Source organism: Micromonospora sp. BL4 (genome assembly GCF_003667505.1).
In the GTDB taxonomy this organism is placed as follows: Bacteria; Actinomycetota; Actinomycetes; order Mycobacteriales; family Micromonosporaceae; genus Micromonospora.
This window is the reverse complement of record NZ_RCVJ01000109.1, coordinates 1-54,857: the sequence shown is the minus strand read 5'-3', so window position 1 is coordinate 54,857 and position 54,857 is coordinate 1. Positions and strand designations below refer to the sequence as shown.

The 54,857-nt window shown below is 71.9% G+C and carries 46 protein-coding genes and 3 pseudogenes; 19 read left to right on the top strand and 30 right to left on the bottom strand.

Annotated features, from left to right (window positions below; all coding sequences use genetic code 11):
- The 6 genes from EAD89_RS11225 to tmk all read right to left on the bottom strand — a co-directional run.
- Positions 1-862, bottom strand: an 862-nt coding sequence (locus tag EAD89_RS11225) for a regulatory iron-sulfur-containing complex subunit RicT (protein WP_121675642.1), incomplete at its 3' end; no start/stop codon positions are given.
- 298 nt (positions 863-1,160) lie between these two features.
- Complete coding sequence (locus EAD89_RS11220) at positions 1,161-1,841, bottom strand: hypothetical protein (RefSeq protein WP_121675641.1); 681 nt, start codon at positions 1,839-1,841, stop codon at positions 1,161-1,163.
- Complete coding sequence (locus EAD89_RS11215; protein WP_121675640.1) at positions 1,841-2,146, bottom strand: hypothetical protein; 306 nt, start codon at positions 2,144-2,146, stop codon at positions 1,841-1,843. The genes EAD89_RS11220 and EAD89_RS11215 overlap by 1 nt, the downstream gene beginning before the upstream one ends.
- Position 2,147: 1 nt before the next feature.
- A complete protein-coding gene (locus EAD89_RS11210; protein WP_053659404.1) occupies positions 2,148-2,477 on the bottom strand; it encodes a YbaB/EbfC family nucleoid-associated protein in 330 nt (109 codons plus the stop codon).
- A gap of 144 nt (positions 2,478-2,621) precedes the next feature.
- Positions 2,622-3,875, bottom strand: a complete 1,254-nt coding sequence (locus tag EAD89_RS11205) for a DNA polymerase III subunit delta' (RefSeq protein ID WP_121675639.1) — start codon at positions 3,873-3,875, stop codon at positions 2,622-2,624.
- Complete coding sequence (gene tmk / locus EAD89_RS11200; RefSeq protein WP_255421264.1) at positions 3,875-5,962, bottom strand: dTMP kinase; 2,088 nt, start codon at positions 5,960-5,962, stop codon at positions 3,875-3,877. The genes EAD89_RS11205 and tmk overlap by 1 nt, the downstream gene beginning before the upstream one ends.
- Positions 5,963-6,279: 317 nt before the next feature.
- Between tmk and EAD89_RS11195 the strand changes: the two genes are divergently transcribed.
- Entirely contained in the window at positions 6,280-7,488 is a 1,209-nt protein-coding gene (locus tag EAD89_RS11195; RefSeq protein ID WP_121656853.1) for an amino acid deaminase/aldolase, read from the top strand.
- 57 nt (positions 7,489-7,545) lie between these two features.
- Here the strand turns inward: EAD89_RS11195 and EAD89_RS11190 are convergent, their stop codons facing one another.
- Positions 7,546-8,151, bottom strand: coding sequence for a TetR/AcrR family transcriptional regulator (locus EAD89_RS11190; RefSeq protein ID WP_121656854.1), 606 nt, complete (start codon positions 8,149-8,151; stop codon positions 7,546-7,548).
- 226 nt (positions 8,152-8,377) lie between these two features.
- On the opposite strand from EAD89_RS11190, the gene EAD89_RS11185 reads away from it, so the two are divergent.
- Positions 8,378-9,694, top strand: a complete 1,317-nt coding sequence (locus tag EAD89_RS11185; protein WP_121675638.1) for a D-arabinono-1,4-lactone oxidase — start codon at positions 8,378-8,380, stop codon at positions 9,692-9,694.
- A gap of 10 nt (positions 9,695-9,704) precedes the next feature.
- On the opposite strand, the gene EAD89_RS11180 is transcribed toward EAD89_RS11185, so the two are convergent.
- The 5 genes and pseudogenes from EAD89_RS11180 to EAD89_RS11160 all read right to left on the bottom strand — a co-directional run.
- Complete coding sequence (locus EAD89_RS11180; protein ID WP_121675637.1) at positions 9,705-10,805, bottom strand: GDSL-type esterase/lipase family protein; 1,101 nt, start codon at positions 10,803-10,805, stop codon at positions 9,705-9,707.
- Positions 10,806-10,821: 16 nt separating this feature from the next.
- On the bottom strand, positions 10,822-11,802 hold the full coding sequence (locus EAD89_RS11175) for an NADPH:quinone reductase (protein ID WP_121675636.1): 981 nt from the start codon (positions 11,800-11,802) through the stop codon (positions 10,822-10,824).
- A complete protein-coding gene (locus tag EAD89_RS11170) occupies positions 11,802-12,101 on the bottom strand; it encodes a hypothetical protein (RefSeq protein WP_121656858.1) in 300 nt (99 codons plus the stop codon). Before EAD89_RS11170 ends, EAD89_RS11175 begins: the two co-directional genes overlap by 1 nt.
- Entirely contained in the window at positions 12,098-12,685 is a 588-nt protein-coding gene (locus EAD89_RS11165) for a TetR/AcrR family transcriptional regulator (RefSeq protein ID WP_199733477.1), read from the bottom strand. The genes EAD89_RS11170 and EAD89_RS11165 overlap by 4 nt, the downstream gene beginning before the upstream one ends.
- 396 nt (positions 12,686-13,081) lie before the next feature.
- Positions 13,082-13,603, bottom strand: a pseudogene (locus tag EAD89_RS11160) (topoisomerase C-terminal repeat-containing protein); the annotation flags it as partial.
- On the opposite strand from EAD89_RS11160, the pseudogene EAD89_RS11155 reads away from it, so the two are divergent.
- Positions 13,581-13,766: pseudogene (locus EAD89_RS11155) on the top strand (D-arabinono-1,4-lactone oxidase); the annotation flags it as partial. The pseudogenes EAD89_RS11160 and EAD89_RS11155 overlap by 23 nt on opposite strands.
- A 16-nt stretch (positions 13,767-13,782) precedes the next feature.
- Here EAD89_RS11155 and EAD89_RS11150 read toward each other — a convergent pair.
- From EAD89_RS11150 to EAD89_RS11120, 7 genes are all read right to left on the bottom strand, one after another.
- A complete protein-coding gene (locus EAD89_RS11150) occupies positions 13,783-15,009 on the bottom strand; it encodes a CapA family protein (RefSeq protein WP_233578497.1) in 1,227 nt (408 codons plus the stop codon).
- 80 nt (positions 15,010-15,089) lie between these two features.
- Positions 15,090-17,906 (bottom strand): type I DNA topoisomerase, encoded by a 2,817-nt coding sequence (gene topA / locus EAD89_RS11145; RefSeq protein ID WP_121675634.1) that lies wholly within the window; start codon positions 17,904-17,906, stop codon positions 15,090-15,092.
- A 375-nt stretch (positions 17,907-18,281) separates the two neighbouring features.
- The gene (locus EAD89_RS11140) at positions 18,282-18,854 is read right to left on the bottom strand and encodes a hypothetical protein (RefSeq protein WP_121656867.1); all 573 of its coding nucleotides are present in this window, start codon (positions 18,852-18,854) and stop codon (positions 18,282-18,284) included.
- Positions 18,855-19,021: 167 nt separating this feature from the next.
- On the bottom strand, positions 19,022-19,564 hold the full coding sequence (locus EAD89_RS11135) for a hypothetical protein (RefSeq protein ID WP_121656861.1): 543 nt from the start codon (positions 19,562-19,564) through the stop codon (positions 19,022-19,024).
- A 116-nt stretch (positions 19,565-19,680) separates the two neighbouring features.
- On the bottom strand, positions 19,681-22,029 hold the full coding sequence (locus EAD89_RS11130; RefSeq protein WP_121656862.1) for a sodium-translocating pyrophosphatase: 2,349 nt from the start codon (positions 22,027-22,029) through the stop codon (positions 19,681-19,683).
- Between the two features lie 321 nt (positions 22,030-22,350).
- Positions 22,351-22,788 (bottom strand): ATP-binding protein, encoded by a 438-nt coding sequence (locus EAD89_RS11125; protein WP_089018050.1) that lies wholly within the window; start codon positions 22,786-22,788, stop codon positions 22,351-22,353.
- Positions 22,785-23,141: an STAS domain-containing protein gene (locus EAD89_RS11120; protein ID WP_074316127.1), complete on the bottom strand. Its 357-nt coding sequence runs from the start codon at positions 23,139-23,141 to the stop codon at positions 22,785-22,787. The genes EAD89_RS11125 and EAD89_RS11120 overlap by 4 nt, the downstream gene beginning before the upstream one ends.
- A 140-nt stretch (positions 23,142-23,281) precedes the next feature.
- On the opposite strand from EAD89_RS11120, the gene EAD89_RS11115 reads away from it, so the two are divergent.
- The 3 genes from EAD89_RS11115 (at position 23,282) to EAD89_RS11105 (ending at position 26,658) form a co-directional block, all read left to right on the top strand.
- A complete protein-coding gene (locus EAD89_RS11115; protein ID WP_121675633.1) occupies positions 23,282-25,660 on the top strand; it encodes a DEAD/DEAH box helicase in 2,379 nt (792 codons plus the stop codon).
- Between the two features lie 97 nt (positions 25,661-25,757).
- Positions 25,758-25,961 (top strand): hypothetical protein, encoded by a 204-nt coding sequence (locus EAD89_RS11110; RefSeq protein ID WP_089018052.1) that lies wholly within the window; start codon positions 25,758-25,760, stop codon positions 25,959-25,961.
- Positions 25,962-26,079: 118 nt separating this feature from the next.
- Positions 26,080-26,658, top strand: coding sequence for a hypothetical protein (locus EAD89_RS11105; RefSeq protein ID WP_121656863.1), 579 nt, complete (start codon positions 26,080-26,082; stop codon positions 26,656-26,658).
- Positions 26,659-27,022: 364 nt separating this feature from the next.
- On the opposite strand, the pseudogene EAD89_RS11095 reads toward EAD89_RS11105, so the two are convergent.
- The 8 genes and pseudogenes from EAD89_RS11095 to EAD89_RS11060 form a co-directional block, all read right to left on the bottom strand.
- Positions 27,023-27,361: pseudogene (locus EAD89_RS11095) on the bottom strand (Rv3654c family TadE-like protein); the annotation flags it as partial.
- 269 nt (positions 27,362-27,630) lie between these two features.
- The gene (locus EAD89_RS11090; protein WP_121675631.1) at positions 27,631-27,999 is read right to left on the bottom strand and encodes a TadE family type IV pilus minor pilin; all 369 of its coding nucleotides are present in this window, start codon (positions 27,997-27,999) and stop codon (positions 27,631-27,633) included.
- A complete protein-coding gene (locus EAD89_RS11085) occupies positions 27,996-28,163 on the bottom strand; it encodes a DUF4244 domain-containing protein (protein WP_121655323.1) in 168 nt (55 codons plus the stop codon). The genes EAD89_RS11090 and EAD89_RS11085 overlap by 4 nt, the downstream gene beginning before the upstream one ends.
- A 21-nt stretch (positions 28,164-28,184) precedes the next feature.
- Complete coding sequence (locus tag EAD89_RS11080) at positions 28,185-28,865, bottom strand: type II secretion system F family protein (RefSeq protein ID WP_233578495.1); 681 nt, start codon at positions 28,863-28,865, stop codon at positions 28,185-28,187.
- Positions 28,865-30,070: a type II secretion system F family protein gene (locus tag EAD89_RS11075; RefSeq protein ID WP_121675646.1), complete on the bottom strand. Its 1,206-nt coding sequence runs from the start codon at positions 30,068-30,070 to the stop codon at positions 28,865-28,867. Before EAD89_RS11075 ends, EAD89_RS11080 begins: the two co-directional genes overlap by 1 nt.
- Complete coding sequence (locus EAD89_RS11070; protein ID WP_121675630.1) at positions 30,067-31,278, bottom strand: TadA family conjugal transfer-associated ATPase; 1,212 nt, start codon at positions 31,276-31,278, stop codon at positions 30,067-30,069. Before EAD89_RS11070 ends, EAD89_RS11075 begins: the two co-directional genes overlap by 4 nt.
- On the bottom strand, positions 31,275-32,378 hold the full coding sequence (gene ssd, locus EAD89_RS11065) for a septum site-determining protein Ssd (RefSeq protein ID WP_121675629.1): 1,104 nt from the start codon (positions 32,376-32,378) through the stop codon (positions 31,275-31,277). The genes EAD89_RS11070 and ssd overlap by 4 nt, the downstream gene beginning before the upstream one ends.
- Before the next feature lie 435 nt (positions 32,379-32,813).
- Positions 32,814-33,455 carry a 2'-5' RNA ligase family protein gene (locus EAD89_RS11060; protein WP_147458790.1) on the bottom strand — a complete coding sequence of 214 codons (642 nt, stop codon included), beginning with the start codon at positions 33,453-33,455 and terminating at the stop codon, positions 32,814-32,816.
- A 520-nt stretch (positions 33,456-33,975) separates the two neighbouring features.
- On the opposite strand from EAD89_RS11060, the gene EAD89_RS30245 reads away from it, so the two are divergent.
- The 6 genes from EAD89_RS30245 to EAD89_RS11030 all read left to right on the top strand — a co-directional run bounded on the left by EAD89_RS30245 (position 33,976) and on the right by EAD89_RS11030 (position 39,916).
- Positions 33,976-34,245: a hypothetical protein gene (locus EAD89_RS30245; RefSeq protein WP_147458789.1), complete on the top strand. Its 270-nt coding sequence runs from the start codon at positions 33,976-33,978 to the stop codon at positions 34,243-34,245.
- 190 nt (positions 34,246-34,435) lie between these two features.
- Positions 34,436-35,614, top strand: a complete 1,179-nt coding sequence (locus EAD89_RS11055; protein WP_158610728.1) for a low temperature requirement protein A — start codon at positions 34,436-34,438, stop codon at positions 35,612-35,614.
- Positions 35,615-36,144: 530 nt separating this feature from the next.
- A complete protein-coding gene (locus EAD89_RS11045; protein ID WP_121655345.1) occupies positions 36,145-36,948 on the top strand; it encodes an HAD family phosphatase in 804 nt (267 codons plus the stop codon).
- Between the two features lie 183 nt (positions 36,949-37,131).
- A complete protein-coding gene (locus EAD89_RS11040) occupies positions 37,132-38,028 on the top strand; it encodes a hypothetical protein (RefSeq protein ID WP_121675626.1) in 897 nt (298 codons plus the stop codon).
- A complete protein-coding gene (locus tag EAD89_RS11035) occupies positions 38,025-39,389 on the top strand; it encodes a methyltransferase (protein ID WP_121675625.1) in 1,365 nt (454 codons plus the stop codon). The genes EAD89_RS11040 and EAD89_RS11035 overlap by 4 nt, the downstream gene beginning before the upstream one ends.
- Entirely contained in the window at positions 39,284-39,916 is a 633-nt protein-coding gene (locus EAD89_RS11030) for a TetR/AcrR family transcriptional regulator (RefSeq protein WP_121675624.1), read from the top strand. Before EAD89_RS11035 ends, EAD89_RS11030 begins: the two co-directional genes overlap by 106 nt.
- Before the next feature lie 7 nt (positions 39,917-39,923).
- On the opposite strand, the gene EAD89_RS11025 is transcribed toward EAD89_RS11030, so the two are convergent.
- Positions 39,924-40,670 (bottom strand): oxidoreductase, encoded by a 747-nt coding sequence (locus EAD89_RS11025; RefSeq protein ID WP_121655348.1) that lies wholly within the window; start codon positions 40,668-40,670, stop codon positions 39,924-39,926.
- A 364-nt stretch (positions 40,671-41,034) separates the two neighbouring features.
- Between EAD89_RS11025 and acs the strand changes: the two genes are divergently transcribed.
- From acs to EAD89_RS10990, 7 genes are all read left to right on the top strand, one after another.
- Entirely contained in the window at positions 41,035-42,999 is a 1,965-nt protein-coding gene (acs, locus tag EAD89_RS11020; RefSeq protein WP_121675623.1) for an acetate--CoA ligase, read from the top strand.
- Positions 43,000-43,267: 268 nt separating this feature from the next.
- Positions 43,268-46,063 carry an immune inhibitor A domain-containing protein gene (locus EAD89_RS11015; RefSeq protein WP_121675622.1) on the top strand — a complete coding sequence of 932 codons (2,796 nt, stop codon included), beginning with the start codon at positions 43,268-43,270 and terminating at the stop codon, positions 46,061-46,063.
- A gap of 355 nt (positions 46,064-46,418) precedes the next feature.
- On the top strand, positions 46,419-48,845 hold the full coding sequence (locus EAD89_RS11010) for an immune inhibitor A domain-containing protein (protein ID WP_121655351.1): 2,427 nt from the start codon (positions 46,419-46,421) through the stop codon (positions 48,843-48,845).
- A gap of 98 nt (positions 48,846-48,943) precedes the next feature.
- On the top strand, positions 48,944-49,468 hold the full coding sequence (locus tag EAD89_RS31010) for a hypothetical protein (protein WP_233578493.1): 525 nt from the start codon (positions 48,944-48,946) through the stop codon (positions 49,466-49,468).
- Positions 49,469-49,777: 309 nt separating this feature from the next.
- Positions 49,778-50,512: a helix-turn-helix domain-containing protein gene (locus EAD89_RS11000; protein WP_147458788.1), complete on the top strand. Its 735-nt coding sequence runs from the start codon at positions 49,778-49,780 to the stop codon at positions 50,510-50,512.
- A 115-nt stretch (positions 50,513-50,627) separates the two neighbouring features.
- Positions 50,628-51,968: a vanadium-dependent haloperoxidase gene (locus EAD89_RS10995; protein WP_199733475.1), complete on the top strand. Its 1,341-nt coding sequence runs from the start codon at positions 50,628-50,630 to the stop codon at positions 51,966-51,968.
- A 139-nt stretch (positions 51,969-52,107) separates the two neighbouring features.
- Entirely contained in the window at positions 52,108-53,040 is a 933-nt protein-coding gene (locus EAD89_RS10990; RefSeq protein WP_121675620.1) for an alpha/beta fold hydrolase, read from the top strand.
- 4 nt (positions 53,041-53,044) lie between these two features.
- Here EAD89_RS10990 and EAD89_RS10985 read toward each other — a convergent pair whose 3' ends face one another.
- Both EAD89_RS10985 and EAD89_RS10980 read right to left on the bottom strand, forming a co-directional pair.
- Positions 53,045-53,410, bottom strand: coding sequence for a hypothetical protein (locus EAD89_RS10985; RefSeq protein ID WP_121655354.1), 366 nt, complete (start codon positions 53,408-53,410; stop codon positions 53,045-53,047).
- Positions 53,407-54,857: SseB family protein (locus EAD89_RS10980; RefSeq protein WP_199733474.1), on the bottom strand; the 1,451-nt coding region annotated here is incomplete at its 5' end. The genes EAD89_RS10985 and EAD89_RS10980, both read right to left, overlap by 4 nt.

The following is a 54,857-nucleotide window of genomic DNA, read 5'->3' as shown; positions in this document are numbered from 1 at the left end:
GGGTTGGGGTTGGGCCCTCGGGGCCGGACTGGTCACGGCTTTCGTAGGCGCGGCGGGAGCCGCAGACGTCGGCGCGGGAGCACATGGAGCGCGAGCCGTCGGCGTCCAGGCGCACGGTCACCGCGTCTCTCGGGACGCTGTGGCCGATCACGCGGCCCTCCCCCTCCGGCGTGGTGACACGGGCGCCGACCGCCGGGGCGGTCTCCTGAAATCTCGCGTACAGGGGATGCTCGTACTTCAAACAGCACATCAACCGGCCACACGCGCCGGAGATGCGCAGCGGATTGAGCGGCAGGTCCTGGTCCTTGGCCATCCGGATGGTCACCGGCTCGAAGTCGGTGAGGAACGTGGCGCAGCACAGGTCCCGTCCGCATGAGCCGATGCCGCCCTGCACCCGCGCCGAGTCCCGTGCGGAGAGCTGCCGCAGTTCGACGCGACAGTGCAGGGTGGCGCCCAGGTCACGGACCAGCGAGCGGAAGTCCACGCGGTGCGGCGCGGTGAAGTAGACGGTGCTGCGTTCGCCGCCGCCCTCGGCGGAGCCGAGCACGTGGTCGACGGCCACCACCTTCATGGGCAGGCCGTGCGCACGGATGAGCCGCTTCGCGGCGACCTTGGCCTCGGCCTTGCGCCGGCGCAGCGCCTCATCCCGGCGCAGATCGTCGTCGCCGGCCAGCCCCACGAGCCGGGGAAAACCTTCGGTCTCCTCGGTCACCCACTGCGCGGCCCAGACGCACTCGGCCACCTCGGGCCCGTCGTCGGTCGGCACCAGCACCTTGTCGCCGACCTGCGGGCGCAACTCGCCGGGGTCGAGGTAGTAGAGGCGCCCGTACCGGTTGAAGCTGACCGCGCAGAGCATGCCCATGCACCCCACCCTACGACGGTTCACCGCCGAAGGGCGCGCCGGCCGTCGCCGGACGACTACCCCTCGCTGCCATCCATGACCGTCGACTTGACCGATTGCGGGCCCACCCCGTCGTGCCGTTACTCCTCGCCCGGACGGTTGAATCCGGGCCGCGGTAGGGGACAAACGCGTCCGGGCGGCGTTGAGTGGAGGCAGACCTGCGGGGGGTGCAGGGGGAAGACCACGGCGTCGCCGCCGACGCCGGCTCAGGCCGGCGCCCGCGGGCGACGCCGTGGCCTGTCCGGGGCGCGGTGTCCGGCTACCAGCCGACCCGGGTGGTCTGGTCGTACCGGGGTCGACCGTCCACCGGGGGCCGCCACGTGGACTCGACCAGACTCGGCGCCCACTGGCGCAGCAGCGTCTCCGCGCCGTCGTACGCGACGCAGAGCGCCGCCAGCACCCGCGCGGCGATCTCGGCCGCATCGGCCACGCCGGGCCCCACCGGGCCGGGCCGGAGCGGCGTCCCCGTGGCCGTGGCGGCGACCACGGCGACCGCCTCGGCCGAGCGGAGGATGTCGGCCAGAGTGCGGGCCAGGGCGAGGCGGGTGCCCTCCACCCAGTCGGCGAGGGCGTCGGCGTAACCGGCGGTGGACTCCAGGCGCCCGACCAGGCTCTCCGGCCCCTCGTCGAGGTGGCGCAGCAACGCCGCCCGCTCCTGCCCGTACGCCGAGGCTGCCGGCCCGGACCAGAGCACGGGGTCGGTGAGCGCGGTCGAGACGTCGTCGTACCCCCGGATCAGCCGGCGCACCGCGTGCCCGGCGCCGGCGAGCGGCGCCGGATGCAGGTCGAGGAAGCCGCGGACCGCGTCGCCCGGGAGCACCTGCATCCGACGCAGCAGCGGCCAGACCCGGTGCCCCTCGGGGACGCCGGCGGCGAGCAGGGCGTCCACCCGGCGCAGCAGGTCCAGGCCGGGCTCGGCGAGCCGGTCCAGCGGATCCATCAGGGCTCCCCGGTGATGCGGCGGCGGGCGGCGCGGTCGACCTCGCCGTAGCGGTCGGCTGCCTCGCGCACGGCGGAGGCGGCGGCGGCCAGCCGGCCGGCGGCGGCGCGCGCCTCGCGGGCCCGGTCGTCGGTGGCGGCGGTCCACTGCCGGTGCAGCGCGCGGCCGATCTCGCCGGGGCGCCCCGGAGCGTCCGTGCCGAAGGCGGCCTGGGCGGGATCGCTGGCGGTGACCGTGCGGGACAGGGCGGTGAGCGTGGCGCTCGCCTCGTCCAGCCGGGCGGAGAGCGCGCGCAGTGTGTCCATCTCAGGCCCCCGCGAGCGGTCGGTAGGCGGCGAACGTCTCGTTGTGCAGCTTCTCCCGGGCCCACTCGGCGGCGTCGGCCGCTGCGGTGACCGCGGCCTGCACGGAACCGGCCACGTCCCGCGGACTGCGGCTGTGCAGCGGCCCGAGGAACCGGACGTCGGTGATCCGCCCACCGGCGGTGACCACCACCTCGACCAGCCCGTCCGGCGACCGGACGGTGACCTCGACGGTCGACACCGCCTGGTCGAACTCGGCCTGGAGCGACTCGATCCGGCGGTAGCGCCGCACCGCCTCCTCGATCCAGGCTTCGTCGATCTCCCCCCGCGGCATCGGCCGACTCCTCCCGGATGACCCCTCACTGAGCGTGCTGTCACCGTCACAACAGCACACCGGACCGTACCGCACAGCAATCGTGCGTGTCGATGCCTGTGGATGACGGGTCCGCCGGCCGGGACCACGCCACGAAAGCGGCGCTCAGCCCTTCCAGAGGGCGAGCATCATCGCCTCGACGGCGATCCGTGGCTTGACGTTCGCCTCGATCGCCGCCCGGCAGGCGAGCACGGCTTCCAGCCGGCGCAGCGACCCCTCGGCGACCCACTTCTGCGCCCCGGCGCCGGCCAGCACGGCGGTGTCGGTGTGCACCGGTGCGACCGGAGCGCGCAGCGCCATGGTGATCGCGTCCCGGTAGAAACCGGCCAGGTCGACCAGCGCCCGGTCCAGCGCGTCCCGCTGGGCCCGGGTCGCCCGCGACTTCTGCCGCTTCTCCAGTTCCTTGAGCTGCCCGGCGGCGCCCCGGATCGCGCCGGCCGCGCCCCGGCCGGTGCCGCCGGCGCCGAGCGCGGTCTCCAGCGCCGTCCGCTCGGCCGTGTCGGCCTCGGTGACCGCCGCCTCGGCCTCGGCCTCTGCCGCCTCGATCAGCGCTGACGCCGCGTCGAACGCCGCGCCGACGCCGGTCAGCCGGCGCGGCACGGCGAGCACCGCCTCGCGCCGCTTGCGGGCCTCCGGGTCGCGGGCCAGCCGGCGGGCCCGACCCACGTGCCCCTGCGCCGCCGCCGCCGCCCACTGCGCCACGTCGGGCGCGATGCCGTCCCGACGGACCAGCACCTCGGCCACCGCCGCGGCCGACGGCTGCCGCAGGGGTACGACCCGACAGCGGGACCGGATGGTCACCGAGATGTCGTCCGGGTGGGTGGACGGGGCGCAGAGCAGGAACACGGTACGCGGCGGGGGCTCCTCGATCGCCTTGAGCAGCGCGTTGCCAGCGGCCTCGGTGAGCCGGTCGGCGTCCTCGATGACCACCACCTGCCAGCGCCCGCCGGACGGGGTGCTCGCCGCGCGGAGCACCAGCGCGCGCATCTCGCCGACGCCGATGGAGAGCCCCTCCGGCACCACCATCCGGACATCGGCGTGGGTGCCGCCCATCGTGGTGTGGCAGCCGGGGCACTCGCCGCAGCCGGTGCCGTGCACGCACTGCAGGGCGGCGGCGAAGGCCCGCGCGGCGACCGAGCGGCCGGAGCCGGGCGGCCCGGTGAAGATCCAGGCGTGGGTCATCCCGGCGCTCGGGTCGACTCCGGCCCCGCCGTCCGTGTCGGTCGGGCCGGCGGCGATCAGCGCGGGCGTACGGTCGGCGGCGCCCACGCGCAGCACGGACGCCGCCGCGACGGCCGCCCGGCGCAGCTCGGTCACCGCCTCGTCCTGACCGACCAGGTCGGCGAAGACGTCCGGCATCAGGTTCGATGCTCCATCGTCACCAGCTCCGCGTCGGATAACTCGGGCTGCACCGAGGTGTCCGGGCCCTGCGCCGGCCGGGGGTGCACGATGCCGCCCGGACTTCCGAGCATCTCCTCGACACGCCGGATCACCTGCCCGGTGATCTCCTCGGCCGGCCGGGACGCGTCGAGCACCAGGTAGCGCTTCGGGTCGGCGGCGGCCAGGTCGAGGAAGGCGTACCGGACGCGCTCGTGGAACGCGATCGACTCGGCCTCCAGCCGGTCGACGCCCTCGCTGCGCGACTCCACCCGCGACAGGCCGGTCTGCGGCTCGACGTCCAGCAGCACCACCAGGTCGGGCTTGAGCCCACCGGTAGCCCAGGAGGAGAGCCAGGAGACCTCGTCGACCGGGAGGGTCCGCCCGGCGCCCTGGTACGCCAGAGACGAGTCGACGTACCGGTCGCTGATCACCACGCCGCCGCGGATCAGCGCGGGCCGCACCACGGCGGCCACATGGTGCGCCCGGTCGGCGGCGTAGAGCAGCGCCTCGGCGCGCGGCGAGGGCGCCTCGGCGCCGGAGGTGTCCAGCACCAGCGACCGGATCCGTTGACCGACGGTGGTCGCCCCGGGCTCGCGGGTGACCACGACGTCGCGCCCCTGGCCGCGCAGTCGCTCGGCGAGCGCGGCGAGCTGGGTGGACTTGCCGGCGCCCTCACCGCCCTCGAAGACCACGAAGAGCCCGGCGGAGACGAACGGCTCGGCCGGCATCAGCGGCCGACCCCGGATGGAGCCCCAGAGGTCGGCGAGGACCGGGACGCCCTTCTTGTCATCCATCTGGCCGAACGCGCTGATCCCGGCGAAGATGCCGGCGACCCCCGCGGCGAGCAGCAGCAACCGCGTCGAGGAGACGGACACGCCCAGGTCGGCGATCACCAACTTGCGGGAGCCGCCCACACCGACCAGTAGGCTGCTCAGCCCGATGGCCAGGATCAGCACCAGCCGGGTGCCGATCTGCACCACCGCGAAGACCCGCCCGCGTACCTCGTCGGCCACCTCGCCGCCGAGCAGGGTGGTGCCCGCCAGGAAGGCCATTCCCGCGCCGACACCAACCAGGACCGCGCCGACGATCGCCATGGACAGGTGGATGGCGAAGGCGAGGGTCATCACGGCGGCGCTGGCCAGCACGATGCTCATGCCGAACCAACGGCGGCGGGACATCTCCTTGACGACCATCGGGCCGAGGCCGAGGCCGAGGGCCAGGCCGACGAAGATGGCACCGAAGAGCAGGAAGAAGGCAGCGTCGCCGGCGCCGAGCGAGGCGGCGAAGAACTTCGCGGTGCCGATCACGATGCCGCCGCCGGCGAACGCGCCGAAGATGCCGAGCACCAGACCGCGGACGAGCCGGGTCTGGCCGATGTACTTCCAGCCCTCGGCGAACTGGCGCCCCATGCTCTGCTCGGTGCGCTGCCGTTCGCCGGTCTGCGCCTGGCTGATCTCCTTGATCCCGAACGCCACCACGAGGGCGGTGGCGAGCCGCGAGAAGGAGTTGACCCAGAGCGCGAGCTGGGCCGGCTCTGCCCAGCCGAGGTCGCCGCCGGCGACGGCCCGGACGCTGCGGTCGAGCGCCGCAGCCACCAGCGCCGCGAGGATCGGGGTGAGGCCGTACGTGGTGATCAGCGTGAGCTGGTTGGCCGCCTCCAGCCGGGCGCGCGGGATCAGGTTGGGGACCGCGGCCTCCTTGGCCGGAATCCAGATCAGCGTGATCGACTCGATCAGGAAGGTGGCGACGGTCGCCCAGAGGACCACCATCGCGCCGCTCGCGCCGGCCAGCGCCACCATCGGGATGGAGGCGAACAGGACGAAGCGGAGCAGGTCGCAGATGACCATCGTCCAGCGCCGGTCGAACCGGTCGGCGAGCACACCGGCGACCGGCCCGAGCACCAGCGCGGGCAGCAGCCGGATCGCGATGACACCACCGAAGGCCGCCCCCTTCGCGGTGCTGCCCTGCACCTGGGAGGCGGCGAAGACCGAGGTGGCCAGCAGGCCGAACCAGTCACCGAAGGAGGCTGCGCCGAGCACGATCCACAGCCGCCGGAACGGCCGGATCCGCAGAACTGAGCGGATGGCGGCGTAACCGGACGGATCCACCTGGCTCCCGCCAGACTGGTTGGCGGCGTTGCCGGACTGATCGCCGGAGCGCGACACGCCGCGCGACTCGCCGCTGTTCTGGCTTTCGATGGCCGTACCTCCACGTGCCGGCCCATCGCTGGGCACCCCCGGTGGAACACTCTAGACCCGGTGGGGAGCCACCCCACTCGCGACATTCTCCTGCTCGCTGAGCCTAGGCCGCCGAAGGCATCAACCGCAGCCCGGCCGTACGCGAGGGTATTTCGCATTCATCGTCCGACAGTTAGCGTGCACACGTGGCCATCGAAAGCGACAAACTGCGCGAGCGCCTGGATCGGGCGACCGCCCACCTCGACCCGCCGTACGCGGTGGTGGATCTCACCGCCTTCGACGCCAACTCGGCCGCCCTGGCCGACCGCGCCGCCGGCAAACCGGTCCGACTGGCGAGCAAGTCGGTCCGCAGCCGGGAGCTGATCAGCCGGGCGCTCGCCCGGCCCGGCTGGCGGGGCGTCATGGCGTTCACCCTGCCCGAGGCGATCTGGCTGGTCCGGGCCGGGGTGAGCGACGACGTGCTGGTCGCGTACCCGAGCGCGGACCGCTCGGCGCTCGCCGAGCTGGCCGCCGACCCGACACTGGCCGCCGCGATCACCCTGATGATCGACGGCACCGGGCAGCTCGACCTCATCGACTCCGTGCGGGCCCCCGGGCAGCGCGCCGAGCTGCGGCTCTGCCTGGACCTGGACGCCTCCTGGCGACCGCTGCGCGGACGGGTGCACGTCGGCGTACGCCGCTCACCGGTGCACAGCGCCCGAGCGGCCGGCGCGCTCGCCGCGACCGTCACCGGCCGGGCCGGTTTCCGGCTGGTCGGCCTCATGTCGTACGAGGCGCAGATCGCCGGCCTGGGCGACGCGCCGCCGGGGCAGACGCTGCTGGCCGGCGCGATCCGGCTGGCCCAGCGCGGGTCGTACCGCGAGTTGCTGGCTCGCCGGAGCGCGGCGGTGGCCGCGGTCCGTGAGCACGCCGACCTGGAGTTCGTCAACGGTGGCGGCACCGGCAGCGTGGCCGCGACCAGCGCCGATCCCGCGGTCACCGAGGTCACCGCGGGATCGGGCCTGTACGGGCCGACGCTGTTCGACGCCTACCGCGCCTGGCGTCCCACCCCGGCGGCGTTCTTCGCCTGCGCGGTGGTCCGTCGGCCGACGCCGGAGCTGGCGACCGTGCTCGGCGGCGGTTGGATCGCCTCCGGCCCGGCCGCCGACAGCCGACTGCCCCGACCGTGGCTGCCGGCCGGCCTGAAGCTGGTCGGCACCGAGGGGGCCGGCGAGGTGCAGACCCCGCTGGCCGGCGCGGCGGCGGCCGCCCTGCGTATCGGCGACCGGGTGTGGTTCCGGCACGCCAAGGCCGGCGAGCTGTGCGAGCGGGTCAACGAGTTGCACCTCGTCGACGGGGACGCGATCGTGGCGACCGCGTCCACGTACCGGGGTGAGGGTCAGGCGTTCCTCTGAGGTGCCACCCCGCCGCGCGGCCCCGCCCCGCCGCGCGGCCCCGCAGGGCGGGCCGGGTCAGGCGGGCTGGGCGGCCGCGGCCTGCTGCTCGGTGCCCGACCGGTCGCTCTCCGGGCCGTCGACCTGGCGGTGCAGGTACTCCCGGATCAGCGCCTTCGCCTCGAGCAGCACCCGCTCGTCGCCGTCGGACCGACGCCGGAACGCGAGCTTGATCAGCGCGTCGGCCGCCTCCACCGCGATCTCCAGGACGAAGCGGAGCTTGGGGACGTCGGTCAGCCCGAAGCGCTCGGTGAGCACCCGCGCCAGCTGGTCGGCGATCACGCCGTTGTTGTCCCGCTGCTCGTCGAGCAGGTGCAGGTCGACCACGTCGCCGAAGTGCAGGGTCCGGAAGCCGGGAACGGTGCGGTGCATCGTGATGTACTCATCGATCCCCGCGTCGACGCCGTCCCACCAGTGGGTCATCTCGTCGGAGGCGAACCGCTCGTCGAGCCGCTGGAGGTAGGACTCCATCGTGCGCAGGGTCAACGCCTGCACGATCGCCCGCTTGTCCGGGAAGAACTGGTAGACCGACCCGATCGCCACCTCGGCGCGCTCGGCGAGCAGGGTCGTGGTCAGCCCTTCGTACCCCACCTCGTCGACGAGTTCGGCGCAGGCATCCAACATGCGCTGTACCCGCGCGACACTTCGACCCTGCACCGGTACGCGGCGCAGCGGCCCGGTCGTGGCGGCTGGTGTGGACACTCGGCGCCACCCCCCTTCGACGGATGAACATATCTCCACGTCACGAGTCCGTGACTACCGGTACAACGAGCGGACCGCAATTGCGGTATTTACCAGCTACAACGTTCCTGATATGAAGTCAGTTCATATTCATTTTCGAGGAGCGCGCATGGTCGGCACCGCACCGCTCACCGCCCGCTGGTCCAACTGGGCCGGTAACCAGCGTGGCAGCGCCACCACAATCCTCCGCCCCGGCTCGCCGACCGACGTCGCCGAGGCCGTCCGGGCCGCCGCCGCCGACGGCGGTCGGATCCGGGTGGCCGGCAGCGGCCACTCCTTCACCGCCATCGCGCTCGCCGAGGACCGGCGGATGGAGCTGTCCGAGCTCGCCACCACCGTCAGCGTCGACGTCGCGCGTCGGCTCGTCACCGTACCGGCCGGGATGACCCTGCACGCCCTCAACGGTCTGCTCGCCCGGCACCGCCTGGCCCTGCCCAACCTCGGTGACATCGACGCCCAGACGGTCGCCGGGGCGATCTCCACGGGCACCCACGGCACCGGCGCCGGCTTCGGCTGCCTGTCCACCTTCGTCGAGGCGATCACCCTGGTCACCGGCACCGGCGAGGTGCTGCGCTGCTCCGCCGACGAGCACCCGGACGTCTTCGCCGCCGCCAGGGTGTCGCTCGGCGCGCTCGGCGTGCTGGTCGAGGTGACCCTGCGCTGCGTCGACGCCTTCGTGCTGCACGCCCACGAACGCCCGGCCGCGCTGGCCGACGTGCTCGACGACCTGCCGGCACTGATCGGCGACCACAACCACGTCGAGTTCTACTGGTTCCCCTACACCGCACGGGTCCAGGTCAAGACCAACGACCGGGTATCCGCCAACGACCGCCCGCTGCCCCGATGGCGCGGCTGGCTGGACGACGACTTCCTGGCCAACACCGTCTTCGCCAGCGCCTGTCGCCTCGGCCGGGCCGTGCCGGCGCTCGCCCCGAGGATCAGCGCCGTCTCCGCCCGCGCGCTCACCGAACGCCGGTACACCGGCCGCTCCGACCGGGTGTTCTGCACCCCGCGCCGGGTCCGCTTCGTGGAGATGGAGTACGGCCTGCCCCGCGAGGCGCTGCCCGAGGCGCTGGCGGCGCTCCGGCGGATCGTGGACGGACTGCCGTTCAAGGTGCTCTTCCCGGTGGAGGTGCGGTTCACCGCCGCCGACGACATCTGGCTGTCGCACGGCTACGGCCGGGACAACGCGTACATCGCCGTGCACCAGTACGTCGGCATGCCGTACGAGCCGTACTTCCGGGCCTTCGAGAAGGTGGCCGCCGGACTGGGCGGTCGCCCGCACTGGGGCAAGCTGCACTACCGCGACGCCGCCTCGCTGGCCACCGCGTACCCGCGATTCACCGACTTCCAGACCGTCCGCGACCGCCTGGACCCGGACCGCGTCTTCACCAATCCCCACCTGGCCCACGTCCTCGGGGCCTGACGGCGGGCTGCTACAGCGCGAGGTCGTCCAGATTGACGGCAGCGGCCATGACCTCGGCGCCCTTGTCGTTCAGGTGCATGCCGTCGCCGCTGTCCAGCGCGGGGTGGATGTGGTCGGGGGCGTGCGGGCCGGCGACGGCCTGAGCCACGTCGACGACAGCGTCGAAGGCATCCGTCGTGCGGATCCATTCGTTCACCTCGCGTCGGACGGCGAGGCCCTCCGGCGTACTGATCTCGGGGCCGGCGCCCGCGAAGGGACCGATGGTGGCGGCGACGACCTTCAGCCCGGCGGTGTGCGCACGCGCGGCCAGCGTCGTGAAGCCGTCGATGAGGGCGTCGGCGGAGACGGGAGGCTCGCCGAGCATGGCGGGTAGACCGAGGTCGTTGATACCGAAGTGGACCAGGACGTGGCTCACGGCCGGTATCGAGAGGACGTCGCGGTCGAAGCGGGCCAGCCCGTGTTCGCCGACGGTGTCGCGCAGCAGGCGGTTTCCGGCGATGCCCTGGTTGACGACCCAGCCGTGCCGCAGCCGCCGGTTGAGGACGTCGACCGAACGGCGGTTCGCGCCGATCGTGGTGCCGACCCCCTCGAACCAGGAGTCGCCGAAGGCCACCGCGATCGTCGTGCCCTGCGGGGCGAGCACGTCGACACCCGACAGGTAGAACCGGGCCTCGACCTGCTCCGCCCCGGGCAGGACGGGAGACGTGACGTGGTTGCCGTGGGCTATCCGGGCGACCTCCGCCGGCTTGTGCGAGTGGGTGGCCAGATCGGTCCGCTCCGGGAGGTAGAGGCTCACGACCACGTCCGAGCCGGACCGCACGGGAACGCTGACCGGGTCCGTGACGGCCTCTTCGCCCGCCGGGACGACGCGGTGCTCGGCACCGTCGAAGGTGAGCGCGACCTGCCGGTCACCGACGGCGGCGGTGGCGGCCCCGATGGTCAGCGGAGCGCGGCCGTAACGGTTCGTCAGGCGTACCCGGAACGCGTCCCCACCGCCGGCCAGGTGCAGCACCTGACGGACGGTCTGGTCGGCGAAGCGACGGGGTTCGCTGAACTGCAACCGCTCGTAGGGGCTGATCACCCCGGTACGGAAACCGGCTGTCCAGATCATGGTCGTTGCCTGCCCTTCAGATGTCCAGGACGATCCGGCCCCTGGTCGAGCCGCGCTCGACCAGCTCGTGCGCCTCTGCTATCTCCGCCAACGGCAACCGGGCGGCGATCGGGTAGCGCAGGTCACCGGCGACCAGCGCGGCTGTCAGTTCGGCCGCGGCGGCCTCGTTCGCGGACTCCGGGAAGTCGTCGTTGCTGAGGAACCGGACCGTGATGTTCTGAAAGCCCAGCGGCCAGTACGGAATGGACGGCTCGGCGGCGCCGGTCGCGTAGGTCGCGATCAGGCCACCGTTGCGGAGGATCTCCAGATTGGTCGCCAGGTTCGTGTCGAAGGCCAGCTCGGCCACCCGGTCGATCGGTTCCCCGCCGGTGTAGTCGAGGATCCGGGTGGCGACATCGCCACCGGCGGTGTCGACCGCGTGGTGCGCGCCCGCGGCCAGTGCGGGTTCCACCTGATCGGGCGTGCGAACCGTCGCGATCACGATGGCGCCGCCCCGGCGGGCCACCGCCAACGCGGCCCGTCCGACCGCGCCGAGGGCACCGGTGACGAGGACCCGCTGCCCGCGCACGGGACCGTCGGCGAAGATCGCCCGGTGCGCGGTGATGCCCGGGATACCGAGCCCGGCCGCCTGCTCGTACGGCACGTCGGCGGGGAGCGGCACGGCGTGCCGCTCCGGCACCACCGTGTACTCGGCGGCGGTGCCGAACGGGCGGTACGACTGGGCGAGGTAGACCCAGACCCGTTCGCCGACGCGGGACGGGTCGACACCCAGGCCGACCGCGTCGATCACCCCGGCACCGTCGCCGTGCGGGACGACCCGGGGGAACGACATGGTGGACCCCCACCAGCCCTGCCGTTTGCCGAGGTCACCGACGTGGATCCCGGAAACCGACACCCGTACCCGGACCTCGCCCTCACCCGGCCACGGATCGGGCAGCTCACCGACCTGGAGCACCTCGCGCGCCGGGCCCTGCCGGTCGTACCACGCCGCGCGCATCAGGCGCCCGCCGGCTCGGTCGTGGTGCCCTCCTCGACGCTGATCACCGCTTCGATCAGAGAGAAGAAGGTTTGGATACCGGGCCGGTCCGCGCCCCGGCGGCGGGATTCGGCGAAGTCCTCGGAGGAGCCCCAGAAGACGATGTCCAGCCACTCGTCGGCCGACAGTCGGATCAGTCGGGCTTCGAGGAAGCCGGCACGGTCGGCCTGGAAGTCACGCAACATCGCCGGTCGCGCGGCCAGCAGAGCGTCGGCGCGCTCGGTGGGCACGCGGAAGCGGGTCATCTCGACGGTGGTCATCGTCCCTCATTCCGTTCAGCTGCTGGCGCTGCGTCCGCTATGCCCACCATCAGCCTGAGCTGGGCCAGGAGGACTGCGCGGAAATCCGTGACTGTGGGAGTGGGGTGGCGCTGAACCCGGGAAACGATCAGACCGGCCAGAGCCGTGAGGAGGACATCCGTCACCGCTTCGGCGTCGTGGGTCAGCGTGAACGCACCCCGCTCCGCGCCTTCCCGGACGGCGGCCAGGAAGGGCGCGCGGTAACGCGTCCACACGTCGGTGCTGTGGTCGCGGAGTTCGTCGTCGCGCATTGCCGATCGCCAGAACTCAACGAGGATCTGCCGGGTGCTCTCCGAGTTGTGCAGACTGCGGTCCACCAGCAGGACCAGCCGTCGCCACGGGTCGGGTTCGGCGGCGGACACCGCCTGCAGAGCAGCCACCTCCCGGTCGGTGAAAACCTGCATCGTCTCGATGATCATGTCTTCGCGCGAACCGAAGTAGGTCTGGAGGGTGCTGATCGCGACGCCCCCGGCCGCCGATACGTCCGCGAAGCGGGTGTTCTCGTAGCCGCGCGTGGCGAGCACGCCGGCCACCGCGTCAAGCACCGCGTTCCGCTTCTCACCACCCGCACGCCTCTTCCGGGTCACCATGGCGTCGTGGGCCCGGGTCCGCCGAACAACCGCTCTCCCCGGAGAGGCGTCGGCACGGATCGAACCCGCGCAGGCTGCGACAGGCAAGGCACCGGCATGGCCATACGGTACGACCGTACCGACGAACGGCGAAGAGCCTCACCTCAAGGGTGACAGGAAACACCCGCGCTCCGGCCGAATCACCGCGTTCGAGCTGGGCAACAGCCGACACCCGGCCACAGAGGCGTAGATCTTGGACAGTTGTCGTTCCGACCGAACGAAAACTGTCCAAGATCTGGAACGTCGGACCGGCGCGTCACCGATCAGGCGGCCGGGCCGGGGTTACTCGGTGCTGGTGGCGGCCTTGCGGGTGGCGGCCTTCTTCGCCGCCTTCTTCTTCGGCGCCGGACCCTTGGCCCGCTTCTCGGACAGCATCTCCGAGGCTTCCTCAATGGTCAGCGCCTCCGGGGTCTGCCCACGCCGCAGCGACGCGTTGAACTCCCCGTCGGTGACGTACGGGCCAAACCGGCCGTCCTTGATCACCAGCGGCTTCTCGGTCAGCGGGTCGACGCCCATCTCCCGCAGCGGCGGCGCCGCTGCCCGCCGTCCACGGGCCTTCGGAGCGGCCAGCAGGGCCAACGCCTCGTCCAGACCGACCGTGAACATCTGCTCCTCGGACTCCAGCGACCGGAACTCCTCGCCCCGCTTGACATACGGGCCGTAGCGGCCGTTGTTGGCGAACACCTCGACCCCGTCGGGCGCGACGCCGACCAGCCGGGGCAGGCTGAGCAGCTTGAGCGCCTCCTCCAGGGTCAACGAGTCCGGCGTCTGCGAGCGCAGCAACGAGGACTTCCGCTCACCGCTGGACACGTACGGGCCGTACTTCCGGGCCTTCGAGAAGGTGGCCGCCGGACTGGGCGGTCGCCCGCACTGGGGCAAGCTGCACTACCGCGACGCCGCCTCGCTGGCCACCGCGTACCCGCGATTCACCGACTTCCAGGCCGTCCGCGACCGCCTGGACCCGGACCGCGTCTTCACCAACGCCCACCTCGACCGGTCCTCGGTGGCGACGCTCAGCCGCCCGACGCCACCACCTGATCCGGGCCGGCGCCGAGGGACCGGACGTAGCCGAGCACCCGCTGGTACGCCGCCCGGTAGTCGCCCCGCAGACCCGGCGGGGTGGCCGGGTCGGCCAGCGCTGCGGTCAGGTCGACCAGCCGGAGGGCCGGCGCCAGATCGGTCCAGGTTGGCAGCGCCTCCATCCGGGTCACCGTCCAGCGCCCCGGGGCGGTTTCGGTGAAGGTCGCTCGCGCCATCACACCCTCGCGGTTGTCGTCGATCGGCTCCGCGTGCCGGGCCAGTTCGTTGCCCATGCCGAAGACCACCCACTTGTCGCCGAAGCGCTGGAACGGCTGCACCGCGTGGGCGTGGTGGCCCAGGATGAGGTCCACGTCGGGCGAAGAGATCAACTGCTGTGCCCAGGCGCGCTGGTCGGCGTCCGGCAGGTGCTGGTACTCCGTACCCCAGTGCAGGCTGAGCACGACGATGTCGGCGCCGGCGGCGCGCGCCTCGTGGGCGGCGGCGAGGATCTCGGGCGGATCGATCAGGTTGGCCAGCCACGGCTGGCCCGAGGGGCGGTTCAGCCCGTTGAAGTTCAGGCTGTACGCCAGGTGGGCGACGCGGACGTCGCCGACCTGGTAGATCCGGGGCGTGGCCGCCTCGGCGGCGCTGCGGGCGCTGCCGGTGTGCCCCAGCCCGGCGACTTCGAGCGCGCGGATCGTCCGGGCCACCCCGTCGACGCCCTGGTCGAGGGTGTGGTTGGAGGCGGTCGAGCAGCCGTCGAACCCGGCACCTCGCAGCCCCTCGAGCACCTGCGGGGGCGCGTTGAACGACGGATAGCCGGCGAACGGGCCGGCTGGATCGGCCAGTGGCGTTTCGAGATGGCACAGCGCCAGGTCGGCGCCGCCGACGGCTGGGGCGACCCCCGCGAACATCGGGGCGAAGTCCAGGCGGCCGGCCCGGGCGCCGTCCCGACGCGCCTGGTCGGTCACAGCGGGATGAACCAGAACGTCACCCGCGGCGACGAGTCGCACGGTCCGCCGGTTGGCGGCATCCCGGGGCGGCCCGGTGGACGACCCCGGGGCGACGGTCTGCGGGGCAGCCTGTGACGCGGTGGCCCCGGCCGGCGCGGAGCTCTCGTCATCCATCGCCCAGAAGCCCGCCGCTGCCACGGCAAGCAGCAACGCTCCCGCCGACGCGCTGACGAGTACACGGCGACGCGTGGCAGTGGTGGCGAACATCCCCTCACGTTAGGGAACCCCCACCAAACCCTCGCACCAAATAGGACATTTCATCCATTAGGGACAGGGGTCGGTGACCGTCACTCCTCGGCGGGCCTGGCGGCGGCCTTCTTCGGGGCCGCTTTCCTGGCAGTGGTCGCCTTGGCGGTCGTGGTCTTCTTCGCGGCCGTGGACTTGCTGGCGGCGGCCGTCTTCTTGGTGGCCGTGGCCTTCTTCGCCGGAGCCTTCTTCGCCGCCTTCTTCTTCGGCGCCGGACCCTTGGCCCGCTTCTCGGACAGCATCTCCGAGGCTTCCTCAATGGTCAGCGCCTCCGGGGTCTGCCCACGCCGCAGCGACGCGTTGAACTCCCCGTCGGTGACGTACGGGCCGAACCGGCCGTCCTTGATCACCAGCGGCTTCTCGGTCAGCGGGTCGACGCCCATCTCCCGCAGCGGCGGCGCCGCTGCCCGCCGTCCACGGGCCTTCGGAGCGGCCAGCAGGGCCAGCGCCTCGTCCAGACCGACCGTGAACATCTGCTCCTCGGACTCCAGCGACCGGAACTCCTCGCCCCGCTTGACATACGGGCCGTAGCGGCCGTTGTTGGCGAACACCTCGACCCCGTCGGGCGCGACGCCGACCAGCCTGGGCAGGCTGAGCAGCTTGAGCGCCTCCTCCAGGGTCAGCGAGTCCGGCGTCTGCGAGCGCAGCAGCGAGGACTTCCGCTCGCCGCTGGACACGTACGGGCCGAACCGCCCGGACTTGAGCACGATCGGCTCGCCGGTGCCCGGGTCGTCGCCGAGCTTGCGCTCGCCGCTGCCGCCGAGGAACAGCTCGTGCACCTTCTCCGGGGTCAGCTCGTCCGGGGCCAGCCCCTCGGGGATCGGCGCCCGGTCGCCCTGGGCGCCACCCTCCTCACCCTCGGCCGGCGCCGCCGGCTCGCCGCCGGGCAGCTCCCGCTGGAGGTACGGCCCGTACCGGCCCACCCGGACCACGACCTCCCGGCCGTCGTCGTCGGTGAAGAGCGGGATGGAGTTGACGCTGCGCGCGTCGATGTCGCTCAGGTTCTCGGTGACCAGCTTCTTGAGCCCGCCGGAACGGGCGATGCCCTGGTCGCCGGCGCCGTTGGCGCCGCCGAAGTAGAACGCGGTGAGGAAGTCGACCGCGGCGTGGTCGCCGCCGGCGATCTCGTCCAGCTCGTTCTCCATCGTGGCGGTGAAGTCGTAGTCGATCAGGCGGGGGTAGTGCCGCTCCAGCAGGCCGATCACCGCGAACGCCAGGAAGGTCGGGATCATCGCCTGCCCGCGCTTGGTGACGTACCCCCGGTCCTGGATCGTCTGCATGATCGAGGCGTACGTGGACGGGCGGCCGATGCCCAGCTCTTCCAGTGCCTTGACCAGCGACGCCTCGGTGTAGCGCGACGGCGGCTGGGTGTGGTGGCCCTGCGCGGCCAGCTCGTCGGCGGTCAGCGGCTGGTCCTTGACCAGGGTGGGCAGCCGGCGCTCGGCGTCCTCGGCCTCGGCGTTCTCGTCGTCGCTGGACTCGACGTACGCGCGCAGGAAGCCCGGGTCGGTGATGGTCTTGCCGGTGGCCCCGAAGTCGGCCTCCTCCTGCGAGGTGGAGACCGCGCGGATGCGCACCGAGACGCTGGAGCCGACCGCGTCGGTCATCTGCGAGGCGATGGTGCGGCGCCAGATCAGCTCGTAGAGCTTGAACTCCTCGGCGGACAGTTCCTTGGCCACCTCGCCCGGGGTACGGAAGTTGTCCCCCGCCGGGCGGATCGCCTCGTGCGCCTCCTGCGCGTTCTTCACCTTGCCGGTGTAGCGGCGCGGCTCCGGTGGCACGCTGCGCTCGCCGTACAGCTCGACGATCTGCCGGCGGGCCGCCGAGATGGCGGTCTCCGACAGGTTCACCGAGTCGGTACGCATATAGGTGATGTAGCCGTTCTCGTACAGGCGCTGCGCGGTGCGCATCGTCTGCTGCGACGACAGGCGCAGCTTGCGGGCCGCTTCCTGCTGGAGCGTCGAGGTGATGAACGGCGCGTACGGGCGGCGGCGGTAGGGCTTCTCCTCGACCCGGGTGACGGTGAACGGCCGTCCCTCGAGTCGGGCCGCCAGCCCACGGGCGCCGCCCTCGTCCAGGTGCACGACGCCGGCCCCGGGCTTCACCCGGCCGGTGGTCGGCTCGAAGTCCTTGCCGGTGGCGATCCGGTCGCCGTTCAACGCGATGAGGGTGGCGTTGAACGCGCGCGGCCCCTCGCCGGCGTTCGCCACGGCGAGAGTGGCCAGGATGTCCCAGTATTCAGCGGTGCGGAAGGCCATCCGCTGCCGCTCCCGCTCGACCACGATCCGGGTCGCCACCGACTGCACCCGGCCGGCCGAGAGCTTCGGCATGACCTTCTTCCACAGCACCGGGGAGACCTCGTAGCCGTAGAGCCGGTCGAGGATCCGCCGGGCCTCCTGCGCGTCGACCAGGTCGCGGTCGATCTCGCGGGGGTTGGCCACCGCCGCCTGGATCGCCGGCTTGGTGATCTCGTGGAAGACCATCCGCTTGACCGGCACCTTGGGCTTGAGCGTCTCCACCAGGTGCCAGGCGATCGCTTCGCCCTCGCGGTCCTCATCCGTCGCCAGGAAGATCTCGTCGACCTCCTTGGCCAGCTTCACCAGCTTGCTGATCTGCTGCTTGCGGTCGGCCGAGACGACGTAGAGCGCGTGGAAGCCGTTGTCCACGTCCACCCCGAGGCGGGCCCACGCCTCGCCCTTGTACTTGGCCGGCACGTCGGCGGCGTTGCGCGGCAGGTCGCGGACGTGACCGAAGCTGGCCTCCACGACGTACCCCGGGCCGAGGTAGCCCGAGATCGTCTTGGCCTTCGCCGGTGACTCGACGATGACCAGACGGGTGGTTCCAGCGTTGCTCGGCACGTCTCTCCCCGACCTCACTCCTGCTCGTGGTCTGCCGGCGCCCGGACAGCGACCGCTCTCGACCCCGCCGTCGCACCGGCGGTCCGGATGTCCAACGTAACGCGCCGTCCGCGTTTCGGGTTTCGCGGGCGGCAAACCGCTCCGGCGCGGCGGTCCACTCCCGCCCCGCCGCGCTCGGCACTGCCGGACGGCGCCACCGTACACCGTGGGTAGGGCTCGAAGCGGGTCACTGTGACGATGGCGGACTCTCGACCGAGGTCCGACCCGCCCGTTTTCCGCCCGGATCGGCCCGCCGGCTGTCCGGGTCCGGACAACCGACGGCGGCCCCGGGCCTCCACCTCCGGACTGGGCGGAATGATCCGGTTCGTCCCCTGGTCAGGGTCGGGTCGGCCAGGCGTCGGCCGGTGCCGCGCGCGGCGGCCCGCCGACCAGTTCGGCGAGCCGGCCCAACCGGCGCCGGCCCGTGATCCGGTACCCCGGGCCGCCCTCGTCCGGGCCGAGCAGCGTGCCGGCGAGCCCGGCGGCGGCGAGCGCCGCGCCGACCGGCTCCCAGCACTCCCGGTCGCCCTCGCCGAGCCGCAACAGGAAGCCGCCGGGCGGCTCCGGCGTCCCGGCGGCGGCGAGCCACAGCCGCAGCCGCCGGCCGGTCAGGTGAAAGGTCGCCGGCGGGCGTTTCGCCGGACCGTGCAGCCAGGCGACCGCGAGCGGCTTCAGGATCCGGGTGTACGAGGTACGGACGGCGTGTCGCGCGTCCCCGGTCGGCTCCCAGCTCGCCGCCAGCCCGCGCAACGCCAACTCCGCGACCAGCACGTGCACCCGCCAGGCGGCGTCCACCTGCACGGAGAGACGGGCGGTGCCCCCCATCCGCACCACCTCGCCCGGCCCGGCGAGCAGCCCGGCCAGGTCGGCGACCGTCGGTTCGGCCGCCTCGGCGCCGAAGAAGACCAGTTGACGCCCGCCGTCGTCGGTCTGCGCCGGCCCGGAGGGCGGCCCGCTCGACCCGGACCGTGTCGGCCCGCCACGCCGTCGCGCTGGCTCGGACGCCGACGGGTCGGGCTCGGGCGCCGGGAACAGCGCCGGAGGCGGCTGCGCCGCTCCGGTGTCGCCGAGCCCGCTCAGCGACACTCCGGCACCTCGTCGAAGGCTTGTTTCAGCTCCTCGGAGTTGAGCCGGCTGGTGTCCAGCGCGCTGGCGTCGTACTCCTTGTTGAGGGTGTCCACCGCGGCCCGCACGCCGTCGTAGAAGACGGTCGGCTCGGCGGTGCCCAACCCTTCGATGCTGTCCCGGGCCCGGCCGTAGGCGTCCCGCATCTTCCCCAGTGAGCTGCGGAAACCAGCGGAGATGGCCTCGCCGTTGTCCGTCTCCGGGACGCCGGCCCGCTCCACCTTGCGGCGTGCGGTCTCACTCGCCTGCTCCGCCCCACCGAAGAGCCGCACCAGGTTCTCCTTGGCCTGCGCCGGCGTGGTCTGCGCGGTCATCTGCTCATCCGTGCTGCTGGTCAACTTGCTGATCTCGGAGCGCCACGGGGTGAGCGCACCGCAGACCGTGGCCGCCCAGGCCCGCGGACTGGGGCCACCACCGCAGCCGGAGAGCAGGACGACGAACGTGGCCAGGACCACCGTGAGCTTTCCGGCGGCAGACGCCTGGCACGTACGCATGCGTTGCAGCGTACGACCTCCGCCCAGGCGTGGCACCGGTCAGACGGCTCCGGAGGAGGAACCGACGGTCCCCGGCCGGCGTGGCACGCCGACCGGGGACCCGGTGCCGAGAATGGTCAGGCGTTGACCGTCTCCGGCCGGTGATCGGTGCTGCCCGCTCCCGTGTCGGAGTCGTCCATCGCGATGCCCTTGCGCTTGCTGAACACCACCGACGCCACGATGATCAGCGTGGCCACCACCGCGATGGCCACCCGCACGGGGGTGTTCCGGTCGTCGCCGATGCTGAAGGCCACCACGGCCGGCGCGATCAGCAGCGAGACCAGGTTCATCACCTTGAGCAGCGGGTTGATGGCCGGGCCGGCGGTGTCCTTGAACGGGTCACCGACGGTGTCGCCGATGACCGTCGCGGAGTGCGCCTCGGAGCCCTTGCCCCCGTACGCGCCGTCCTCCACCAGCTTCTTGGCGTTGTCCCACGCGCCACCGGAGTTGGCCAGGAAGACCGCCATCAGCGTGCCGGCCCCGATCGCCCCGGCCAGGTACGCCGCCAGCGCGCCGGGCCCGAGGCCGAAGCCGACCGCGATCGGCGCCAGGATGGCGAGCAGGCCGGGGGTCATCAGCTCGCGCTGCGCGTCCCGGGTGCAGATGTCCACGACCTTGCCGTACTCCGGGCGCTGGGTGCGGTCCATGATGCCGGGCAGCTCACGGAACTGCCGGCGGACCTCCATCACCACGGCGCCCGCCGAGCGGGACACCGCGTTGATGGCCAGCCCGGAGAAGAGGAACACCACCGCCGCGCCGATGATCAGGCCGACCAGGTTGCGCGGGTTGGCCACGTTCAGCGAGTTGAGGATCTCCGTCCCGACGTCGCCCACGCCCGCGTCCGCGTACGCCGTGCGCAGCGTGTCGGTGTACGAGCCGAACAGCGCGGTCGCGGCCAGCACCGCGGTGGCGATCGCGATGCCCTTGGTGATCGCCTTGGTGGTGTTGCCGACCGCGTCCAGCTCGGTGAGCGTCCGGGCGCCGTGCTCGTCGATGTCACCGGACATCTCGGCGATGCCCTGGGCGTTGTCCGAGATCGGCCCGAAGGTGTCCATGGCGACGATCACGCCGACCGTGGTGAGCAGGCCGGTGCCGGCCAGCGCCACCGCGAACAGCGACAGGGTGATGGAGCTGCCGCCGAGCAGGAACGCGCCGAAGACGCCGGCGCCGATCAGCAGCGCCGAGTAGACCGCCGACTCCAGCCCGATGCTGATGCCGGCCAGGATGACGGTGGCCGCACCGGTCTGCGAGCTCTTGCCGATGTCCTGCACCGGGCGCCGGTTGGTCTCGGTGAAGTAGCCGGTGAGCGCCTGGATGGCGGCGGCCAGCACGATACCGATGATCACCGCGCCGATGGCCACCAGTCGCGGGTTGCGGTCGACGTCGGTGAGCCCACCCTCCAGCTCGGCGAAGGTCGCCGGCAGGTACGCGTAGGCGGCGATCGCCACCAGCACCGCGGAGAGGACCGCCGAGATGTAGAAGGCCCGGTTGATCGCGGTCAGGCCGCTGCGGTCGGAGGCGCGCAGCCGGGTGATGAAGACGCCGAAGATCGCGACGAGCACACCGATGGTGGAGATGATCAGCGGGAAGACCAGGCCGTCCTCGCCGAACGCGGCGCGTCCCAGGATCAGTGCGGCGACCAGGGTGACCGCGTACGACTCGAACAGGTCGGCGGCCATGCCGGCGCAGTCGCCCACGTTGTCGCCGACGTTGTCGGCGATGGTGGCGGCGTTGCGCGGGTCGTCCTCCGGAATGCCCTGCTCGACCTTGCCGACCAGGTCGGCGCCCACGTCGGCGGCCTTGGTGAAGATGCCACCGCCGACCCGCATGAACATCGCGAGCAGCGCGGCGCCGAAGCCGAAGCCCTCCAGCACGGTCGGCGCGTCGCCCCGGTAGACCAGGACGACCAGCGCGGCGCCGAACAGGCCGAGGCCCACGGTGAGGAAGCCCACCACGCCACCGGTGCGGAACGCGATCTTCATGGCCGCTTCGCGGCCACCCTGTCGCTCCCGGGCGGCGGCGGCCACGCGCAGGTTGGCGCGGGTGGCCAGCCACATGCCGGCGCCACCGATGGACGCGCTGAACAGGGCGCCCACCACGAAGAAGAGCGATCGGCCGAACTTCACGGCGGTCTCGCTGCCGTCGGTGTCGTGCACCGGCAGCAGGAAGAGCAGCACCACGGCGATGACGACGAAGATCGCCAGAGTGCGGAATTGGCGGAGCAGGTAGGCGGAGGCGCCCTCCTGGACCGCCCCCGAGATCTCCTGCATGTTCGTGGTGCCCTTGCCGGCTGCCAGTACCGCCTTGGTGAGGGCGGCGGCGAAGACGAGCGCCACCAGCGCGATCACCGCGGCGATGACGACGTACGTGACGTTGCTACCGGTAAGGGAAAGCCCGCCGCCATCGGCGGCCAAGGTCTCGGACATCTGTGTCCTCCTGTTACCGAACACTCGCGCCGGTGAGTGGAGACGCACCGACCGGCGCCTGAACGCGGACTCGCAAGCGCGCGCCAACCCACCCCAGCGGACCAGCGATGACCACCCATACCCGCTGGCTGCGGGATGGATCACTTGCTGACAACCCGGGTACTGTAGCCCTCCACAGTGTCGGAGGTCACACCGAGGTGGCACCGTGTCTCGATGATCTTCGTCGCTGTGTTATGAAACGAAATCTGATATAGAGCCCGGCCCATGACAAGGAGGCCGCACCCCCGACGGGATGCGGCCTGTGCGGCGGAACAGAACGGGTCAGCGGCCGACCGGCCACACCATCCGCACCTCGGTGCCGACGCCCTCGTCGACGGGACGCACCTGAAGGTCCTCGACGAACCCGGCGAGCAGAGCGAACCCGACTCCGGTGGTCAGCGCCTCATCGGTGAGCGACTCGTTGGCCAGCTCGTCCGGCGGCAGTGCGGCCAGCCCGATCCCGGCCTCGATCGGCGCCCGGTCCACCACCCGCACCGCGTACGACCCGGCGTCCGACATCTCCACCAGCACCGGGTCGGCCAGGCCGTACTGGCGGTGCAGGGCCACCGCCCGGGTGCACGCCTCGCCGATGGCCAGGCGCACCTCGTCCAGCAGATCCTCACGGACCCCGGCGCGCCGGGCGACGGCGACGCCGACCAGCCGGGCGGTACGCACGTGCACCGGAGCCGGGGAGAAGGAGAGCTTGACTGTCGCCATCACGCGCTGGCACCGGTCGGTTCCGCGCCGACCGCCGCGTCGACCGTGGGGTGCAGCGGGAAGACCTGGTCCAGCGCGGTGATCCGGAAGATCTTGAGCAGCGGCTCCTTGTCGCAGACCAGGGCGAACGAGCCGCCGGCCGTGCGGAGCCGCTTGAGCGCGCCGACCAGCACGCCGAGCCCGGTGGAGTCGAGGAAGTCCACCCGACCGAGGTCGACCACCACGTGCCGGGCGCCGCCGTCGATCAGTTCGAGGAGCCGTTCGCGGAGCCGGGGCGCGGTGTAGACGTCCACCTCACCGCCGACCTCGAGCACCGTGTGCTCGCCCACGGTGCGGGTCGCCAGCGACAGCTCCATCGGTCCTCCTCGCCAGAGCCGTAAACTCTCCTGGGCATCTAACCATTACCGCTTGGCCACCCTGCGGTCGCCAACGGAAAGCTCCCCTTACCCCCTGGCCCGACTTTTCATCTCCGAACACCAGTGCGAGAGTGCAGGGCGTGTCGTCCGCAGCCACCGTATCCGCAGGTCCCGGCCCCGAGCCATCGCCGGTCGACCTGCTGCGCCGGCTGCGCGCCCACAGCGCCGGTGACCCGGTCACCCACGTCGAACGGGTGCCGGCCCGCGCCGGGGTGCCCGCACCGTGGCCGCCGTGGGCACCCCCGGAGCTGCGCGAGGCGTTCGCCCGCCGCGGCGTGGTCGCGCCGTGGCGACACCAGGCCGAGGCGGCCACCCTGGCGTACGACGGCGGCCACGTGGTGCTCGCCACCGGCACCGCGTCCGGCAAGTCCCTGGCGTACCAGCTCCCGTCGCTGGCCACGCTGCTCGCCGACCCCCGGGCCACCGTGCTGTACCTGGCACCGACCAAGGCGCTCGCCGCCGACCAGCTGCGGGCCGTGGCCGGGCTGGAGCTGGAGGGGATACGTCCGGCCTGCTACGACGGGGACACTCCGCGCGCCGAGCGGGAGTGGATCCGACGGCACTCCCGGTTCGTGCTGACCAACCCCGACATGCTGCACCACGGCATCCTGCCCGGGCACGCCCAGTGGTCGGGTTTCCTGCGCCGGCTGGCGTACGTGGTGATCGACGAGTGCCACACCTACCGGGGGGTGTTCGGCTCGCACGTGGCGCACGTGCTGCGTCGGCTGCGCCGGCAGTGCGCCCGGTTCGGGGCCACCCCGGTGTTCGTGCTCGCCTCGGCGACCTCCGGCGACCCGGCGACCGCGGCCGAGCGGCTGACCGGCTTGCCGGTGACGGCGGTCACCGAGGACGCCTCGCCACGCGGTGGGGTGACCTTCGCGCTCTGGGAGCCGCCGCTGCTGCCACCCGACTCGTCGGCGGCGGCCTCCCCGGCGCCCACCCAGGCGGCGGGCGGGCACGACGACGTGCCGGACCTCATCCAGGTCCGCCGGTCGGCGCTGCGGGAGACCGCGGACCTGCTCGCCGACACGGTCGCCGAGGGGGTACGCACACTCGCGTTCGTCCGGTCCCGCAAGGGCGCCGAGGTGGTGGCGGCCAGCGCGCGCCGGGCTTTGGACGAGGCGGTGCCGGGGCTCGGCAAGCGGGTGGCCGCCTACCGGGGCGGCTACCTGCGTGAGGAGCGGCGCGAGCTGGAGCGGGCGCTGCTGCACGGTGACCTGCTCGGCCTGGCCTCCACCAACGCGCTTGAGTTGGGCGTGGACCTGATCGGCCTGGACGCGGTGCTGATCTGCGGATATCCGGGTACCCGGGCGTCGCTCTGGCAGCAGGCGGGCCGCGCCGGGCGCTCCGGGCAGGAGGCCCTCGCCGTGCTGGTGGCCCGGGACGATCCGCTGGACACCTATCTGATCCACCACCCGGAGGCGATCTTCGGGGCGCCGGTCGAGGCGACGGTGCTCGACCCGGCCAACCCGTACGTGCTGGCCCCGCAGCTCGCCTGCGCCGCGGTCGAGGCCCCGCTCACCCCGGCCGACCTGACGCTCTTCGGCGACGGGGCGAAGGAGGCGATCGACGAGCTGGTGGCTGCCGGGGCGCTGCGGCAGCGGCCCACCGGGTGGTACTGGCGGCACCGGGAGCGTCCCGAGGTGGATCTACGCGGTGAGGGCGGCGCACCGGTCTGCGTGGTGGAGTCGGCCACCGGCCGGCTGCTGGGCACGGTCGACGGCGGCTCGTCGCACTTCCTGCTCCACCCCGGCGCGGTCTACCTGCACCAGGGCGTCTCGTACGTGGTGGACGAGCTCGACCTCGCCGACGGATGCGCGCTGGTGCACGCCGAGGAGCCGGACTGGTCCACTCACGCCCGGGACGTCACCGACCTGTCCGTGGTGTCGGTGCGCTCCTACGTGGACGCCGGACCGGTCGGCATGTTCCTCGGCGAGGTGGACGTGACCAGCCAGGTGGTGTCGTACCAGCGACGGCGGATCGCCACCGGCGAGGTCATCGACACCCGGCCACTCGACCTGCCCACCCGGGAGCTGCGCACGGTGGCGGTCTGGTTCACGCTGTCGCCGCAGTCCCTGACCGCGGCCGGCGTACAGGCCCCGGACGTGCCAGGTGCGCTGCACGCCGCCGAACACGCCGCGATCGGGCTGCTGCCGCTGATGGCCACCTGCGACCGGTGGGACATCGGCGGGCTCTCCACCGCCGTGCACCCGGACACCGAGGCGCCGACCGTCTTCGTCTACGACGGACACCCGGGCGGCGCGGGCTTCGCCGAGCGGGCGTACGGGACGGCGTCGGCGTGGCTGCGGGCCACCCGGGACGCGATCGCGGAGTGCGGCTGCGAGACGGGATGCCCGTCCTGCGTGCAGTCGCCGAAGTGCGGCAACGGCAACAACCCGCTCTCCAAGCCGGACGCGATCCGCGTGCTCGACGTGGTGCTGGCGAACCTGCCCGCCTGAGCCGCGTTGCATGAATCCGAGCGCGACGGGGCACAATGATGGGAGCGCTTCCATCGATGCCTGCCTTTTCAGCCCGTCCCGTGCCCTAGGAGGAGCCGTGGCCGACACCATCGCCGAGACCGTCGACCTGCTCTACACCATCGACCAGGAGAGACTCACCCTCGACCAGCAGATCGCGCTCGGATCCGCACTGGCCGCGCTGGCTCAGGCAGAACGGCTGGAGCAGATCAACGAGCGGCTGCAGGGTATCCACCAGGTCCTCAACGGCTGGGCGTTGCGCGTCACCGTCGACGGGCGTTGACCTCCCTGGGGACGGCAAGACGGGCTGGCCCGGCCACGGGTGGGAGCGCCGGGGCGCGGGCCGGCGTCGGTCGCCGGGCTGTGCGAGACTCCGGCGCACAATCCCCTGAGGAGATCAGATGCAGCTCGAGAACTTGCAGACCCTGCAGCATTTCCACATCCGGCAGCGGCTGCGAATGATGGTCAACCAGTACGAGGTCCGGGCGGTCGCGGCGGACGGTACCGAGGGCGAACTGCTGGCCTTCGCGCAGCAGAAGCGGCTCGCCTTCAAGGAGCAGGTGACGATCTACACCGACGACTCCAAGCAGCAGCCCCTGCTCGGCTTCAAGGCCCGCCAGCGCATCGACCTGGGTGCCACGTACGACGTGACCGACGCGGCCGGCAACCCGATCGGCCTGTTCCGCAAGGACTTCGCCCAGTCACTGCTCCGTTCCACCTGGCACGTCGAGCAGGCCGGTCTGCCGCAGGTAACGGGCCAGGAGCGCAGCATGCCGGTGGCGCTGCTGCGTCGGTTCGTCGACTCGCTGTCCTGGCTGCCGTACCACTTCGACTTCACCGCCGGCGGCCAGCCCGTCTTCTCGGTCGTGAAGAAGTGGGGCCTACGCGACAAGTACATCGTCGAGGTGCACAACCCCCAGATCGACCGCCGCCTGGTCATCGCCATGGCCGTCGCTCTCGACGCGCTCCAGGCCCGCTGACGCATCCCGGCCCGCAGGGCCACCCTCCTTCTCGCCCGCTGGCCGGGACACGGGCCCGCCGGCCCAGGTCCCGGCCAGCCGGCTGTCCGGCGGCTGCCGGTGGCCGGCTGCCAGTGGCCGGCTGCGGGCCGCCGGCTGCCGGCTGCGGGCAGCGGGCAGCGGGCAGCGGGCAGCCTTGCCGGCTGGCGGTTCTGCGGCCGGCTGCCAGTGTTCGGCGGCCGCTTTGGAGTTGATGTCGTGAACGGATCGCGGCTGATGTCGTCAGCGATTCAACTCCACAGTGTCTTGTCGGACCGCACCCGCGGAGCCCGATCCAGTGCGGGAGCGAGCCAGGCCCTGGTCGGTTGACGGGCGCGAGCACCTTTCATCCGCGTACCGGCCCCGCCCGGGCCGTCGACGCCACGACTCGGGTCAGGCCGGGCAGTGGTGTGACCGCCACCTCGACGGTCACCAGCACATCCAGCCCGTCGGTACGGCAGTCGACCAACCGGCCACCGTTGCGACCGGCGATGTCCGCGGCGAACGTGCACGCCGCCGCGTCGCCGTCGATCGCTCTGGCCGCCCCGGCCAGCGCACCCAAATCGGCCGCCACCGCCGCCCGTTGCGCCGCCATTCCTGCTGCGGCGACGGCCGCGCCGAACGTCCCCGCCAGTACGAAGACCAGACCCATCGCGAGCAGGAGCACGGTCGCCCCACCTCGCTCAGGATCCGTCCGCGCGGCGTCTGGCTTCTCCCCGTGCGGCCACTCGGTCTTCGACCACTCGGTCTTCGGCCACTCGGTCTTCGGCCACTCGGTCTTCGGCCACTCGGTCTTCGGCCACTCGGTCTTCGGCCACTCGGTCTTCGGCCACTTGGTCTTCGGCCGCCCGGTCTTCGGCCACTTGGTCTTCGGCCGCCCGGTCTCCGGTTGCTCGTGGCGGAGCTGCGCCTGGCCGGTCCTGCTCTGCTGCTCCGGCGTGCCTGGGCACGGGTTCATCGGCTCACGTCCGTGGTCCCGGGTTCCACAGCCGCGACGGCGGTGGCGACCACGGTGATCCGGGGGAGGCGGCGGCCCAACGCGCGTACGGGCGCCCGCACCGTCGCCTGCGCCCGGTCGCCGTCGATCGACACCGTCACCTCGGCCCCGGGCGGTGCCGAGCGCAGGCCGTCGGCGCTGCCGTCCGCGCCCCGTGCGACAGCCAGCGCCGCCTCCCGGGCCGCGTGCAGACTGCTCGCCCGGGTGGTGACCGCGTTGACGGCGGTCAGGCCGGTGAGCAGGAGCAGAAGCAGCGCCGGCAGGCCGGCCGCCAGTTCGGCGGTGAAGGAACCCCGATCGCGGCCGGTCTGCCGGCGCCCGATCACTTGAGCGCCCGGTCGATGACGGCGGTCAGCGCCGACTGGACGTTGCCGGAGGTCAACACCTTCAACAGGATCCCGGCGAAGGCGACCGCGGCGAGAGTGCCGACGGCGTACTCGGCGGTGTTCATCCCGTCGTCGCCGCGCAGGCGGGCGGTGAGTTTGCGCATGGCCTTTCCTTTCTCGATGGGTCAGAGCACGTCGCCGAGCACGGCGACGATCACCGGCACCAGGCCGGCGAGAATGAACGCCGGGAGGAAGCAGAGCCCCAGCGGCAGGACGATGAGCACGCCGGCGCGGCGGGCCGACGCCTCGGCTGCGGTGGCCCGGTCGGCGCGCAGGTCGTCAGCGAGCCGGGTCAGCGCACCGGCCAGGGCGGCCCCACTGTTGGCCGAGCGGAACGCGGCCGCGGTCAGTCGCTCGGCGCCCGGCACCCCGTGCAGCGCGGACCAGGCCTCCGCCGGGCCACCGCCGAGCAGCAGCGTGCGGCCGACCCGGGCCAGCCGGCTGGCGAGCGGGCCGTCCAACGCCTCGGCGACGGCCAGCACCGAGCGGTCCACCGGGGCGCCGGCCCGCATCGCCGCGGCCAGCAGGTCGGCGGCGAGGGGCAGGTCGGCGGCCTCTCGAAGTCGTCGCTTGCGCAGGGCCGGCGCCTCGATCCGTCGCAGCAGCAGGTCCAGCAGGAACGCGGTCGGGACCGCACCAAGCAGCCCGAACCAGCCTCCGACGACGACGGCCACGGCGAGCCCGCCCAGACCTGCGGCGAGCCGGGTCGCGTCCGGCCGTCGCCGGCCTCGCGCTGCGCCCGCTCCCGGACTGACCGTGGAGCCGGTCCGCGCCCTCCACCGGGCGTCCGCCACCGCCCGGGACATCAGCCGGCCCGCCCCGGCGTCGCACCCAGCCGCTCGGCCCAGAGGAGACCGACGACCTGCAGGACGACCGCGAGAACGGCGCAGACCCCGCCGACCGTGCTGTGCAGGAGCACCGCCACGGGATCCACGCCGATCCCGTAACCGAGCCCGATCCCGCCGATCGGCAGGGCCGCGAGCAACCACGCGGTGGCCCGCGCCCCGGCCGCCTGCGCCGCGGCGGCGGACAGCCCTCGGTCGGTCGCCCGCGCGTCCGCCTCGATCCGCTCGACGAGTTCCGCCAACGGCGCGCCGGTACGGTCCGCCAGCCGCACCGCCGCCGACGCCAGCTGGGCGAGTCGGTCCGGCCCGTCCGTTCCGGTGGCGATCTCGATGGCCGGCGGAACGGGCAGGCCTGCCCTGAGATCCGCCGCGAGACCGCAGAGCTGGTCCAACCCCCGCCGCCGGATCCGCTCGGCGTGCCGGTTCGCCCGCCAGCGCAGCAGCGCGCGCATCGCCAGCGCGCCGTAGCCGCCCACTGCGACGGCGGCCACCGGACCGGCGGACGCGACACCGACACCGGCCCCTATCAGGCCGACCAGCAGTAGCATTCGTGCCTGCGATCGCGGGAGACGCATCGACGTGCCCGGGGCCCGCTTCCCGCCGGACCTGTCAACGGTCGGGGCCATCGGGTCAACGGCCCCGCGACCTTCGACGGTCGCCACGCTGGGCACGTCGACCCGACCCACCGCGCCCTCTTCGATCAGTGGCGCGGACGTGGAGGCGCGCCGTTCGACGTCCGGCGCGATGGTCACTGCCCGGGCGGTGCCGGCCGGACCCCGGGGGTCACGCCGAGTCGGCGGACGTGCCGGACCCGCGGGCCGCGTGGGTCCTACCGACCCGCCCGCCCCTCTGCGCCAGGGCTGACCGGCGTTGGCGTCCCGGGTGGACCAGCCGACCAGCGTCCGCCCGCCGCCGAAGCTAGGGGCCGCGGGCGGCTGGTGGCCCGACGAGGGAAGAGCGCCGAACCCGTCGGCCGGAACGTCCAGCCCACGACCGAGGTCGCGGATCCAGTCCACCAACGCGTCGTCCGGATCAGGATGCGTGTTGTCACGAACCGTCGGCGTCAGCACCCGCCGGCGGCGGGCCCGGATGCTCTGCACCGGCCAGGCCACCAGGGCCGCGGCCGCCAGCAGCAGCGCCGCCACCAGCACCGTCCCGCTGGTCATGCCGGGCCCGCCGATCCGGGCCACGGCTCGCTGAGGATCGGCGGCGCCGCCACGCCGCGGTCCCGCAACAGCGCGGCCAGCGCACGGGCGGCGAGCCCGAGCCCTCGACCGCGGACCCAGGCGGGCACCACGGAGACCACCCGGTCGGGCCCCTCCGGGAGCAGCAGGCAGATCGCCTCCAGGACCCGTCCCCGGTCACCACGTCGTACCTGAAGCAGCACCTGCAACGCCGCGACCACCTGGGCGTGCAGGGCGGCGCGGGGCAGCCCACCCAGCATGCCGAGCGCCTCCAGCCGGGCCGGTACGTCCGATGGCGTGTTGGCGTGCAGGGTGCCGGCGCCCCCGTCGTGGCCCGTGTTCAGCGCGGCCAGCAGGTCGACCACCTCACCGCCCCGGCACTCCCCGACCACCAGCCGGTCCGGGCGCATCCGCAGCGCCTGCCGGACCAGATCGCCGAGGCTGACCACTCCCGTCCCCTCGACGTTGGCGGTACGCGCCTGGAGCCCCACCACGTGCGGATGCCCCGGACGCAACTCGGAGGCGTCCTCCACCAGCACGATCCGTTCGGTGGCCGGGACCAATCCGAGCAACGTGTTGAGCAACGTCGTCTTGCCCGATCCGGTGCCGCCGGTGACCAGGTACGCCAGCCGGGCCGCCACAACGGCCGCGAGCAGTGGCGCCACCGGTCGCGGCACGGTGCCCTGGCGCACCAGCTCGTCAAGGGTGAACGGGCGGTGCCGGAAGGTCCGCAGGGACAGGTAGGGGCCCTCGGTCGCCACCGGGGGCAGAACGGCGTGCAGTCGAGTGCCGTCCGAGAGCCGCGCGTCCGCGTACGGGGAGCCGTCGTCGAGCCGCCGTCCAGCGCTGGCGACCAGTCGCTGCGCCAACCGGCGGACATCCTCCACCGAGCCCACCGGCACCGCGACCTGGTGCAACCCCGTCCCGCGGTCGACCCAGACCCGGGTGCCGTTGACCAGCACGTCGGTCACCTCCGGGTCGGCCAGCAGCGACGCCAGTGGCCCGGCGCCGACGAGGTCGTCATGGACCCGGTCGGCGATCCGCAGCACGGCGGTGTCACCGAGCACCGCGGTGGTGGGCTCGGCCCGCACCGCAGAGACGATGGCCGCCGGCGTGACCGGAGTGGTGTCGGCGGCGATCCGTTGCCGCACCCGGGCGGCGAGAGTGCGGTCCTCCGGCCGGCCGGTCATGCCGCACCCGTCGCGGGCACGCCGGTCAGGTCGGCGACGATCCGCTGGCAGAGCGTGGCGAGCGGTCCCTTGCCGGCGGCGGCCGGCGCCTCGCCCCGTTCCAGGCCGCGGCAGAGCCCCGGCTCAGGACGCAGCGTGCCGGCGAGGGGAAGGCCGAGTGCCCGCGCCACCTCCGTCGCCCGCAGGTGGCCCGGAGCGGGACCGCGCACCACCACCGAGAGCGCGGCACAGTGCGGAACGGCAGCAGCCACCACCCGCGCGGCGGCCGCCGTGGCGCGCAGCTCCGCCGGGACGACGACGAACGCCTGATCGGCCGCCTGCAACGCGATCACGGCCGCGTCGTCCAGTTGCCGAGGGAGGTCGACGACGACGAAGTCCCGGCCGCGCCGGGCAGCGTCGACGGTGGCCGCCATCGCCGCTGCGGGCAGGGCCAGCAGGTCGCCGCGATCCCAGGAGAGCACCACCAGGTCGCCCCGGCTGGGCAGGGCCCGGACCAGCGTCGGGGCGTCGACCCGCCCGTCCGCGCCGGTGAGCGACGGCCAGCGCAGCCCGTCCAGCTGCTCCCAGCCGAGCACGAGGTCGAGGCCGCCGCCGAGCGGGTCGGCGTCGACGAGCAGGGTACGCAGCCGCGCCCGGGCGGCGGTGACGGCGAGCCCGCCGGCGAGCACACTCGCCCCGGCGCCGCCCCGCCCACCGAGCAGCGCGACGATCCGGGCGCCGGATCCGTCCGGCCGGTCCGGGCCCTGCTCGGCGAACCGATCCACCACCCACGGCTCCGCGGCGGGCAGGGTGGCGACGTGCTCGGCGCCGACCAGCTCGGCGATCTGCCAGCCGGGATCGAGCTGGCCGTTCCGGCCGACCAGCACCAGCCCGGGTCGCTGCGGCAGCCGGGCTCGCAGGCACGACTGCGCCTGGTCGGCGCCGAGCAGCACCAGCGGTGCGGGTAGCCAACGGGTGCGGGCGGCGGCCGGGTCGGCGGCGAGCTCCACCTCGGTGCCGCCGGCGGCGGCGAGCCGGAGCAGGTCGTCGAGCAGGTCACCGTCCCCCGTGACGATCAGCGGTAGTCGACGGATCGGCGGAACGGAGGTACGGGGCGGCATCGCGGCCTCCAGCGGTCGGGCTCGGGTGTGTCGCCGACCCTGCTCGGGATCGGCCCCGCAAACCGCCCCGGTCACGCTGCCTGTGGATAACTCCGCGGGCTGTGGACAACGCCCGACGCGCAAGTTGATCTGCTACGTGCGTGGCCTGTCCGGCCGACGCTCCGCCTCAATGGAGTGCGCCCGGGGTGTTGGGTGACACGCCCGCCCAGCTGCGCGTTCAACAGGGTCCTGTGTCTCGGCCTTGGGCGGTGACGGCGGGCATGGGCAACAGCCCGCTGTCGTCTTCTACGGCCTCGCGCTCGGAGTGGCAGCCTCGCTGTTCAACGGAATTTGGGCGTACGCCCGTCGTGACCATCGGCTGCTGGGAACCAGCCTCGATGCCGTCGGCGGAGGGCCGTCAGCCGTGGCGGGCCGGCATTGAACATCCGTCGTTGCTCAGCGCCCGATGCGCACCCGCTCCGACCGGGTCCACTCGTACATCCGGTGATCGCGGTGAAATTCAAGGAGACCCACGTGGTCGAGGCGCACCACGACAGGCTCAGCCGCAACCTGCTCCAACGCTGCTGCAATGGGTTCGGCTGACTGGGCCGCGTTCGAGTAAGCGACGCTCACATGGGGTCGAAAACTCTGCGGCGGCGCCAACTCCGCGTTGTCCTCGCCGAGAACCTGACCGAGCACCTCCCGCACCGCCTCACGCACCGCCGCGATGGGGGCCGGTGGATCGGCCAGAAGGTAGACAGCCTCCGCACGAACGACGGGCCGGTGGAACGTGACGACCGGCGCGGAGAGCCCGGCGAGCCGCTCTCGGATCCCATGGTTCAACCGTGTGACCTGCTCGTCGGTCAGGTCGTCGAGGAAGCCGATCCCCTGCATCGTCAGGTGAAGCCAGGTGGAGGGGATGAGGTCGAGGCCGGGAAACGTTCGTAGCGCCTCCTGGTAGCTCCGCACCAGCTCCGCCAGCTCGGCATGGTCCCCGAGGGCGAAATGGCAGGCGTAGAAGTGACGGCCCACCTGCCAGCCGGGCCGCCACCACCAGTGGTCCTGCATCTTGTCGACATGCTCGATCGGAGCGGGCATCTTCTTCCCACCTGTGTCCGAGAGGTCCTCGGTGACCTCGGGTTGCTGAGTTACCGCGCCTCTGACCACGCTCCCACAGGAACGGGACGACCCCCGTCGGGAGGATGCGGTCTCAAGGTATCGGCTCGTGTCAGCCCGTGGCGGAACTCGTCGGCGAGCAGGGGCGAGGCCTCGTCGGTTGACGTTCCGGACCAACGCGCGTTGAGGCTTGCGCTGCCTCTGGCTGCCGGCGCCTCTTCCTTTCAAATTCCGGGCTGCTGGGTCCGCTGACGTCCCATTCGAGGTCAGCTGGATCGCCGCAATCGCTTCCGGCGACACCTAGTCGCGGAGGTCGGCGACAAAGCCGTCCAGTTGCCGACACCTATGCGGCACCGCGTCGCCATGATCTGCACCATGGGACGTGCTGACAGCAGGCGTTAGGCGATTGGAGGAGAGCCGGCATGACGTCAAACGGCGGTGGCTTTCCTTGGGAACTACTGCTGGCCGCCTGCTCTACCCTCGCGGCGACCTACTTGGCGCCGTGGTCGGTGGCATCATTTCGAAGCAGTCCTACCGTCATCAGTGGCGTTTAGAGGAGCAAACACAAGCTTGTACGGCTCTGCTGCGTGAGGCCTCGGTGGTCTATATGGCCCTGTCGGGCGCAAGTAGAGCAGATCTGCCGAGCAACTTTGGCGGCAAGCCCTTGTTGGATTTCCGGCCATGGAACCAGGCGCTCAATTTACTGAACCGCCCGGATTGCGCACGATCAAAGATCCGCCAGCGCTTTCCGCTTCCTGTTGCGCCCCGATGAGCACGCTGAGGGCCATCGAGTCCATAACCGCTCCAGGCGGTGCGTCGACGACGGAGACCGCCCGAACCGTTGGGGACGTCTCGGCTGTGGACCATTGGTGGACTGGCACCATCTTAGGCGTCCGGGTCCGTATTTGCCGGATGAGTAGGAAGATACGTCTATGGGGCGTATCTTGGGGATTCGGCGACCGGTGCCGATTGGCGAGGCCCAACGCACCACCACCCCGTTTGAGGTCTTCTTCGACCTGGTGTTCGCGTTCGCCTTCATCCGCGTGGCCACGTTCATGGCAGGGTCGCCGACGCCGCTCGTCCTGGTGCAGGGCCTGGTGTTCCTGATGCTGCTGTGGTGGCCCTTCACTACCTTCGCCTGGCTGGCCAACCAGGTCCGCGCCGACGTGGGCCTGGTCCGCGCCGGGCTGGTAGTGGTGATGGCCGCAATGTTCGTGGCCGGCTTGGTCATCCCGTACGCATGGGGGCACGACAGGTGGACGGTGTCCGAAGCGCTGACGGTGGCGGTGGCGTACATCGTGATCCGGGCCGCGTTTTACCTACTCAATTGGCACGTGGCCGTCGTTAACCCGCGAATCCCGGCGCCCGGCTTCCGCTATGCCATCCCGATCGCGGGGGGCTGGATTCCGCTGCTGCTCGGGGCGCTGCTCGGCGGCGCCACACAAACGCTGTTGTGGGCTGCAGCGTTCCTCATCGACTGCCTCGGTACCGCGTGCGCCTCGGCGTTCAGCAGAGACCGATTTCAGTTGCGCAGTGCTAGCCACCTGTGCGACCGGCATGGCCTGTTACTGATTATCGCCCTGGGCGAGTCGCTGATCGCGGTGGGCGCTGGCGCCGGATCGGCGGTCACCCACTGGCCGGTCCTGATCGCCGCACTGCTCGCCGTGGCCATTGCCACGACCCTGTGGTGGCTGTACTTCGAGAACGCCGCCGCACCGGCCGGACAGGCCCTGGCGCGCCTTCCCGAACACGACCGCGTCCGGCCTGCCATCAGCGCCTACAGCCTGGCCCACTTCCCGCTCATCGCCGGGATCATCTACCTGGCCCTGGGCATTGAACTCGTCCTCGAGCACCTGGCCCACCCGTCGCAGCATCCTGCCGGGGCGCCGCTGGATTGGACCCCCGTAGCAGCCCTGTTCGGCGGCCCGGTCGTCTACCTCATCGGCCGGGGCCTGTTCCTCCGTTTCACCGTCGGACACAGCCCACGCGCCCAAATCGTCGCGGCCGGCATCATGCTCGCACTGCTTCCCGTCGCCCGGAGCCTGCCCGCCCTCGGCGCCTTCGGTGTGATCACCGCTGTCCTCGCCGCCCTCGTCTGCTACGAGCGCATCATGTGGCAGCCGACCGCAGGTGCCAGATGATTACTCACCCACACCCCATACCGACCCGACATTCGCCGACAGCCGGGAGGACTTCCTCGGCCGGCTGCTGCCCGCCGTCCCACCCCGGCACCGGGCCATCGTCTCCACCGCCGCCGGGGCCGGGCTGCGCTGGGGTGAGTGCCCAGGACTGACGTGGGTCGTCGGAGGAAGACCTGTGAGCTGCGGTGGCGCGCTCCCACCAGAAAGGGACGACCCCCGTCGGGGGGAGACGGGGGTCGTCGAAGGTTCGGCTCCGGGGGGGTCGAGCCGAACCACTCAGCGGTCACGGGGGGTGCAACCGCCGAGGGTCTGTCTGTTTTCCGAGATATGAAAGCTCGTCGTGCGGACAAGTCTGCCTGAGCGGGCCCGTCACGTCGAGTGGTGTCCACTCCACTCACTGCGAAAATCTCCTTGCGGAGTGTGAGCGTGATCACGCTGAGCGGAGGTGGTGGCGCCGGCCCGCAGGTCCGAGGGGTGGCCTGACCCCGGGCACCCGCCGACCATAGACCATCCGGCTAGACTTTCGCGCCGTGGGCCGAAGTGCCGCTTTCTTCGATCTGGACAAGACCGTCATCGCCAAGTCGAGCGCCCTGGCGTTCGGTCGGCCGTTCTACCGGGACGGGCTGATCACCCGGCGTGACGTGGTCAAGTCGGCGTACGCGCAGCTGATGTTCCGGCTGGGCGGCACCGACGAGCAGACCATGGCCCGAACACGGGACTACCTGGCCGCGCTCTGCAAGGGCTGGCCGGTGGAACAGGTCCGCCAGATCGTCGCGGAGACGCTCCACGAGCTGATCAACCCCTATGTGTACGCCGAGGCCGCCGCGCTGATCGTGGAGCACCAGGCGGCCGGTCGTGACGTGGTGCTGGTCTCGGCCTCGGGCGAGGAGATGGTCCGGCCGATCGGTGCGCTGCTCGGGGTGACGGACGTGATCGCCACCCGGATGGCGGTGCGGGACGGCCGGTACAGCGGCGAGGTCGAGTTCTACGCGGCCGGCCCGAGCAAGGTCGAGGCGGTCAGCGAGCTGGCCACCGCCCGGGGCTACGACCTGGCCGACTCGTACGCCTACTCCGACTCGTACAGCGATCGGCCGCTGCTGGAGTGCGTCGGCCACCCGAGTGTGGTCAACCCGGACCGGCAGCTGCGCAAGCTGGCCTCGGAGAACGCCTGGCCGGTGCTGGAGTTCCGGCACCCGATCCCGCTGGGTCGTCGGCTTCGGGAGCGGCCCGCCGTCCCGGTGGCCGCGGCTGCGCTGGGGGTCGGCGTGGGCGTGGCCATCGGCATCGCCTGGTACGGCCGGCACCGTCGGACCCGCGCCGCCGCCAGCGCCTGACCCGGCCGGGGTCGCACCAACCTTTCCCACAGGTCTCCGTTCGGGGTACCCGTCGCCGGGGCGACGGCACGTGCCGCCCATGCCACCAGCACCGTGCGCGCTCCTACTTGGACACCGGATTGAGCGGTCGCTCAAATAGCCGTATGCTCCGTTTGAGCGACTGCTCAACACGGGGAGGTTCGCATGACCCACGACGATGAATCGACACCGGAACGGACGGATGCGCACTGGGTCCTGGCCGGTCTGATCACGCTCTTCGGGGTGGTCGTCTTCGTCGGGGTGGTCCGCCAGGGTCACGCCGACAGCGCCGTGCTCTTCGTGGCGCTCCCGGTGCTCCTGGCCGCCGCCCTCGCGCTCACTCCCCGCCGAACGGCCCACGGCAGGGTCTTCGCGGCCACCACGATGGCCTTGCTGGTGGCGGCGGTGGCGCTGCACGAGGGTGCGATCTGCGTACTCCTGGCTGCCCCGCTGGTCTACGCCGTGGCGCACGGCGCCACCGCGCTGATCCGCGCGCTGAAGGACGCCAACCGGGCGTACGCGATCGTGGCCGTGCCGCTGCTGCTCCTGCCCGGCCTGGAGGGCAGTGGCATCGCTCCCCGACTCGACCCGGAGCAGACGGTCGAGGTGGCCCGGGTCGTCGGGCTCCCCGTCGACCGGGTGGCCGAGCGCCTCGCCACCGGCCCCCGCCCGACCGCCGTCCGGTCGGCTCCGCTGCGCCTGCTGGGCGTGCCCACGCCCGGCCAGGTCAGTGGCGACGGGCTGGACCTCGGCGACCGGTGGATGTTCGGCTACCACGGCAGCGCGCACGGCCCGGGCGGCCACCTGCTCGCCGAGGTGGAGAACGTCGCACCGGGACGGGTTGGCTTCCGTTTCGTCGAGGACAGCTCCATCACCGCGCGCTGGTTCACCTGGCGGCACGCGGAGCTGAGCTGGCGGGCGATCGATCCGGGGCACACCGAGGTCCGGGTTCGGGTCGACTACACACGGGGCCTGGACCCGTCCTGGTACTTCGGCCCGCTACAGCAGGTGCTGCTCGGTGCCGGGGTCGGGCACCTGCTCGACATGCTGGCGTTGGAGTGACGGCCGCCCGCTGGCTGAGCCTGGCGCTGCCGCTTCTCGCCGTGCTCGCCGTCGGCGCCCGGGAGCGGGACCGGTCCGGTCGGGCCGCGGGGCTGCTGGCGTTCCTGGCCGCCGCGATCGGCATCGCCGCGCTGCACGAGGTCGCCCGCCTGGCCGGCTGGTACGCCTTCGCGCCGGTCGACGGCGCGTACCGGGGAATGCCGGTGGACCTGTGGATCGGCTGGGCCGCCCTCTGGGGTCCGCTGCCGGTGCTGCTGCGCCGGGTGCTGCCGCTGCCCGTCGCGCTGGGTCTGCTGCTCTGGATCGACGCGGTGGCGATGCCGGCGCTGCACCCGCTGGTCCGCCTCGGCCCGCACTGGCTCGTCGGGGAGGTCGTCGGGCTGCTCGCGGTGGCCCTGCCCGCCCAACTGCTCGGGCGGTTCTGCGCCGACCGCCGGCACCTGGCCGCGCGGACGCTACTCCAGGTAGGAGTCTTCACCGCCCTGCTGCTCTGGTTCCTGCCCAGCCTGGCCTTCGAATTCGGCGACGGGTCGTGGGCCGGGCTGACCGGGCTGGGCCGCACCGGACTGCTGGTGGTGGCGCAGCTGGCCCTGCTGGCGGCCACGCCGGCGCTGGCCGCCGTCGCGGAGTTCGCCGTCCGGGGCGGCGGCACGCCGTACCCATGGGATCCGCCACGTCGACTGGTCACCACCGGCCCGTACGCCTACCTGGCCAACCCGATGCAGCTCACTGCCGTGGTGTTGCTGCTGTGCACCGCCGCCGTCACCCGGAGCGTCACCCTGGTCCTGGCGGCGGTGTCGGCGGGGGCGTTCGGAGCGGCCGTGGCCGGGCCGCACGAACACCACGACCTGCGGATGCGGTACGGCGACTCGTGGCGGTCGTACCGGCGGCAGGTGCGCGACTGGTGGCCTCGCTGGCGGCCGTACTCCTCCGGGTCGCCCGCGGTGCTCTGGCTGGACGACGACTGCGGACCCTGCGCGGCCACCTGGCGGATGTTGGCCCGGCGGCCTCCGGTCGGGCTGCGGATACGACCGGCCCGGGAACACGAACGCGTGCTGTGGCGGGCGGAGTACGTGGGCGGCGACGGTCACAAGGAACGGGGGGTGGCCGCCGTCGCCCGCGCGCTCGAACACGTCCACCTCGGCTGGGCGGTGGTCGGCTGGACCCTACGGCTGCCCGGGGCTACCTGGCTGGCCCAACTGGTCACCGATGCGATGATCGCACCGCCGCACCCGGCCCGCCTGAGAGGAGAGCCATGTCCGACACCAAGCAGCGTCTCCTCGACGGCGCCATCGCCGCCATCCGCGAGCACGGCATCGCCGGTGTCTCCGCCCGCACCATCGCCGCCGCCGCCGGAGTGAACCAGGCCCTGGTCTTCTACCACTTCGGCACGGTCGACGACCTGCTCTCGGCGGCCTGCCGGGCCAGCACCGCCGAGCGGGTCGAGCACTGGTCGGCACGGTTGGCCTCGGCCGGCTCGCTGCGCGACCTGCTCGCCGTCGGGCGGGCGCTGCACGAGGAGGAACGCCAGCTCGGCAACGTCACCTTCCTGGCCCAGATGCTGGCGGGGGCACAGGCGGACCAACGGATGGCCGCTCCCACGGCCGGGGCGCTGCAGCTCTGGGTGGACGAGATCGAGGCGGTGCTGCGGAGACTGCTCGCCGGGTCCCCGTTCGCCGAGGTCGCCGACGTGCCCGGCCTGGCCCGTGCCGTCTCGGCCGCGTTCATCGGGCTCGAACTCTACGACGGGGTGGACCCGGCGGGCGCCGACCAGGCGATGGCCGCGCTCGATCAGCTCGCGCTCCTCCTGGAGATCGTCGACGACCTCGGGCCGATCGCCCGCCGGGCGCTGCAAGCCAAGGTCAACCGGGCGACACGGCGGGACTGATCGCCGTTCAGGCGGCGGCGAGGATCTCGTCGCCGATGGTGGTGAGCTGGTCGGCGCCAACCTCCACGGCCGCCGTGTAGTGGCGCAGCCAGGACCGCAGCCCGTCCGGAGTACCGGTGGCGAAGGCGCCGGCCGAGCCGACGTACTCGGGTTCCCGCTCGCGGTGACCGACGTCGACGGCGAGCAGGCCGCGCGGGTCGAGGCCGCTGGCGAGCAGCACCAGCCGCGCGGCACCGCGAGCCACCACGCCGGACGGGCCGGCGAACGGGCGCAGGTTCAGCAGCTCGCCGTGGACCACGGCGGCGAGCACCAGCGGGGAGACCTTCGTGCCGCCGGCGACGAGCCCCGCCAGACCGTCCAGCCGGGCGGCGACCACCGGATCGGTCACCGGCCGGCCCAGCTCGCCCTCCGGCACCAGGTCCCGGGCCGCGAGCACGTGCAGCTTCGCGAGGGCCTGCCGGGGTGCTTTCGGCCAGAGCTCGCTCAGCCCGGGCAGCGCCCCAGCGACCCGCAGCGCCCCCTGGAGCACCGGATCGGTGACCGTGCCAGCGCGGACCGCCTCGCGCTCGTGGACCACCCCTTCGAGGGCGGCGCTGGCCACCGCGGAGCGGAGGCTGACCTCGGCCGCGACCTGGCCGCCGTGGCGACGCAGCGCGCGGTGCCCGAGCGCCTGGTCGAACCGCTCGCGGGCCCGCTCGACGGCGGGAGCGATGTCGGCGAGCGCGAGCAGCGGTGCGAGCGGGTCGGTGGTCACCCCGCCACGCTAGCGACCCGCCCCAGCCGTCCGGGCCGCACCCGCCGCGGACGCGACCCGGGCCACCGACCCAGGAGGCCCGGCCGGCCGCGGACATGGTCAACACGAGATCGCCGATGTCGGGGCATCCCACCCGTCCGGATACCGCGACATCGCCGACCTCGTGTCGATCAAGGGCAGGCACCCGACCAAGCGCAGGCACCCCGACCGAGCGCAGGCACCGCGATCAGGGCAGCGACGGCCGTCGGGCGCGCGGCGGGGGCCGCTCGGCGCGAGGGAGCGGGCAGCGGTCGCCTGCGGGAAGCCCCACGACTACCCTCGTGCCCAGCGAGACGCAGGTCACCCGAGGACGAGGAGTCACGGCATGAGCGAGGCATTGGCCAATCTGCTGAACGAGACGCGCCAGTTCCCCCCGCCGGCCGAGCTCGCCGCGCACGCCAACGTCACCGCCGACGCGTACGCCGAGGCCGCCGCCGACCCGCTCGCCTTCTGGGCGAAGCAGGCGGACCGGTTGGCCTGGTCGAAGAAGTGGGACGAGGTGCTCGACTGGTCGAACCCGCCGTTCGCCAAGTGGTTCGTCGGTGGGCAGCTCAACGTGGCGTACAACTGCCTGGACCGGCACGTCGAGGCGGGCCGGGGCGACAAGGTCGCCATCCACTGGGAGGGCGAGCCCGGCGACACCCGCACCATCACCTACGCCGAACTGCACGAGCTGACCTGCCGGGCGGCGAACGCGCTGACCGACCTGGGGGTCACCGCCGGCGACCGGGTGGCGATCTACCTGCCGATGATCCCGGAGGCGGCGGTCGCGATGCTGGCCTGCGCCCGGATCGGCGCCGCGCACAGCGTCGTCTTCGGCGGCTTCTCCGCCGACTCGCTGAGCAACCGCATCCAGGACGCCAGCGCCAAGGTGGTGATCACCGCGGACGGTGGTTACCGGCGGGGCAAGCCGTCGGCGCTGAAGCCGACCGTGGACGAGGCGGTGGCGAACTGCCCCTCCGTGGAGCACGTGCTGGTGGTCCGCCGCACCGGCGGGGAGGTGGCGTGGTCGGAGAAGGACCGCTGGTGGCACGAGACGGTGGAGACCGCGTCGGCCGAGCACACCGCGCAGCCGTTCGACGCCGAGCACCCGCTGTTCATCCTGTACACCAGCGGCACCACGGCACGGCCGAAGGGCATCCTGCACACCACCGGCGGCTACCTCACGCAGACGTCGTACACGACGCACGCGGTCTTCGATCTGAAGCCGGAGACGGACGTCTACTGGTGCACCGCCGACATCGGCTGGGTGACCGGCCACTCCTACATCGTGTACGGGCCGCTCTCCAACGGCGCGACCCAGGTGATGTACGAGGGCACCCCGGACACCCCGAACAAGGGCCGGTTCTGGGAGATCGTCGACAGGTACGGCGTGACCATCCTCTACACCGCCCCGACCCTGATCCGGACGATGATGAAGTGGGGCGACGACATCCCGGCCGGGTTCGACCTGTCTTCGCTGCGGCTGCTGGGCAGCGTCGGCGAGCCGATCAACCCGGAGGCGTGGATCTGGTACCGGCAGAACATCGGCCGGGATGAGCTGCCGGTCGTGGACACCTGGTGGCAGACCGAGACGGGCGCCATCATGATCTCGCCGTTGCCCGGGGTGACCGCGGCCAAGCCGGGTTCGGCGATGACCCCGCTGCCGGGCATCGCGGCCGACGTGGTGGACGACCAGGGCCAGTCGGTGCCGAACGGCGGTGGCGGGTACCTGGTGCTGCGGGAGCCGTGGCCGTCGATGCTGCGCACCATCTGGGGTGACGACAACCGGTTCCTGGAGACCTACTGGAGCCGGTTCGAGGGCATGTACTTCGCGGGTGACGGGGCGAAGAAGGACGACGACGGGCACATCTGGCTGCTGGGTCGGGTGGACGACGTGATGCTGGTGTCTGGGCACAACATCTCCACCACGGAGGTGGAGTCGGCGCTGGTGTCGCACCCGTCGGTGGCCGAGGCGGCCGTGGTGGGCGCGACCGACCCGACGACCGGCCAGGCGATCGTCGCCTTCGCCATTCCGCGCGGCACCACCGACATCGCCGGTGCGGCGGGTGAGCAGCTGATCGCCGATCTGCGCAACCACGTGTCGAAGACGCTCGGCCCGATCGCCAAGCCGCGGCAGATCATGCTGGTGCCGGAGCTGCCGAAGACCCGCTCCGGCAAGATCATGCGCCGGCTGCTGCGCGACGTGGCGGAGAACCGGTCGCTCGGTGACGTGACCACCCTGCAGGACTCGTCGGTGATGGAGCTGATCTCCTCCGGGATGAGTGGCGCGAAGTCCGACGAGGACTGACGGCAGGCGTACACACCGGAGGGTGGCGGTCCGAGCGGACCGCCACCCTCCGTCATTTCTTACGGGTACGCCGCACGCCGCCCCACCAGCGTCACATCGGTCAGTCGGACGAGTCCGGAGAGGCTGAACGGACACACGCGGCGGGCCGCCTCTGTCCTTCGGGCGGATTGTGATTTAGGTTCACGCAGGTTGGGACAGTTCGACCGTCATCACATCGATGGTCGGACACCCCAACGTCCTCCTCCCCATGCCCGAGAAATGGAGCGGCATGAACCACAAACCGCAGTCCGGGACGCGACGACGACTACTCGTCGCGCTGCCCGCCATCGCCCTCGCGGCCACGTCACTGACCGTGACCGGCAGCGCGGCAGCCCAGACGTCGTCCGCCACCCCCCGGGCGGTGATCGGGGCCGACGAGCACTACATCAACTACGCCGAACCCGAGGTGCAGCCGGACACCACCGGCCGTGAGGTCAAGGGCAAGAGTGGCGTCTACACCCCTGCGGTCGAATCCGCGCGCGAGTTCGACCAGAAGCACGCCCGGGGCAACCCGGTGACCGCGCGGCAGCTGGCCAAGGACGAGGCCAGGTCGCTGAAGACGGGCCAGAACCCCCGCAAGTTCAAGAAGGCGCCGACCACCCAGACGGCGAAGCTGCTGACGCTGCTGGTGGAGTTCAACGACAAGGCCAACGACGACTTCACCGGCGTGATGGTCCCCAAGACGGTGTTCGAGGACCGCACCTGCGTCCCCGGCACCGTCCAGAACGGCCCGAAGCACAACAAGATCCCGGACCCGTCGAGACTGCCCCACGAGGACAACAACTCGATGTGGGTGCCGGACTTCTCGCCGTCGCACTACAACAAGATGCTCTACAGCAAGAAGGGCATCACCGAGCGGGTCCGCACCGACCTGCGGGGCCCGGACGGTAAGAAGGGCATCGACCTGTCCGGTCGCACGATGCACAACATGTACCTGGAGATGTCCAAGAACGCGTACACGGTGGACGGGCAGGCCAGCCCGTGGATCACTGTGCCGCACTCGGAGGGCTGGTACGCGGCCAACCGCTGCTTCCAGGACGAGACCGGCGCCTGGGTCCCCGGCCGTGAGCAGTCGATGAACGGCCACCCGGACAACCCGGCCGGCGCGGGCCGCCTGGCGACCGACGCGATCGACGCGCTCGTCGCGAAGGACCCGAACTTCCCCTGGGCCGACTACGACATCGAGGACCAGGCTGACCGGGACGGTGACGGCAACGTCTTCGAGCCGGACGGCGTCATCGACCACCTCGTGCTGGTGCACGCCGGTCAGGGCAAGTCCCGTGGTGGCGGCGCCGAGGGTGTGTACGCCGTGTGGGCGCACTCCTCCACGGTCGCCGGTGGCTACACCATCCCGGGCACCAACCTGAAGGCGTCGAACTACATCGTGCAGCCCGAGGACGCCGGTGTCGGCGTCTTCGCCCACGAGTTCGGCCACGACCTGGGCCTGCCGGACCTCTACGACACGTCCGGCAACGCCGACTCCGACGTGGACTTCTGGGACCTGATGGCTTCGGGCTCGCACTCGGGTGAGATCTTCCAGGCGCTGCCGACGCACATGGGCATCTGGGACAAGTGGGTGCTCGGCTGGGCCGACCCGCGGACCATCAGCCCGGGCTCGAACCCCCGCGAGGTGAAGCTCGGCCAGACGTCGCGCACCCCGATCGACTCCGAGGACGGCATCAAGATCGACCTGCCGGACAAGGTGACGACGCTGGCCACGCCGCACAGCGGCACGAAGATGTGGCACAGCAACAACGACCAGGAGTGGGCCGACGTCAAGTTGAGCCGCTCGGTCGACGTGCCGGCGGCAGCCGACTCGAAGTTCTGGATGTGGAACAACTACATCATCGAGGAGGACTGGGACTACGGCTTCGTCGAGCTGTCGACGGACGGCGGCACGTCCTGGACCGAGCAGAAGGTGTACGACGAGGCCGGCAATGTGGTCACCACGCCCGACGGCTACCCGGACCCGAACGGTCGGATGAACGACTTCGGCGGCAAGAAGTACGGCCTGACCGGCAGCACGAACGGCTGGCGGCACGACTACGTCGACCTGTCGGCGTACGCCGGCACGACCGTGCAGCTGCGGTTGCGCCAGGCCACCGACGAGGCGTTCGAGGAGCGCAACTGGTTCGTCGACGACTTCTCGGTCACCGGCGGTGGCGCCACCACCTGGAGTGACGACGTCGAGGGCGGCGCCAACGGCTGGACGGCCACCGGCGGCACCTTCGTCGACACCACCGGCGGGGGCTGGAAGGTCTCCAGCGGCACCGAGGTCCACGCGCAGTTCTACCTGGCGGAGTGGCGCAACTTCGACGGCTTCGACAAGGGCCTGAAGTACGCCTACGACACGATCTACTCGCACGACGCGTGGAAGGTCGACCGGATCTCGTACAACGCTCCGGGCATGCTGGTGTGGTACCGGGACACCGCGCTCGGCGACGTCAACCACGTCACCGGGCAGATGACCGCGCTGCCCAGCTACGGCGCGAAGGGCGGGTTGCTCATCGTCGACTCGCACTTCGACCCGCTGCGTCGCACGGGCGAGGCGGCCGTCAAGGACCCGTCGGTGACGGACAACCTGCCCAGCCGTCCGCAGTCGGCCAACGCGGCCTTCTCGCTGAACAAGACGTACCCCTTCACGGAGTGCCTGGAGGCGGCGGACGAGCCGTACAGCGCGTACTGCACGAAGTTCAAGGCGCAGGCGCCGGTGAAGGCCTTCACCGATGCCAAGACCTGGTACCCGGGCATCGAGATGCGGGACGGTGCGGCGTACGCCCGGGACAACGACGCCTCGGTGGTGGTGCCGTCGCGGAACAACGCGCCGTACACCACCCGGGTGACCCACCCGGACGGCAGCCCGGCGCCGGAGTTCTACGGCGTCACCCTGGGCGGCGGCGCGATCGTGCTGGGCACCGGCAACCCCGGCGACCAGGGCGTGAACTACGGGGTTTCGCTCACCATCAAGAAGACGGCACGGGACAACTCGTCCGCCATGGTGTACGTCACCCCGGCGAGGAACTGACCGAGCGAGATGGTCGTGCGAATCGGTAACTGACGACAGCGGTGTCGGTGGGGCCGGTGGCGGAGACGCCGCCGGCCCCACTGTCGTATGCCCGATCACGTTGATCGAAATGCGTCACTTAAATGGCCGTCGGCCGATCCATCCTGGTCAGCGGCGCTGATGAAGCGCAGGGGTGTGACGGTGAAAAGCATTCCCAACAAAATCTTGCAACAAATCGACGCGTGCATCTTCCCACCCGTCCCGGCAGTGTCTATGTTCACCATTGGTCCCACTAGTGGGATCGATCTGTCACCGGCCCGTACCCCCGTAGGGCCGGGTTCCCTCACACCGGAGGTACCACGTGCGCAAAGTCGCAGTGGGTCTGCTCGGGCTCTCACTGACGGCGACAGGCCTGGCTTTCGGCCCGTCCGCCTCGGCGGCGCCTCAGCCCAAACTGCCGGCAGCAGCTCCGTCCGCCGCCGAACCGCAGTCATTGAAGGACGAACTCCCCGACAAGCTCGAGGACAAGCGTCGCGAGCTGCGTCAGCAGGGTCTCAGCGACGTGCTGAGCGGGCGTAGCAAGCCGATCGAGCGCAATGGCAGCACGGTCGTCAAGGTCGGCGAGACGAACGGCACGGGCACCAGCGCCCGCAGCTTCGCCGGCGCAAAGAAGTCCAAGGACCAGTACGTCGAGCTCAAGCGTGAGCAGACCGACAAGATCTTCGTGATCCTGGCCGAGTTCGGGAACCAGCGCCACCCGTCCTACCCGGACAAGGACATGAACTCGGACATCGCCGGGCCGACGACGTTCGAGGGGCCGCTGCACAACCAGATCCCCGAGCCCAACCGGGCCGTGGACAACTCCACCATCTGGCAGCCGGACTTCAGCCCGGCGCACTTCCGCCAGCTCTACTTCGGCACCAACCCCGGTGACGAGTCGCTGAAGCAGTACTACGAGGCGCAGTCCTCGGGCCGTTACACCGTCAACGGCATGGTCACCGACTGGGTGAAGGTGCCGTACAACGAGGCCCGCTACGGTCGTTCCGACGACCCGAAGGCCGATGCCGACCCGACGGGCGACCCCGCTGTCTGTGGCGACAACGTCTGCTCGAACACCTGGAACCTGATCGCCGACGCCGCCAACCAGTGGGTCGCCGACCAGAAGGCCAAGGGCCGGACGGACGCGCAGATCGCCGAGGAGATGCGGTCCTACGACCAGTGGGACCGGTTCGACTTCGACGGCGACGGCGACTTCAACGAGTCGGACGGCTACATCGACCACTTCCAGATCGTCCACTCCGGCGGCGACCAGGCCGACGGTGACCCGCACCAGGGTGAGGACGCCATCTGGAGCCACCGCTGGTCGGCCTTCAACAGCTCGCCGGTCGGTCCGCCGAACTTCCCGATCGGTGGCACCCAGATCGGCAACACCGGCGTCTGGATCCGCGACTACACGATCCAGCCGGAAAACGGTGGCCGGAGCGTCTTCTACCACGAGTACGGCCACGACCTGGGCCTGCCGGACGACTACGGACCGGCGGACAACAGCAACGAGCACTGGACCCTGATGGCCCAGAGCCGGCTCGGCGCCAAGAACGACGTCGGGATCGGCGACCGTGGTGGCGACCTGGGTGCGTGGAACAAGCTCCAGCTCGGCTGGCTCGACTACGAGGTGATCGTGGCCGGGCAGAAGCGCACGCTGGACCTCGGGCCGCAGGAGTACAACTCGGCCAAGGCGCAGGCCGCGGTGGTGGTGCTGCCCCAGCGGGAGTACACCTTCAACTACGGCGCACCGTTCGAAGGCTCGAAGCAGTACTTCTCGGGTAACGACGACGACCTCAACCGTTCCATGACGAGGACGTTCGACCTCACCGGCAAGTCGTCCGCCGCGATGTCCCTCAAGGGCAAGTACGCCATCGAGGAGGGGTACGACTACCTCTACTTCGAGGGGTCCACCGACGGCGGGCAGACCTGGGTCGACCTGGACGGCACCGTCAACGGCGAGTCCATCGGCGTCGACGGCGCCGGGCGACCGGCCCTCGACGGCAGCAGCAACGGCGCGTGGGCGGACATCAACATCCCGCTGAACGCGCTCGCCGGCAAGGTCGCGCAGGTTCGCCTGCACTACGTCACCGACGGTGGCGTCTCCGAGGGTGGTTTCTTCGGTGACGCGATCAAGGTGACGGCCGACGGCCAGACGGTGCTCAGCGACGGTGCCGAGACGGACGCCGGCTGGGCGCTGGGCGGCTGGGAGGTCGTTGGCGCGACCTACACCCGCCTGTTCGACAACTACTACATCGCGGGCAACCGCTCGTACGTCTCGTACGACAAGTACCTGAAGACCGGCCCGTACTTCTTCGGCTACGCGAACACCCGCCCGGACTGGGTGGACCACTACGCGTACCAGGAGGGTCTGCTCATCTCGTACTGGAACACCCGCTGGAACGACAACAACACGGCCCCGGCGTCGCCGTCCAACCCGGGTGGTCACCCGGGTGAGGGCCGCAACCTGTACATCGACGCGCACCCGCGCCCGATCTACAACCTGACCGGTGCGCCGTGGCGTGCACGCGTCCAGATGTACGACGCACCGTTCAGCCTCAACAAGGCCGACTCGTTCACGCTGCACCTCAACAGCCAGCCGCAGTACATCCGTGGCCAGGCTGCGGAGCCGCTGTTCGACGACACCAAGAAGTACTTCTACGAGGAGCTGCCGAACCACGGCGTCAAGCTCCCCGCAGCCGGTGTCAAGATCAAGGTTCTGGAGCAGGACGGCACCTCGATGAAGGTCCGCTTCAACTGATCCCGCACCACCAAGCGACGCCCGGGCAGGTCACCTGCCCGGGCGTCGCCCTTTTGCAGGGGCCGACGGAGGAACCAGGTGACCTGCCGGAACGTCCCATGACCGTGCCCCTTCCGTCACGCGCCACCCTGCCGGCGGCCGGCCTCGCCGCTCTCCTCCTGCTGCCCCTGACCGCCTGCGCCGGAGCGGACGAGGGCAGCCCGACCGCCGCGACCTCGGCCAGCGGCACCCCGACCAGCGCCGCGACGTCGACCAGCACCGCACCGACCACCCGCGGCGAGTCCACGCCGGCGGTCCCGGCGTCGCCGGTGCCCCCGTCCGGCCGCTTCACCACACCGCCCCTGTCACGCACCGTCCCGCCGTCTCTCGGCACTCCGCCGAAGCCTCGGAAGCCGACGGAGCCGAGCGACCTCCTGCCCACCAACCTGGTCGCCGGCCACGTCACGCGGGGCGGTTCAGGCCCCTGCTACGGGTTCGTCTCGGAGGACGGCGTCGAATACGCCCTGCACGGAGCCGACGCCGGCGCCCTCGCCCAGGGAAGTTTCGTCACCCTGCGAATCAGCGCTCGATCGGTCCGGATCAACTGCGGGCCGGGCGTTCCCGCGAGCATCGTCCCGCGCTGACGCGACCACTCGAACCCTGACTCTCGGTATCAAGCTGCACACGCCATGCACACCGGCTCCCCGCGCGTCAACGGCGATACGGCCTCTTGACGAGGCAGCAGCAGTCCAGCCACGATCGTCGATGTCCGAAGGTGGACGGACGCCCTGCGCCGACCGCACCGCAGACCGGCCTGCCGGCCGCCGCCTCGGCAACGTCCACGGGGGTGGTCAGGCTTGTCAGGTGGAATCTGGTCGGAGACCGACAGCAGCGGCACGGACCCGCTCTGGGGGGTGCATTCCTCTCCGCTCGACACCGCCACGGTGTCGGCCATGGAGCTGCGACTGATGCTCGCCGCCGGTCAGCGGGAACTGGTCCGCGCCCAACACCGACTGATCGACCAGTACGCCCAGTTGGAGCGGCTGGAGGAGCATCGGAGTTCGACCGCCCACGGCCGGGACGACATCGTCCGGGACTGGGCGGAGTTCACGCGGCTCGCCGGCCGGTTGACCGCCGAGGCGCCGGACGACTGCCGGTTGCTGCACGGGATGCCGCCGGAGCCGACGAGCGCGGGCCCGGAGCTGGCCATGGACCGATGGCACCGGACAATCCTCGATCGGCGGCTCCTCGAACTGCCCGGCGGCCTCGGCCACGCCGACGGCGCCGCCCGCCCCGGGCGCCAGATCAGGGTGGTCGCCGCCGCACCCACCTCGATGGTGATCTCCGAGGAGGTGGCCGTCATCGCGCCCGGCGGCGCCGCACGGTCGGCTGGTTGGGTGCTGCGCGCACCGGCGCTGGTGGGCCTGGCTGCCCACTACTTCGACAGTCTCTGGCGACAGGCCCAGCCCCTGGGCACCGCCTCGGCGACGTCCGGGGAGGCGCCGTCGAACGTGCAGTTGCAGATCCTCCGGCTGGCCGCCCAGGGGGCCAAGGACGACGCCATCGCGCGCAGCCTGGGCCGCAGCCCCCGATGGGTGCGGCGGCATTTCGAGCTACTGGCCGAGCGGCTCGGCGCCTCGAACCGGATGACCCTCGGCATCGCCGCCGCCCGCCGCGGCTGGATCTGACCTTGCAACTTGCGGAACGCTACCGCTTCGCCCTTCTCCGTGACCGCCCCGGGCCCAGATGATCGACGTTGGCCGATAGAGATCCTATGGCCCACGCACGGGGAGAGGGACCACATTGAACAAGAGAACACGGCTGGGGCGAGCCATCGCGGTGCTCGCAGCGGTTGTCGTCGGCGGCGGGGTCGTCACTCCCACGCCCGCCAGCGCCATCCCCCCGGATTTCGACCACGTCGTCTACTGGAACGACGTGCTGCTGGACGCGTTCCGCACCAGCAACGGGCCGCCCACCACCCTGTCCCGGGCCGGCGCCATGATGCACCTGGCGATGTACGACACCTCGATCTCGCTGGGCAGGAGCGGAACGCCCTACCTCGCGAGGGTGTCCCCGATTCCCAACTTCAGCTACGACCGGGACACCAACCTCGACATCGCCGCCCACGACGTCCTCCGCGCGGTCTTCCCCGCCCAGAGCGCCTACTTCACCACGAAGTACAACGAGGCCCGGCAGGCCGATCCACCCATCGGCGAACCAGGGCCCGAGGGCTGGAGCCGCAGCGTCGGCGAGACGGCCGCCCAGAACATCATCAACGCCCGCGCGAACGACCGCTCCGCCAACAACGCCGGCTACACCGCCAGCGAGGCCGCCGGGCAGTGGCGCCCGACCGGATCCGGTGCCGCGGTCGGCCCCAACTGGGGCAACGTGACGCCGTTCGCGCTCACCTCCGGCTCGCAGTTCCGCCCGCCGCTGCCGGGTGGCTTCAGCACCGTGTCGGCAATGCTGACCAGCAGCGCGTACGCCGCCCAGGTCAACGAGGTGAAGCGACTCGGCTCCGCCACCGCGCCGGCGACCGACCGCAACGCCGACCAGACGAAGCTCGCCTTCTTCTGGGCCAACGACGTCAGCGGCACCTACAAGCCCCCGGGTCAGCTCTTCGAGCACACCCAGATCGTGGCGAGCCAGCGGACCACCGACACGCCCCGGCTCTTCGCCCTCGTCGCGATGGCCATGGCCGACGCCGCCATCGCCGCCTGGGACGCCAAGTACAACACCAGCATCGACCTGTGGCGACCCGAGTCGGCGATCGCCGAGCCGCAGAGTGACGGCAACTCCGCCACGGTGCCCAACCCGGCTTGGCGCCCGCTCTCCGTCGACCGGAACGGCACCCGGTTCTCCCCGCCGTTCCCGGCGTACGTCTCCGGCCACGCCACCTTCGCCGGGGCGTGGGCCGGCGTCATGAAGCGGTACTACGGCACCGACGCCGTCGGTTTCGTGGCGACCACCGAGGACCCGAACGCGGCGGGCGTCACGCGTTCGTTCAGCAGCTTCAGCGCCGCGGCGACCGAGAACGCCCGCAGCCGGGTCTTCCTGGGCGTGCACTACCAGTGGGACGCCGACGCCGGGTTGAGCACCGGTGACGCGGTGGCCAACCGGGTGTTCAGCACGTACCTGCGCTAGGCCCCGTCCAGGGTCCGGGTCGGCGGTCGGGAGACCGCCGGCCCGGACTCTCGTGTCGGTAGGGGACAACCCGGGCTTCTCCCTGTTCAACGCGACCACCAGGGCCGGTGGGGACGACCGGGGTCCTAGGCTGTCTGCCATGACCGACCAGCGCGGCGGAGCCGTCGACGAGTCCTGTGTCCTCACCGAGGGGCCGTGGACGCACCGCTTCGTCGGCGCCAACGGCACCCGATTCCACGTGGTCGAGGCCGGCACCGGGCCGATGGTGCTGTTCCTGCACGGCTTCCCCGAGCACTGGTGGGCGTGGCACCGGATGCTGCCGGCGGTCGCCGACGCCGGTTTCCGCGCGGTCGCGGTGGACCTACGCGGCTACGGCGCCAGCGACAAGCCACCCCGGGGGTACGACGGATACACCCTCGCCGCCGACATGGCCGGGTTGATCCGCGCGCTCGGCGAACGGTCGGCGACCCTGGTCGGCAGCGGCGTCGGCGGCATGGTCGCCTGGACGGTGGCCTCGTTCCACCCGTCGCTGGTCCGCCGGCTGGTGGTGCTCGGCGCACCACACCCGCTGCGGCTGCGGGCCGCCATCTTCGCCGACCCACGCGGCCAGTTCGCCGCCTCCACCCCGGCGCTGAAGTTCCAACTGCCCCGCTACGAGCACGTGCTGACCCGGGACGGCGCGGCGGGCGTGGCGGAGATCCTGCACCGTTGGGGCGGGCCACGCTGGGTGGCCGGGCCGGACTTCGAGGCGTACGCCGAGCGGTGCCGGGAGGCGATGCGCATCCCCCAGGCCGCGTTCTGCGCGCTGGAGGGATACCGCTGGGCCTTCCGCTCGCTGCTGCGGCTGCACGGCTACCGGTTCGTCCGCCTGATGCAGAAGCCGCTGGTCACTCCCACGCTCCAACTGCACGGCGCGTTGGATGTCGCCGCCCTGCCGCGTACGGCCCTGGGCTCCGGTCGGTACGTCGTCGCACCGTACGAGTGGCGGCTGCTCGACGGGGTCGGGCACTTTCCGCACCTGGAGGCGCCGGAGCTGGTGCTCGGCGAGATCCTGCGCTGGGCCAAGTCCTGACCGGTCAGAGCCGCTGCTCCCGCAGGTCGGTGACCTCGGCCGCCGGCGCCCAGCCCTGATAGACGCCGAAGTCGAACACCTCCAGGCGCATCGCCTCGGCCACCGGCCAGCGGCCACCGGTGTACTCCACCCGCAGCCAGGCGTCGTGCTCACCGAGCACGATGAACGGCTGCCCCTGCCAGGTGCAGGTGGTCCGCACGTACGCCAGGTCGTCGACGTCGCTCGCCGGCAGCACCCGCACGTACCGGCCGGCGCGGACCTCCTCGAAGCCCTCACCCGGCTCCGGCTGGTAGAGCCGGATGTCGTCGCCGTCCGGACTGGCCTGGTATTCCCGGCCCTGCCAACGGGCCACGTAGCCGTCCCGCATCACGCCTCACCGGCCCGTCGCCACAGCAGCGCGTCCGCGTCGAGCACCGCGACCACCCGTTCGGAGCCGTCCGCGCCGATCCGCCAGAGTTGCGCGCCGTGCGGCAGCCGCGCGCTGTCCACCTTGAATTCCGCCACCACGTCGCTGCTCTCGCCCGGCGCGAAGCCGTTGCCCCGGAACGGCGGGCGCTCGATGACCCAGCCCTCCATCGCCCGCATCGCCGGCTCGTTCTGACCCCCGTAGGGAATCCGGTAGAGACTCGGCCGGTGCGCCGGCCAGCGCAGCACGTAGATCTCCTCGGCGTCCCGGGCGAACGGCGAACCCGGGTAGCTGAGGCCCAGCGCGTCGTACAACTGAGCCGGCGTGGTCAGGTGCGCCAGCTCGCCGGCCCGGTGCACGAAGCCGGAGACCCGGTCGTACCCCCGATCCAGGTAGTACGCCAGCTGACTGGGCGCGATCGCCTTCTGCATCACGGTCGGTCGGGCCGGGTCGACCGCCGCCGGCGCGTACCGGGGGCGGGCCGCGGGTTCCGCCGCGACCGGCGGCTCCTCCGCGTCCACCTCCAGATCGTCGCCGAGCCCCACCTCCGCGGCCCAGTTGGCCAGCGCGACGATCTGCTCGCCGGGCAGCTTCGCGCCGACCGGGGTGCCCGGGTTGACGGCGAACGACCAGTCCTCGTCCGGCCAGCGCCGGATCAGTTGGGCGAACTTCACCCGGACGATGTCGACATCGCCCTCGGCGTGGTCGGCCAGACGCTCCGGCGACGTGTAGACCACCACGTACGTCTCGCCGTCCAACTGCGCGGTACGCCAGACGAAGCCCGGGTCACCCGGGCGGCTGCCGCGCACCGAGTCCGGTGCTGCCGGCAGCAGCACCCGGGCCAGCAGCAGGGTGGACAGGAACGTGTCCGTGCTGCCGGCGCCGGCAGCGGCCAGCAGGTCCTCTTCGACCGTGTTGGCGGGCAGGAACTCGACCGGCGCCGTGCCCTCGGCCGGCCCGTGCTGCTCGTCGCCGGCCGGGACGCCGCGCTGCCCCGGGTCGTCGGAGTCGGGCCACGCCGGCTCGGCGCCGCCGTCCGCCGGAGGTCGCGGCGGTTGACTGTCGAGGCCCGGGCCCGCCCGCTCGCCGCTGACGGCAGCGCCGGGGCCTGTTCCGTTCACGCCGGCCGGTGTTCCGCCGAGGTCCGCGCGGTCCGACCCGTCCGGACGGACACCGACGAGGTCGTCGGCGCGCACACCACCCAGCGCCGCGTCCACCGGACCACCGCCGCCCGAACCGGCCTCCGCCGGGCCGAACGGACGCGGAGCCGACGGCGCCGGGCCGTACGGCCGCGGGCCGAACGAGGGCGGGCTGGACGACGGTGGGCTGGAAGAAGGTGGGCCGAACGACGGCGGGGCGACCGGCCCGGGGCCGGACGACGGTGGGCCGAACGACGGCGGGGCGACGGGCC

What these genes read in the sequence shown, in the direction of transcription:
- EAD89_RS11150 (WP_233578497.1), bottom strand. Translation starts at nt 15,009, where the DNA reads ATGTTCGCCACCACTGCCACGCGTCGCCGTGTACTCGTCAGCGCGTCG.
- EAD89_RS10990 (WP_121675620.1), top strand. Translation starts at nt 52,108, where the DNA reads ATGACCGACCAGCGCGGCGGAGCCGTCGACGAGTCCTGTGTCCTCACC.
- ssd (WP_121675629.1), bottom strand. Translation starts at nt 32,378, where the DNA reads ATGCCGCCCCGTACCTCCGTTCCGCCGATCCGTCGACTACCGCTGATC.
- EAD89_RS11040 (WP_121675626.1), top strand. Translation starts at nt 37,132, where the DNA reads ATGACCCACGACGATGAATCGACACCGGAACGGACGGATGCGCACTGG.
- EAD89_RS11190 (WP_121656854.1), bottom strand. Translation starts at nt 8,151, where the DNA reads ATGTTGGATGCCTGCGCCGAACTCGTCGACGAGGTGGGGTACGAAGGG.
- EAD89_RS11130 (WP_121656862.1), bottom strand. Translation starts at nt 22,029, where the DNA reads ATGTCCGAGACCTTGGCCGCCGATGGCGGCGGGCTTTCCCTTACCGGT.
- EAD89_RS11180 (WP_121675637.1), bottom strand. Translation starts at nt 10,805, where the DNA reads ATGATCTGGACAGCCGGTTTCCGTACCGGGGTGATCAGCCCCTACGAG.
- EAD89_RS31010 (WP_233578493.1), top strand. Translation starts at nt 48,944, where the DNA reads ATGACCGTGCCCCTTCCGTCACGCGCCACCCTGCCGGCGGCCGGCCTC.
- EAD89_RS11170 (WP_121656858.1), bottom strand. Translation starts at nt 12,101, where the DNA reads ATGACCACCGTCGAGATGACCCGCTTCCGCGTGCCCACCGAGCGCGCC.
- EAD89_RS11175 (WP_121675636.1), bottom strand. Translation starts at nt 11,802, where the DNA reads ATGCGCGCGGCGTGGTACGACCGGCAGGGCCCGGCGCGCGAGGTGCTC.
- EAD89_RS11220 (WP_121675641.1), bottom strand. Translation starts at nt 1,841, where the DNA reads ATGGATCCGCTGGACCGGCTCGCCGAGCCCGGCCTGGACCTGCTGCGC.
- EAD89_RS11120 (WP_074316127.1), bottom strand. Translation starts at nt 23,141, where the DNA reads ATGGAGCTGTCGCTGGCGACCCGCACCGTGGGCGAGCACACGGTGCTC.
- EAD89_RS11105 (WP_121656863.1), top strand. Translation starts at nt 26,080, where the DNA reads ATGCAGCTCGAGAACTTGCAGACCCTGCAGCATTTCCACATCCGGCAG.
- acs (WP_121675623.1), top strand. Translation starts at nt 41,035, where the DNA reads ATGAGCGAGGCATTGGCCAATCTGCTGAACGAGACGCGCCAGTTCCCC.
- EAD89_RS11215 (WP_121675640.1), bottom strand. Translation starts at nt 2,146, where the DNA reads ATGGACACACTGCGCGCGCTCTCCGCCCGGCTGGACGAGGCGAGCGCC.
- EAD89_RS11030 (WP_121675624.1), top strand. Translation starts at nt 39,284, where the DNA reads ATGTCCGACACCAAGCAGCGTCTCCTCGACGGCGCCATCGCCGCCATC.
- EAD89_RS11015 (WP_121675622.1), top strand. Translation starts at nt 43,268, where the DNA reads ATGAACCACAAACCGCAGTCCGGGACGCGACGACGACTACTCGTCGCG.
- EAD89_RS11210 (WP_053659404.1), bottom strand. Translation starts at nt 2,477, where the DNA reads ATGCCGCGGGGGGAGATCGACGAAGCCTGGATCGAGGAGGCGGTGCGG.
- EAD89_RS11070 (WP_121675630.1), bottom strand. Translation starts at nt 31,278, where the DNA reads ATGACCGGCCGGCCGGAGGACCGCACTCTCGCCGCCCGGGTGCGGCAA.
- EAD89_RS11075 (WP_121675646.1), bottom strand. Translation starts at nt 30,070, where the DNA reads ATGACCAGCGGGACGGTGCTGGTGGCGGCGCTGCTGCTGGCGGCCGCG.
- EAD89_RS11000 (WP_147458788.1), top strand. Translation starts at nt 49,778, where the DNA reads ATGGAGCTGCGACTGATGCTCGCCGCCGGTCAGCGGGAACTGGTCCGC.
- EAD89_RS11185 (WP_121675638.1), top strand. Translation starts at nt 8,378, where the DNA reads ATGGTCGGCACCGCACCGCTCACCGCCCGCTGGTCCAACTGGGCCGGT.
- EAD89_RS11085 (WP_121655323.1), bottom strand. Translation starts at nt 28,163, where the DNA reads ATGCGCAAACTCACCGCCCGCCTGCGCGGCGACGACGGGATGAACACC.
- EAD89_RS11080 (WP_233578495.1), bottom strand. Translation starts at nt 28,865, where the DNA reads ATGTCCCGGGCGGTGGCGGACGCCCGGTGGAGGGCGCGGACCGGCTCC.
- EAD89_RS11205 (WP_121675639.1), bottom strand. Translation starts at nt 3,875, where the DNA reads ATGCCGGACGTCTTCGCCGACCTGGTCGGTCAGGACGAGGCGGTGACC.
- EAD89_RS11060 (WP_147458790.1), bottom strand. Translation starts at nt 33,455, where the DNA reads ATGCCCGCTCCGATCGAGCATGTCGACAAGATGCAGGACCACTGGTGG.
- EAD89_RS11135 (WP_121656861.1), bottom strand. Translation starts at nt 19,564, where the DNA reads ATGCGTACGTGCCAGGCGTCTGCCGCCGGAAAGCTCACGGTGGTCCTG.